The sequence below is a fragment of the Bradyrhizobium elkanii WSM2783 genome, assembly GCF_000472865.1.
GTDB classification, from domain to species: Bacteria; Pseudomonadota; Alphaproteobacteria; order Rhizobiales; family Xanthobacteraceae; genus Bradyrhizobium; species Bradyrhizobium elkanii_A.
This window is the reverse complement of sequence record NZ_AXAP01000012.1, coordinates 1-55,910: the sequence shown is the minus strand read 5'-3', so window position 1 is coordinate 55,910 and position 55,910 is coordinate 1. Positions and strand designations below refer to the sequence as shown.

At 63.2% G+C, this 55,910-nt stretch carries 53 protein-coding genes, 2 pseudogenes and 2 riboswitches; of the genes and pseudogenes, 40 read left to right on the top strand and 15 right to left on the bottom strand.

What is annotated here, in order from left to right:
* Nucleotides 1-153: 153 nt before the first annotated feature.
* A complete protein-coding gene (locus YY7_RS0113420; protein ID WP_028163703.1) occupies nucleotides 154-1,917 on the bottom strand; it encodes a methyl-accepting chemotaxis protein in 1,764 nt (587 codons plus the stop codon).
* A gap of 201 nt (nucleotides 1,918-2,118) precedes the next feature.
* Here YY7_RS0113420 and YY7_RS0113415 point away from each other — a divergent pair, with 201 nt between their 5' ends.
* The 6 genes from YY7_RS0113415 to ybgC all read left to right on the top strand — a co-directional run bounded on the left by YY7_RS0113415 (nucleotide 2,119) and on the right by ybgC (nucleotide 7,143).
* Nucleotides 2,119-2,865, top strand: coding sequence for a YebC/PmpR family DNA-binding transcriptional regulator (locus YY7_RS0113415; protein ID WP_028163702.1), 747 nt, complete (start codon nucleotides 2,119-2,121; stop codon nucleotides 2,863-2,865).
* Nucleotides 2,866-3,048: 183 nt separating this feature from the next.
* Nucleotides 3,049-3,576: a crossover junction endodeoxyribonuclease RuvC gene (gene ruvC, locus YY7_RS0113410; RefSeq protein WP_028163701.1), complete on the top strand. Its 528-nt coding sequence runs from the start codon at nucleotides 3,049-3,051 to the stop codon at nucleotides 3,574-3,576.
* Entirely contained in the window at nucleotides 3,573-4,190 is a 618-nt protein-coding gene (gene ruvA, locus YY7_RS0113405; protein WP_028163700.1) for a Holliday junction branch migration protein RuvA, read from the top strand. The genes ruvC and ruvA overlap by 4 nt, the downstream gene beginning before the upstream one ends.
* Before the next feature lie 253 nt (nucleotides 4,191-4,443).
* A complete protein-coding gene (gene ruvB, locus YY7_RS0113400) occupies nucleotides 4,444-5,487 on the top strand; it encodes a Holliday junction branch migration DNA helicase RuvB (RefSeq protein WP_028163699.1) in 1,044 nt (347 codons plus the stop codon).
* A 217-nt stretch (nucleotides 5,488-5,704) separates the two neighbouring features.
* Nucleotides 5,705-6,625: a metallophosphoesterase gene (locus tag YY7_RS0113395; RefSeq protein WP_028163698.1), complete on the top strand. Its 921-nt coding sequence runs from the start codon at nucleotides 5,705-5,707 to the stop codon at nucleotides 6,623-6,625.
* A 116-nt stretch (nucleotides 6,626-6,741) separates the two neighbouring features.
* Nucleotides 6,742-7,143 (top strand): tol-pal system-associated acyl-CoA thioesterase, encoded by a 402-nt coding sequence (gene ybgC, locus YY7_RS0113390; RefSeq protein WP_080663688.1) that lies wholly within the window; start codon nucleotides 6,742-6,744, stop codon nucleotides 7,141-7,143.
* Nucleotides 7,144-7,197: 54 nt separating this feature from the next.
* On the opposite strand, the gene YY7_RS0113385 is transcribed toward ybgC, so the two are convergent.
* A complete protein-coding gene (locus YY7_RS0113385) occupies nucleotides 7,198-7,842 on the bottom strand; it encodes a glutathione binding-like protein (protein ID WP_028163696.1) in 645 nt (214 codons plus the stop codon).
* A 97-nt stretch (nucleotides 7,843-7,939) separates the two neighbouring features.
* On the opposite strand from YY7_RS0113385, the gene YY7_RS0113380 reads away from it, so the two are divergent.
* From YY7_RS0113380 to YY7_RS51515, 3 genes are all read left to right on the top strand, one after another.
* Nucleotides 7,940-8,605, top strand: coding sequence for a TetR/AcrR family transcriptional regulator (locus tag YY7_RS0113380; protein ID WP_028163695.1), 666 nt, complete (start codon nucleotides 7,940-7,942; stop codon nucleotides 8,603-8,605).
* A 199-nt stretch (nucleotides 8,606-8,804) separates the two neighbouring features.
* Entirely contained in the window at nucleotides 8,805-9,575 is a 771-nt protein-coding gene (mddA, locus tag YY7_RS51520; RefSeq protein ID WP_051396690.1) for a methanethiol S-methyltransferase, read from the top strand.
* A gap of 85 nt (nucleotides 9,576-9,660) precedes the next feature.
* Entirely contained in the window at nucleotides 9,661-10,608 is a 948-nt protein-coding gene (locus YY7_RS51515; protein ID WP_051396689.1) for a 5'-methylthioadenosine/S-adenosylhomocysteine nucleosidase, read from the top strand.
* A gap of 123 nt (nucleotides 10,609-10,731) precedes the next feature.
* On the opposite strand, the gene YY7_RS0113365 is transcribed toward YY7_RS51515, so the two are convergent.
* The 3 genes and pseudogenes from YY7_RS0113365 to YY7_RS51510 all read right to left on the bottom strand — a co-directional run.
* The gene (locus YY7_RS0113365; protein WP_028163694.1) at nucleotides 10,732-12,423 is read right to left on the bottom strand and encodes an arylsulfatase; all 1,692 of its coding nucleotides are present in this window, start codon (nucleotides 12,421-12,423) and stop codon (nucleotides 10,732-10,734) included.
* A 174-nt stretch (nucleotides 12,424-12,597) separates the two neighbouring features.
* Nucleotides 12,598-14,112 (bottom strand): flavin monoamine oxidase family protein, encoded by a 1,515-nt coding sequence (locus tag YY7_RS0113360; protein WP_028163693.1) that lies wholly within the window; start codon nucleotides 14,110-14,112, stop codon nucleotides 12,598-12,600.
* A 458-nt stretch (nucleotides 14,113-14,570) separates the two neighbouring features.
* A pseudogene (locus tag YY7_RS51510) lies at nucleotides 14,571-14,876 on the bottom strand (transposase); the annotation flags it as partial.
* 531 nt (nucleotides 14,877-15,407) lie between these two features.
* Between YY7_RS51510 and YY7_RS0113345 the strand changes: the two are divergent.
* The 3 genes from YY7_RS0113345 to YY7_RS63050 all read left to right on the top strand — a co-directional run bounded on the left by YY7_RS0113345 (nucleotide 15,408) and on the right by YY7_RS63050 (nucleotide 16,245).
* On the top strand, nucleotides 15,408-15,617 hold the full coding sequence (locus YY7_RS0113345) for a cold-shock protein (protein WP_028163691.1): 210 nt from the start codon (nucleotides 15,408-15,410) through the stop codon (nucleotides 15,615-15,617).
* A gap of 98 nt (nucleotides 15,618-15,715) precedes the next feature.
* Entirely contained in the window at nucleotides 15,716-15,961 is a 246-nt protein-coding gene (locus tag YY7_RS63055; protein WP_028163690.1) for a hypothetical protein, read from the top strand.
* A 68-nt stretch (nucleotides 15,962-16,029) separates the two neighbouring features.
* Entirely contained in the window at nucleotides 16,030-16,245 is a 216-nt protein-coding gene (locus tag YY7_RS63050) for a hypothetical protein (RefSeq protein ID WP_028163689.1), read from the top strand.
* Nucleotides 16,246-16,500: 255 nt separating this feature from the next.
* Here YY7_RS63050 and YY7_RS0113330 read toward each other — a convergent pair whose 3' ends face one another.
* Nucleotides 16,501-16,686: a hypothetical protein gene (locus tag YY7_RS0113330; protein ID WP_028163688.1), complete on the bottom strand. Its 186-nt coding sequence runs from the start codon at nucleotides 16,684-16,686 to the stop codon at nucleotides 16,501-16,503.
* Between YY7_RS0113330 and YY7_RS0113325 the strand changes: the two genes are divergently transcribed.
* Nucleotides 16,685-17,038: a hypothetical protein gene (locus YY7_RS0113325; protein WP_028163687.1), complete on the top strand. Its 354-nt coding sequence runs from the start codon at nucleotides 16,685-16,687 to the stop codon at nucleotides 17,036-17,038. The genes YY7_RS0113330 and YY7_RS0113325 overlap by 2 nt on opposite strands.
* Before the next feature lie 800 nt (nucleotides 17,039-17,838).
* Here YY7_RS0113325 and YY7_RS0113320 read toward each other — a convergent pair.
* Nucleotides 17,839-18,804 carry a 2-hydroxyacid dehydrogenase gene (locus YY7_RS0113320; RefSeq protein ID WP_028163686.1) on the bottom strand — a complete coding sequence of 322 codons (966 nt, stop codon included), beginning with the start codon at nucleotides 18,802-18,804 and terminating at the stop codon, nucleotides 17,839-17,841.
* Between the two features lie 349 nt (nucleotides 18,805-19,153).
* Here YY7_RS0113320 and YY7_RS0113315 point away from each other — a divergent pair, with 349 nt between their 5' ends.
* Genes YY7_RS0113315 through YY7_RS0113305 form a run of 3 tightly spaced genes read left to right on the top strand, consistent with a single transcriptional unit; the run spans nucleotide 19,154 to nucleotide 21,246 of the window.
* A complete protein-coding gene (locus YY7_RS0113315; protein WP_028163685.1) occupies nucleotides 19,154-19,522 on the top strand; it encodes a YciI family protein in 369 nt (122 codons plus the stop codon).
* Nucleotides 19,519-20,796 (top strand): RNA polymerase sigma factor, encoded by a 1,278-nt coding sequence (locus YY7_RS0113310; protein ID WP_028163684.1) that lies wholly within the window; start codon nucleotides 19,519-19,521, stop codon nucleotides 20,794-20,796. The genes YY7_RS0113315 and YY7_RS0113310 overlap by 4 nt, the downstream gene beginning before the upstream one ends.
* A gap of 36 nt (nucleotides 20,797-20,832) precedes the next feature.
* The gene (locus YY7_RS0113305; RefSeq protein WP_028163683.1) at nucleotides 20,833-21,246 is read left to right on the top strand and encodes a VOC family protein; all 414 of its coding nucleotides are present in this window, start codon (nucleotides 20,833-20,835) and stop codon (nucleotides 21,244-21,246) included.
* Nucleotide 21,247: 1 nt separating this feature from the next.
* Here YY7_RS0113305 and YY7_RS0113300 read toward each other — a convergent pair whose 3' ends face one another.
* On the bottom strand, nucleotides 21,248-21,685 hold the full coding sequence (locus YY7_RS0113300) for a hypothetical protein (protein ID WP_028163682.1): 438 nt from the start codon (nucleotides 21,683-21,685) through the stop codon (nucleotides 21,248-21,250).
* 150 nt (nucleotides 21,686-21,835) lie between these two features.
* Between YY7_RS0113300 and YY7_RS0113295 the strand changes: the two genes are divergently transcribed.
* On the top strand, nucleotides 21,836-22,405 hold the full coding sequence (locus YY7_RS0113295; RefSeq protein WP_028163681.1) for a histidine phosphatase family protein: 570 nt from the start codon (nucleotides 21,836-21,838) through the stop codon (nucleotides 22,403-22,405).
* Here the strand turns inward: YY7_RS0113295 and YY7_RS0113290 are convergent.
* Entirely contained in the window at nucleotides 22,402-23,190 is a 789-nt protein-coding gene (locus YY7_RS0113290; RefSeq protein ID WP_028163680.1) for an SDR family NAD(P)-dependent oxidoreductase, read from the bottom strand. The genes YY7_RS0113295 and YY7_RS0113290 overlap by 4 nt on opposite strands.
* A 162-nt stretch (nucleotides 23,191-23,352) precedes the next feature.
* On the opposite strand from YY7_RS0113290, the gene YY7_RS0113285 reads away from it, so the two are divergent.
* The 8 genes from YY7_RS0113285 (at nucleotide 23,353) to YY7_RS0113250 (ending at nucleotide 29,008) form a co-directional block, all read left to right on the top strand.
* Nucleotides 23,353-24,006: a glutathione S-transferase family protein gene (locus YY7_RS0113285; protein ID WP_028163679.1), complete on the top strand. Its 654-nt coding sequence runs from the start codon at nucleotides 23,353-23,355 to the stop codon at nucleotides 24,004-24,006.
* Complete coding sequence (locus tag YY7_RS0113280; protein ID WP_028163678.1) at nucleotides 24,007-24,375, top strand: nuclear transport factor 2 family protein; 369 nt, start codon at nucleotides 24,007-24,009, stop codon at nucleotides 24,373-24,375.
* A gap of 149 nt (nucleotides 24,376-24,524) precedes the next feature.
* A complete protein-coding gene (locus YY7_RS0113275) occupies nucleotides 24,525-24,938 on the top strand; it encodes a YciI family protein (protein ID WP_028163677.1) in 414 nt (137 codons plus the stop codon).
* A gap of 138 nt (nucleotides 24,939-25,076) precedes the next feature.
* A complete protein-coding gene (locus YY7_RS0113270) occupies nucleotides 25,077-25,496 on the top strand; it encodes a YciI family protein (protein WP_028163676.1) in 420 nt (139 codons plus the stop codon).
* 40 nt (nucleotides 25,497-25,536) lie between these two features.
* Nucleotides 25,537-25,902 (top strand): YciI family protein, encoded by a 366-nt coding sequence (locus tag YY7_RS0113265; protein WP_028163675.1) that lies wholly within the window; start codon nucleotides 25,537-25,539, stop codon nucleotides 25,900-25,902.
* 289 nt (nucleotides 25,903-26,191) lie between these two features.
* Nucleotides 26,192-26,887 (top strand): TetR/AcrR family transcriptional regulator, encoded by a 696-nt coding sequence (locus YY7_RS0113260; RefSeq protein WP_028163674.1) that lies wholly within the window; start codon nucleotides 26,192-26,194, stop codon nucleotides 26,885-26,887.
* Nucleotides 26,888-27,007: 120 nt separating this feature from the next.
* Complete coding sequence (locus YY7_RS0113255; RefSeq protein WP_028163673.1) at nucleotides 27,008-27,502, top strand: DUF2852 domain-containing protein; 495 nt, start codon at nucleotides 27,008-27,010, stop codon at nucleotides 27,500-27,502.
* Nucleotides 27,503-28,036: 534 nt separating this feature from the next.
* Nucleotides 28,037-29,008, top strand: coding sequence for a Na+-dependent transporter (locus YY7_RS0113250; RefSeq protein WP_028163672.1), 972 nt, complete (start codon nucleotides 28,037-28,039; stop codon nucleotides 29,006-29,008).
* Nucleotides 29,009-29,076: 68 nt separating this feature from the next.
* Here YY7_RS0113250 and YY7_RS0113245 read toward each other — a convergent pair whose 3' ends face one another.
* Nucleotides 29,077-30,150, bottom strand: coding sequence for a tartrate dehydrogenase (locus YY7_RS0113245; protein WP_028163671.1), 1,074 nt, complete (start codon nucleotides 30,148-30,150; stop codon nucleotides 29,077-29,079).
* 1,332 nt (nucleotides 30,151-31,482) lie between these two features.
* On the opposite strand from YY7_RS0113245, the gene tolQ reads away from it, so the two are divergent.
* From tolQ to ftsH, 10 genes are all read left to right on the top strand, one after another.
* The gene (gene tolQ, locus YY7_RS0113240) at nucleotides 31,483-32,196 is read left to right on the top strand and encodes a protein TolQ (RefSeq protein WP_027579741.1); all 714 of its coding nucleotides are present in this window, start codon (nucleotides 31,483-31,485) and stop codon (nucleotides 32,194-32,196) included.
* Between the two features lie 41 nt (nucleotides 32,197-32,237).
* Nucleotides 32,238-32,711, top strand: a complete 474-nt coding sequence (locus tag YY7_RS0113235; protein ID WP_028163670.1) for a biopolymer transporter ExbD — start codon at nucleotides 32,238-32,240, stop codon at nucleotides 32,709-32,711.
* Between the two features lie 41 nt (nucleotides 32,712-32,752).
* The gene (locus YY7_RS0113230) at nucleotides 32,753-33,733 is read left to right on the top strand and encodes a hypothetical protein (protein WP_028163669.1); all 981 of its coding nucleotides are present in this window, start codon (nucleotides 32,753-32,755) and stop codon (nucleotides 33,731-33,733) included.
* A 110-nt stretch (nucleotides 33,734-33,843) separates the two neighbouring features.
* The gene (gene tolB / locus YY7_RS0113225) at nucleotides 33,844-35,133 is read left to right on the top strand and encodes a Tol-Pal system beta propeller repeat protein TolB (RefSeq protein WP_433994499.1); all 1,290 of its coding nucleotides are present in this window, start codon (nucleotides 33,844-33,846) and stop codon (nucleotides 35,131-35,133) included.
* A gap of 182 nt (nucleotides 35,134-35,315) precedes the next feature.
* Complete coding sequence (locus YY7_RS0113220) at nucleotides 35,316-37,640, top strand: putative bifunctional diguanylate cyclase/phosphodiesterase (RefSeq protein ID WP_028163667.1); 2,325 nt, start codon at nucleotides 35,316-35,318, stop codon at nucleotides 37,638-37,640.
* A gap of 163 nt (nucleotides 37,641-37,803) precedes the next feature.
* Nucleotides 37,804-38,541 carry an N-acyl amino acid synthase FeeM domain-containing protein gene (locus YY7_RS0113215; RefSeq protein WP_035690028.1) on the top strand — a complete coding sequence of 246 codons (738 nt, stop codon included), beginning with the start codon at nucleotides 37,804-37,806 and terminating at the stop codon, nucleotides 38,539-38,541.
* Nucleotides 38,542-38,815: 274 nt separating this feature from the next.
* Nucleotides 38,816-39,307 carry a peptidoglycan-associated lipoprotein Pal gene (pal, locus tag YY7_RS0113210; RefSeq protein WP_028163665.1) on the top strand — a complete coding sequence of 164 codons (492 nt, stop codon included), beginning with the start codon at nucleotides 38,816-38,818 and terminating at the stop codon, nucleotides 39,305-39,307.
* A 137-nt stretch (nucleotides 39,308-39,444) separates the two neighbouring features.
* On the top strand, nucleotides 39,445-40,494 hold the full coding sequence (gene ybgF / locus YY7_RS0113205; protein WP_028163664.1) for a tol-pal system protein YbgF: 1,050 nt from the start codon (nucleotides 39,445-39,447) through the stop codon (nucleotides 40,492-40,494).
* Nucleotides 40,495-40,540: 46 nt separating this feature from the next.
* Nucleotides 40,541-41,563, top strand: coding sequence for a tRNA lysidine(34) synthetase TilS (gene tilS, locus YY7_RS0113200; protein ID WP_028163663.1), 1,023 nt, complete (start codon nucleotides 40,541-40,543; stop codon nucleotides 41,561-41,563).
* Between the two features lie 261 nt (nucleotides 41,564-41,824).
* Nucleotides 41,825-43,747, top strand: a complete 1,923-nt coding sequence (gene ftsH, locus YY7_RS0113195; RefSeq protein WP_028163662.1) for an ATP-dependent zinc metalloprotease FtsH — start codon at nucleotides 41,825-41,827, stop codon at nucleotides 43,745-43,747.
* A 251-nt stretch (nucleotides 43,748-43,998) separates the two neighbouring features.
* Here ftsH and YY7_RS0113190 read toward each other — a convergent pair whose 3' ends face one another.
* Nucleotides 43,999-44,196: a hypothetical protein gene (locus YY7_RS0113190; protein WP_028163661.1), complete on the bottom strand. Its 198-nt coding sequence runs from the start codon at nucleotides 44,194-44,196 to the stop codon at nucleotides 43,999-44,001.
* A gap of 50 nt (nucleotides 44,197-44,246) precedes the next feature.
* Nucleotides 44,247-46,577 carry a 5-methyltetrahydropteroyltriglutamate--homocysteine S-methyltransferase gene (metE, locus tag YY7_RS0113185; protein ID WP_028163660.1) on the bottom strand — a complete coding sequence of 777 codons (2,331 nt, stop codon included), beginning with the start codon at nucleotides 46,575-46,577 and terminating at the stop codon, nucleotides 44,247-44,249.
* Between the two features lie 107 nt (nucleotides 46,578-46,684).
* Nucleotides 46,685-46,885, bottom strand: a riboswitch (cobalamin riboswitch).
* Nucleotides 46,886-47,017: 132 nt separating this feature from the next.
* Nucleotides 47,018-47,236, top strand: a riboswitch (cobalamin riboswitch).
* A 116-nt stretch (nucleotides 47,237-47,352) separates the two neighbouring features.
* On the opposite strand from metE, the gene YY7_RS0113180 reads away from it, so the two are divergent.
* From YY7_RS0113180 to YY7_RS0113170, 3 genes are all read left to right on the top strand, one after another.
* A complete protein-coding gene (locus tag YY7_RS0113180) occupies nucleotides 47,353-50,229 on the top strand; it encodes a ribonucleoside-diphosphate reductase subunit alpha (protein ID WP_028163659.1) in 2,877 nt (958 codons plus the stop codon).
* 23 nt (nucleotides 50,230-50,252) lie between these two features.
* Complete coding sequence (locus YY7_RS0113175; RefSeq protein ID WP_028163658.1) at nucleotides 50,253-51,377, top strand: ribonucleotide-diphosphate reductase subunit beta; 1,125 nt, start codon at nucleotides 50,253-50,255, stop codon at nucleotides 51,375-51,377.
* Between the two features lie 180 nt (nucleotides 51,378-51,557).
* Nucleotides 51,558-52,232, top strand: coding sequence for a TetR/AcrR family transcriptional regulator (locus YY7_RS0113170; protein WP_028163657.1), 675 nt, complete (start codon nucleotides 51,558-51,560; stop codon nucleotides 52,230-52,232).
* Nucleotides 52,233-52,382: 150 nt separating this feature from the next.
* Here the strand turns inward: YY7_RS0113170 and pyk are convergent, their stop codons facing one another.
* Both pyk and YY7_RS0113160 read right to left on the bottom strand, forming a co-directional pair.
* On the bottom strand, nucleotides 52,383-53,819 hold the full coding sequence (pyk, locus tag YY7_RS0113165) for a pyruvate kinase (protein ID WP_028163656.1): 1,437 nt from the start codon (nucleotides 53,817-53,819) through the stop codon (nucleotides 52,383-52,385).
* The gene (locus YY7_RS0113160; protein WP_165435525.1) at nucleotides 53,816-54,406 is read right to left on the bottom strand and encodes a DUF1036 domain-containing protein; all 591 of its coding nucleotides are present in this window, start codon (nucleotides 54,404-54,406) and stop codon (nucleotides 53,816-53,818) included. Before YY7_RS0113160 ends, pyk begins: the two co-directional genes overlap by 4 nt.
* Before the next feature lie 198 nt (nucleotides 54,407-54,604).
* Here YY7_RS0113160 and YY7_RS0113150 point away from each other — a divergent pair, with 198 nt between their 5' ends.
* Nucleotides 54,605-54,907 (top strand): DUF1244 domain-containing protein, encoded by a 303-nt coding sequence (locus tag YY7_RS0113150; RefSeq protein ID WP_028163654.1) that lies wholly within the window; start codon nucleotides 54,605-54,607, stop codon nucleotides 54,905-54,907.
* Nucleotides 54,908-55,212: 305 nt separating this feature from the next.
* A complete protein-coding gene (locus YY7_RS0113145; RefSeq protein WP_028163653.1) occupies nucleotides 55,213-55,482 on the top strand; it encodes a DUF2312 domain-containing protein in 270 nt (89 codons plus the stop codon).
* Nucleotides 55,483-55,630: 148 nt separating this feature from the next.
* On the opposite strand, the pseudogene YY7_RS61860 reads toward YY7_RS0113145, so the two are convergent.
* Nucleotides 55,631-55,910: pseudogene (locus tag YY7_RS61860) on the bottom strand (IS4 family transposase); the annotation flags it as partial.

The window sequence follows — 55,910 nt, the reverse complement described above, 5'->3', positions numbered from 1 at the left end:
CATGCATAGGATGATGAGTGTCATCACATCATCGTGTGCGTTATTCTAGGGGATGGAGGCGAAAATCGATCAAGGCCGCGCGAAAGAACCGTGCGTTTTGAAAAGACTGCGTGAAGTGCCGGACAGTGCAGTGACTGCTTAGAAAAGAGGCCGTCAGAGCTTATACGCCGTGCGGAAGCCGCCCCAGTGCCGGCCGCGTACGCGGACCGGCACGTCGATCTCGCGCATCATCACCATGTTGCCATTGCCCATGTCGCGGGCGTAGCTCTGGATCAGATAGGCGCGCTGGTTGCGCCCGGCGGCGAGGCCGGCCGCGTCATTGAAGATGCGGCGGTTGCGGCTGTTGGCGGTGTTGAAGGCGACATCGCCCGGCCGCTGCGGGTGCGAATAGATCTTGTTGTGCACCGGCAGATAGCCGTTGCGGTCGATCATGGCGCAGAACGCCATCCGCGGATCCTTGGCGAGGAAAGCCTCCTGGAACGGCGGCAGCGCGCGCTCCGCCCAATCCAATATTTTTGTGCGGTACTGCATCGGATTGGTGCCGGATATCTCGACATAGTCGGTGTCGAACATGTCCTCGATCGTGACGGCGCCGCTCGCGATCCCGTTCTCGAAAATCCTGGTCAGCGCCACGCCCGCTTCCATCGCGCGCATGACGAACTCGGTGTTCTCGTCACGGATCGCCCACAATTTGTCTTCGATCTTCTCGCGCAGCTCCAAGGTCAGCGCCTCGAAGCGTGCCTGCGCGCCGGCCTTGGTCTTGTCGGCGATCCGGATCTTGACGGCGCCGATATCCTGAAGTGTGGCGGCAAGGCTCTGGTGCAGTTGCAGGCGTTCGGCCTCGGGTCCCGAGATCAGGATGCTGTCCATGGATATCTCATAGACCGGCGCGGTGACGACGCTGCCGCGCGCTTGCATCTCGAGCTTGAGGTTGCAGGGCAGCCGCTCGCCCTTGCGTGGGTCTTCGCGCTCGCCCTGCCGCAGCAGCACCGCGCAGCGCGATTTCAGTTTTTGCGCAAAGCTGGTCACCGCGCGGCCGGCCTGGGCGACGTCCTTGCCATGCGCTTCGGCGTCCCTGGTGGCCTGATCGATCTCGGCGGCGCTGTCGCCGACCGCGACGATGAAGCTCGAGGCGGAGGCGGCATTCTGCGCGATCTCGCCGGTGGTCTTATGCTGCTCCGTCACCGCGCCGCTGACATGCGCGAACACCGGGCGGATCGCCTCGATCGCCTGCGCGATGCGGTGCACGGCATCGGCCGAGCCCGCGGCGTCCTTCTGCAGTGCCTCGATCTTCTTCGTGATCTCTTCGGTCGCGCCCTGGGTCTGCACCGCAAGCGCCTTCACTTCGGTCGCGACCACCGCGAACCCCTTGCCGGCGGCGCCGGCACGCGCGGCCTCGATGGTCGAGTTGAGGGCGAGCAGGGTGGTCTGCCGCGCGATCTGCGCGATCAGGTTGACGACGTTGCCGATCGCGGCGGAGGATTCGCGCAGGCGGTCGACATTGGCGCGGGCCTCGCGCGCCGCGGCGCCCGCTTCGTCGGCGAGCCGGCCGGCGTCGCGCACCTGGGCGCCGATTCCTTGCGCCGAATCGGTGAACTTGTCGGCCGCCTCCGAGAAGGTCTCGGCCGTGGTCTGCGCCGCGTTGGTGCGGCCGGTCAGCGCATCCGTCCGCTCGCGAATGGTCGCAAGCGTCGCAGCGGTCGCCTCGGCTCCGCCGGCCACCGATTGGGCGGCGCGCTCGAGCTGCCGGATCATGCCTCCGAGCTCGAGTTCCAGCAGCTCGAGGATTTCCCCGGCCGAACCGGTATCGGGGGAGGGGTTATCGGCCGGCGCCGCCGCTGCGGTCGCAACCTTCGGCTCGACGGCTGCTGCCACGGGTTCCGGATCTCGCTTGCGAAACAAACCGAACGCCGCCATGGGGGTTCTCTTGTAAGTTGAAATGGACTGTCCGATTCTCCCATCCGTAGGTGAAATCGTGGTTAACGGCTGCCTGATTTTCCGGAAGGCGGCACGGCCGGCATGCCAGATCGCGCCGCAAGTCTTTGATTTTGGCCTGTCGGAGGCCTATAACGCCGCGCCTCACCCCCTTTTTGAAAGACGATTCCCAAGGGACCTCGCATGGCCGGCCATTCCCAATTCAAGAACATCATGCACCGCAAGGGCCGGCAGGATGCCCAGAAGTCGAAGCTGTTCGGCAAGCTGGCCCGCGAAATCACGGTCGCGGCCAAGCTCGGCACCCCCGACCCCGCCATGAACCCCCGGCTGCGCGCCGCGATCGTTGCCGCGCGGGCGGAAAACATGCCGAAGGACAATATCGAGCGAGCCATCAAGAAGGCCGCTGGTAACGAGGGTGAGAACTATGACGAGATCCGCTACGAGGGCTATGGCCCCGGCGGCGTCGCCGTGATCGTCGAGGCCCTGACCGACAACCGCAACCGCGCCGCCTCCGACATCCGCTCCTACTTCACCAAGTCGGGCGGCAATCTCGGCGAAACCGGCTCGGTCGCCTTCATGTTCGACCGGGTCGGCATCATCGAATATGACCACAAGGCCGCCTCCGACGATGCGATGCTGGATGCGGCGATCGAGGCGGGCGCCGACGACGTCGTATCGAGCGAAAGCGGCCACGAGATCTACGCCTCGCCGGAATCCTACCGCGAGGTCGCGAAGGCGCTGGAAGCGAAATTCGGCGAGCCGCGCAAGGCGTCGCTGACCTGGAAGCCACAAAACACCGTCGCCGTCGATGACGAGACCGGCGAGAAGCTGCTCAAGCTGATGGATCTGCTCAACGACCACGACGACGTCCAGAACGTGTTCGCCAATTTCGAGATCTCGGACGCGCTGATCGCGAAGATGGGCGGGTAGCCCCATCTCTCGTGATGCCGTCATGGCAGGGCTTGTCCCGGCCATCCACGCGTATCCACTCGTGCTGAAGGACGTGGATGCCCGGGACAAGCCCGGGCATGACGAGGTGGGTGCACCGCTTTCCCCGTGCATGACCTCCCCGTTTGTGTTTCGTTCTCGAAACGCAGCGGCTATCACTGTCCCATGACAGTCCAGCCGATTCGCAAACCCACCCGCATTCTCGGCATCGACCCGGGCCTCCGCCGCACCGGCTGGGGCGTGATCGAGGTCGAGGGCAATCGGCTGGTGTTCATTGGCTGCGGCTCAATCGAGCCGTCGGAACGGCTGCCGCTGTCGGGCCGGCTGCTTGCGATCCATGAGGGGCTGGCCGCCGTGCTCGGCGATTTCAAACCGGCGGAAGCCGCGGTCGAGCAGACGTTTGTCAACAAGGATGGTGTTGCGACGCTGAAACTCGGTCAGGCCCGCGGCGTCGCCATGCTGGCGCCTGCAATGTTCGGCATCGAGGTTGCCGAATATGCGCCGAACCAGGTCAAGAAAACCGTCGTCGGCGCCGGACACGCCGAGAAGAACCAGATCGCCGTGATGCTGAAGATCCTGCTGCCCAAGGCCGAGCCGCAATCGCCCGACGCCGCCGATGCACTCGCGGTCGCGATCACGCACGCCCATCACCGCCAAAGCACCGCATTGCGGCTGAGAGTAGCCAGCCTATGATCGGCAAATTGAAAGGCCTCATCGACTCCTATGGCGAGGATTACGTGATCCTCGATGTCGGCGGCGTCGGCTATCAGGTGCATTGCTCCGCGCGCACGCTGCAGGCGCTGCCCTCGCCGGGCGAGGCCGCGGTGCTCTCGATCGAGACCTATGTGCGCGAGGACCAGATCAAGCTGTTCGGCTTCCGCACCGACAACGAGCGCGAATGGTTTCGCCTGTTGCAGACCGTGCAGGGCGTCGGCGCCAAGGTCGCGCTCGCCGTGCTTGGCACGCTGCCGCCTTCCGACCTCGCGAACGCGATCGCGCTGCGTGACAAGGCCGCGGTGGCGCGCACGCCCGGCGTCGGGCCGAAGGTCGCCGAGCGCATCGTCAGCGAGCTGAAGGACAAGGCGCCCGCCTTTGCCAATGTCGATCCCGCCGTGGTCCATCTCGCCGGCGCCATCGACAACGAGCGCGCGCCGCGGCCGGTGACGGACGCGATCTCCGCATTGGTCAATCTCGGCTATGGCCAGCCGCAAGCCGCCGCCGCCATCGCCGCCGCCTCGCGCAGCGCAGGCGAGCAGGCTGAAACCGCGCAGTTGATCCGGCTGGGCCTGAAGGAACTGGCGAAGTGATGGCTCACCCTACGGGACTATGCCTTCGCACTGCCTGTTACTGTGCCCTCTCCCCTTGTGGGAGAGGGCAGCACCGGAATCGGCAACGAACACGATTGGGTGAGGGGTTTCTTTCCGCGAGCAGCTTGCCCGCCGCGACAACCCCTCATCCGTCGCGCATTGCATGCGCGCCACCTTCTCCCACAAGGGGAGAAGGGAAGGATGCGCGCTTTGCCCACCCTACGATCGCTGCGATCGTCACGGAATTGACGACATGAACCCGCCCTCCCGCATCGTCACTCCCGAACGCCGCGCCGATGATGTCGGCGACACCGCGCTGCGTCCGCAATCGCTGTCCGATTTCGTCGGCCAGGCGCAGGCACGCAAGAACCTTTCGATCTTCATCGAGGCCGCACGCAAGCGCGGCGAGGCGCTGGATCACGTGCTGTTCGTCGGCCCCCCGGGTCTCGGCAAGACCACGCTGGCGCAGATCGTCGCGCGCGAACTCGGCGTCGGCTTTCGCGCCACTTCGGGCCCGGTCATTGCAAAGGCTGGCGATCTCGCCGCGCTGCTCACCAATCTGGAAGAGCGCGACGTCCTTTTCATCGACGAGATCCATCGCCTGAGTCCCGCCGTGGAGGAGGTGCTCTATCCAGCGATGGAGGATTTCCAGCTCGACCTCATCATCGGCGAGGGGCCCGCCGCGCGCTCGGTGAAGATCGAGCTTTCAAAATTCACCCTCGTCGGCGCCACCACGCGCGCCGGACTGCTGACCAATCCGCTGCGCGACCGCTTCGGCATTCCGATCCGGCTCAACTTCTACACTGAGGAGGAGCTGGAGAAGATCGTCACCCGCGGGGCCCGCGTGCTGAACATCGGCATGAGCCCTGACGGCGCCAATGAGATCGCCCGCCGCGCCCGCGGCACGCCGCGCATCGCCGGCCGCCTCTTGCGCCGGGTGCGCGATTTTGCTTCGGCTGCAGACGCCACGTCGGTCGACCGCGCCATCGCCGACCACGCGCTTTCCGCGCTCGAGGTCGATGCCGCTGGCTTAGATGCGATGGACCGCCGCTATCTCAGCACCATCGCGATGAACTATGGCGGCGGCCCGGTCGGGGTCGAGACGATGGCCGCCGCCCTGTCGGAGCCGCGCGATGCGATCGAGGACATCATCGAGCCCTACCTGATCCAGTGCGGCTACCTGCAGCGCACGCCGCGTGGCCGGCTCCTCACCTCGCATGCCTTCCGCCACCTCGGCCTCGCCGAGCCCACGCGCGATCCCTCGCAATTCGGCCTGTTCGGCAACGACGACGATTGATCTTCGATCGTCGTAGCCCGGGTGACGCGCCAGCGTAACCGGGGGCCGCTCTTGAACGTTGGTGCAGGAGTCCCGGGTTACGCGTTCGCTCCACCCGGGCTACGGCGACGTGTCTCATCACATCCTCGTGCAGCAGACCCCCTGACAATCTGCACAAACGCACCGCAATTCCGCTCCAATCGGACCCCATCAACGAGGGGCATCACCGATTGTCCCCATGTTCTCACGACGTCAATTTTTCAGATCCATCGGCGGCCTCACCGCCCTCACGGCGTCGACCTCGGCCTATGGCTTCGGCGTCGAGCCGGTCCTGCGGCTCCGCGTCACGCGATACCATCTCACCCCACCGCGATGGCCGGCGGATTTCCCGCTGAAGATCGCCGTGATCGCGGACCTGCACGCCTGCGATCCCTGGATGTCGCTGGAGCGCATCGAGACGATCGTCGCGCGCACCAACGCACTTGAGCCCGACATCATCGTCATGCTCGGGGACTACGTCGCCGGCCACCGCCATGTCACCCGCTTCATTCCGGCAAGCGAATGGGCCGCGGTGCTGGCGAACCTCAAGGCGCCGCTCGGCGTGCACGCGATCCTCGGTAACCACGATTACTGGGACGACAAGACCGTGCAGCGCGAGGGTCAGGGGCTGACGGTGGCCCATCGCGCGCTCGAGGCCAACGGCATTCCGGTCTACGAGAACGATGCAAAGCGCCTGACCAAGGCCGGCCGCCCGTTCTGGCTCGCCGGCCTCGGCGATCAGCTCGCTTATATGCCGGCACGGCGTTTCCGCCCCGTGCGCCGTATCGGCGTCGACGATCTCGGCGCGACGCTCGCGAAAGTCACCGACGATGCGCCGGTCATCCTGCTGGCACACGAGCCTGACGTCGCGCTGCGCGTCCCCTCACGCGTGGCGCTGCAATTGTCCGGCCATACCCATGGCGGCCAGGTCCGCGTGCTCGGCTGGTCGCCCGCGGTGCCGCCGCGGCAGGGCGTCGAGCTCGCCTACGGCCACCTGCGCACCAATTGCGACGTCATCGTCTCCGGCGGCCTCGGCTGCAGCATCATGCCGTTCCGCATCGGCGTTCCCCCCGAGATCGTGCTGGTGACGCTCGGCAAGCCCGGACCGGCCGTGGCGTAATACGCGCTTGCGTGTGGCGCGGATTTTGCGCAAAAGCTCGATCTTCCCAGCGAGACGATCGAGGTTCGCAAGTGACAGCTCATCTCGACGGCGAGATCCGCGACGGCCGCCATCACATGCAGTGCCGCGTCTATTACGAGGACACGGATTTCTCCGGCATCGTCTATCACGCCAACTATCTGCGCTTCATGGAGCGCGGCCGCACCAATCATTTGCGGCTGATGGGTGCCGAGCAGCATGCGCTGTTTGCGGAGACCGAGGTGGAGACGCCGGGCTTTGCATTCGTCGTGCGCTCGATGCAGATCGATTTCCTGCGGCCGGCGCGGATGGACGATGTGCTAGACGTCGTGACCTGGCCGGTCGCCGTGAAGGGCGCCTCGATCATGCTGGCGCAGGAAGTGCGGCGCGGCGAGGAAGTGCTGGTGAAAGCGCAGGTGCGCGTCGCCTTCATCAGCCAGGGCAGGGCGCAGCCGATCCCGAAATCGCTGCGGCTCTTGCTGAAGGCCGATGTGGTGTGAAGATCGTGCCACAGATTCGGTGTCGTCCCGGCGTTCGCCGGGACGACGAGCGTACTACGCCGCAGCCTTGTGGCGCGCGATTTCGGCCTTGTAGAGCTCGAACTCCTCCGCGATCGCTTTCGCCACCGAAGGCCGCGCGCGCAGGCGTTCGTAATAAGCCTTCAGCGTCGGCCATTTTACGAGGTCAACCGGCGGCGTCGCCATGGTCCAGTTGATGACGGTGACGAGATAGGCATCCGCCACGCTGAAATGGTCGAGCAAGTAGTCGCGCCCCTTCAGATAATTTTCGAGATAGTCGAGCCGCGACAGGTTCTTCTCCACGACATAGGTCTTCGCGTCCTGCGGCGCCTTCTTGTCGAGCAGCGTCACGAACAGGCCCTTGTGCAGTTCGGTGCCGATGAAGCAGAGCCATTGATGCAGCCGGCTGCGCTCCATGCCGGCGCCGCTGCCGAGATTGGCCTCTGGGAAGCGGTCGGCGACGTATTGCAGGATCGCGGCGTTCTCGGTCAGCACCGCGCCGTCATCGGTGCGCAGCGTCGGCACCAGGCCGAGCGGATTGACCTCTGTGAAATCCGAGCCGTCGTTCAGCACCACCTTGCTCCTCGGATCGACCTCGAGATAGTCGGCGCTTGCGCCCGCTTCATACAGCGCGATGCGGGTCGCCATCGAGCAGGCGAGCGGCGAGAAATAAAGCTCCATGGGTGCCTCCTTGGCGGTTCGGCCCGGTGGCCGGGCCTCCTGTTGATTTTTGTACTGTTCTGCATAATATGGTTTGGGTCAAGGAATTTTCTGCGAAATGGTACAAAAAAAGAAGAGGCTGCCATCTGCTGCCACACCGTCGGCTGGCAAAAAGGCTGACGCCGCTGAGCCGAAGCGGCGCGGCCGGCCGCGCGCCTATGAGCCCGACGTTGCCCTCGGCAAGGCGCTCGACCTGTTCCGCAAGCGCGGCTTTGCAGCGACCTCGCTCGACGATCTCAGTGCCGCGACCGGCATGAACCGGCCGAGCCTTTATGGCGCGTTCGGCGACAAGCGCGAGCTCTACATCAAGAGCTATCAGCGTTACCGCGACGATGCGCGCACCGCGATGGTCGACATCTTCCGCGAGGAGTTGCCGATCCGCGAACGATTGACGCGCATCTATGCGGTGGCGCTCGACATCTATCTTTCCGGCGATTCCCCGCGCGGCTGCTTCACAGTAGTGACGGCGGCTTCCGATGCGGTCGCCGATCCCGAAATCCGCGCCTTGGCGCTCGAAGGCTTCGTCGAGCTCGACAAGGCTTTTGCCTCGTGCTTCCGCCGCGCCAAGGAGAAGGGCGAGCTATCGGCAACCGCCGACATCGCCACGCTCGGGCGGCTTGCTTCCGCCACCCTGCACACCATCGCGCTCCGCGCCCGCGCCCGCGTCTCGCGCGAGGAATTGGAAGCCCTCGTCAACGGCGCCATCGAGGTGGTGTGCCGCTAGCGCGGCATAGTCCGACTAATTCGCGATGCCCGGCGCAATGCCTTTTTGAACAGACTGGGGTGTGCGACGACTAATATTACGTCTGCAATCGTTTAAATCAGGAATGAAATAGCGCCGTCACCTCATCCCTCCATCCTTCGCCATGCGATGCGAGCGGTGCGAGATGATCAAAACATCTCCCTCTCTGAAAGGTGAAAAAATGGCCCGAATTTCCTCAATCTGTTTCGGTCTGATTGCCTACGCAACCTTCCTCGGCACGATTCTCTATATGATCGGCTTTGTCTTCGGTGCCGTCGTGCCGAAAGACATCGACCAAGGGCCCGCTACGCCAACGCTCGAGGCGGTGATCATCAATCTTCTGTTGCTGTCGCTCTTCGCTCTCCAACACAGCGTGATGGCCCGCAGGTCATTCAAGCAGTGGTGGACCCGGTTCATTCCACATGAAATCGAGCGAAGCGTGTATGTCCTTCTCGCCAGTCTGGTCCTGATCTTGCTGGCTTGGCAATGGCGCCCGATTCCAGCGATCATCTGGCGTGTTGCTGATCCGGCCGCCGCCATCGCCCTGTCAGGGCTCGCACTGTTCGGCTGGTTGATCGTGCTGTTCGCCAGCTTTCAGATAAACCACTTTGAGCTATTCGGTCTGAAGCAGGTGTTCGCAGATCCGGCGGTCAGCGCTGTTGGCTCTCGTTTCAAGACTCCATTTTTGTATAGACTGGTACGCCATCCGCTCTATCTGGGCTTCATCATCGCGTTCTGGTCGACGCCAACAATGACGGCTGGGCACTTTCTATTCGCGGCCGTCGCAACAGCCTACATTTTCGTCGGCGCCAGCCTGGAGGAGCGCGATCTGATCGCGCTGTTTGGCGATCAGTATCGGCAGTATCGCGAGCGAGTGGCGATGCTGGTGCCCTGGCCTCGTTCCATCAAGGCCGATCACTACACAACGGAGCCTAACGCGAGCGACCGCTGAGATTGTTCGTAGCGCGCTCGTGCAAGAACTCTCTTCGAGACCGGATAGTAACGCGGCCGCCAGTCGGCCGCGGCGGCGGAATGCCTTGTGGCTTGCGCTACTGCTGCTGGCCTCATTGACGCTGCTGACGGATCGCGCAGCCGCGGCCGAGCAGGTCGACCCCACGCCGCGGATCGCGATCATTTCGGCCTATACCCCCGAATGGCTCGCGCTCAAGAATGCAATGAACGCGACCCGGACCGAGATCATAGCTGACGTGACCTACATCGTCGGTCGCCTCGAAGGCAAAGACGTCGTTCTTTTCCTCAGCGGCGTGTCAATGGTCAACGCCGCCATGACCACGCAGGGCGCGATTGATCATTTCAAGATCAGGCGCATCGTCTTCTCCGGAATTGCCGGCGGCATCAACCCCAGTCTTTCGCCAGGAGATGTCGTCGTGGCCGATCGCTGGTCTGAATATCTCGAATCTGTGTTTGCCCGGCAAGACGGAGCCCGCTGGTCGATACCGAACTGGCTCGGCAAGACGCTGCCGAACTACGGCATGATTTTCCCCCGCGCGGTCGAAATTGCTCATCCGGGTGAGCGCGAGCCGGAAAAGCGGTTCTGGTTTGACGTCGATCCGACCATGCTGGAGATTGCACGCTCGGTCGCGCCGAAAGTCGAGCTGAAGGCCTGCCTTAATCGGGATGTCTGCGGAACCACACGTCCCCGTGTCGTCGTCGGAGGTGCCGGCGTCTCCGGTCCGGCGTTCATTGACAATGCCGAATTCCGCAAGTGGATTTACGATACTTTCAAGGCGAGCCTGGTTGACAATGAAAGTGCGCCAGTCGCCCATGTCGCCTATTCGAACCATATCCCCTTCATAGCCTTCCGCGGCCTGTCGGATCTCGCTGGCGGCGATGCCGGCGAAAATACGGAGAACGAGCTCGAACACCTGGCGTCGGACAACGCCGCCGCGGTGGTCAAAGCATTTCTCCGCGCTCTCCCAGCTCAAGAGCCTCCCGAAAGCCGCTCCGGCGAAGGGAGCAAGTAACATAGACCTGTAGCTGCGCAGGCAGGAATGCGGGCGCTTCCCAACCATGCACGAGATGTGCTCGCGGTCTCATCGTGTCGGGCGCTCTTGGAAGAGCGCCCGCGTGTTGAACGATAGAGCCAACTACTGCCCGTGATGTGCCTTGATGGCTTGCTCGACTTCCCGTTTGACGGCTTCAAGGTTGAAGCTCGCCGGCGCCTGCATTGGAGGGAAGTCGATGGCCGTTTGCGCCAATCTGGCAACCTCTTGCTGAACAAGCACGAAGCGCCAGAATTCGCGGGCCATGAAATCATTCATATAACCTCCGCCCATGTTGTTCAGGCTTTCGCCGCGGATTGACGGCGTCCGCTCAAACGGGTCTTGGCGGATGTTGACCATGGTTGGCATGTCGGTGGTGTCTTTTTCTCCCGGCCACCCATAAGGCTGCTGGAAGAACTGAAACTTGAAGTTATCGTGGCGAAGCGCACCGAGATGCGGGCCGGCGAAATAGAATATCTCATGGCGAACGGAGGGACCGCTGCCCGTCAGCAGATCCATCTGATTGTAACCGTCGAGGTGGTTCTTGTAGCTGCGGCCTTCCAGCGTCACGCCCTTAAGGAGCTGGTCGGTAATGTTCGGGTTGCCCGCCGCAGCGGTTAGTGTCGGGAACCAATCGAGCCCAGAGAAGATTCCATTCTCGACCGAGCCCGGCTTGACGCGGCCCGGCCAGCGAATGATGGCCGGCACGCGGAAGCCGCCTTCATAGCTCGTCCCCTTCGTGGCCTTGAACGGGGTCATGCCGCCGTCCGGCCAGGTGAATACCTCGGCGCCGTTGTCCGTCGTGAAGATGACGATGGTGTTGTTGGTTTCGCCGATGTCATCGATATGCTTGAGCAGGGCGCCGACGCTGTCGTCGAGCTGGGCCATGCCGGCTTCCTCGAGACCGTAGTTCGTGTCGTGGTTCTGCATCGCGCTGTACTTCTTCGACAGGAATGTCCAGACGTGCATGCGAGTCGGGTTGTGCCAGATGAAGAAGGGTTTGCCGTCGCGCTTGGCCTTATCCATGAAGTCACTGGACGTTTTGACCAACTCCTCGTCGATGGTGGTCATGTCGTACTTCGCCTTCAGGAATGGCAGATCATGCATATTCGGCACGTTCGACATGTCGGGGAACGGCGGCAGCGGCCCCTCGTCGACGATCCTTTGCTTGCCGATCTTGCCCCAGCGCGGCATCTCGGTGGGGTCGTCCGTGTCCGTCGCGTAGCTGTGGATCAGGCTGCGCGGGCCATACTTGTTGTAGTAGTCCTGGTTGGCGGGGAACGAGTACCAGTACGGATCAGACATCGCGTCAAGGTGATATAGATATCCGAAGAATTCGTCGAAGCCGTGCACTGTCGGCAGATATTTGTTGAGATCGCCGAGGTGGTTCTTGCCGAACTGCCCCGTTGCGTAGCCGAGCGACTTGAGCGCGGTGGCCAGTGTCACGGCCTGGTCCGGGATGCCGACATCGGCACCAGCCTGACCGACGGTCGTTAGCCCCGTGCGGATCGGTAACTCGCCGGTAATGAAGTTGGCGCGTCCTGCCGTGCAGCTCGCTTCGGCGTAGTAGTCGGTGAACATCATGCCTTCGGACGCCAGCTTGTCGAGGTTTGGCGTCTTGCCGGACATCATTCCGCGGTGGTACGCGCCGATGTTGAACCAGCCAATATCGTCTCCCATGATGACAAGAATGTTCGGCGGCCGTTGCTGCTGTGCGGCCGCCGGTGGTGCGGTCGCCGCCAGCACGGCAGCGAACAGCGCGAGTACGCCGATCCAAACGGTCTTTCGGATACTCATGATCTGTTCCCTTCCTCGAACTGTTGCCGATTGCAATACCAAGCGCTTCTCGGAGCGCACCCTGCAGCGAGCGCATCCGCGCGAGCCTTCCGCCACTTGCTCTTCAGCCTATTAAAGGTGGCCTGACCGCGACTATGCACTTCCGGCAGATCGCATCCCGAGAGAGGGAGGGCCTCAGTTTGCGGGTATGCGCGTCATGGTGCCCACCGCGGCTTCCGCAGTCTCCAGCGCTCCCTCAACCCATCCCTGCTTGGTCGACCATGCCTCGCTGACGATGTGAAGCGCCGTTCCGGGCACCGGAGATGCGATTTTCTTCATGATTTCCCAGCTTTTCACGCCCTGATTCCAGGTGTGCCAGGCGCCGCCGTACGGATCTTCTTCCCAGTTCATGAAGCCGACTGACAGCGGCGCTGCCACGGGCTGATCGAGCCCGTGCACGACGCCGATCTGGCGACGGACTTCTGTCGCCACGGGGCCGTCAGGATCGAGCATGGTGAATCCGCTGGCGCCCGGCTGTTCCAGGCGCCGCAAGCCAGCCCAGTAATCGAGCTGCGGACGATCGAAATAGCCCATGGTCAGGTGGCCTGTCGCGCCTGCCGGCCGGTCGGGCTCGGTGCCGAAATAATAGATCTGCCGGATCGGCAGGTCGGTGGTCGCCCGTCCGCTGGTCAGACCGAGCGAACGCCACCAGGGCTGCTGATGAGCGAGAAAGACCTTGCCAAGCGGGCGCGGCGTCACGGTTGCAAGCAGAGCTGCGATGGGTGGCTCTTTCAACACAGCGCAGTCGTCGATGATCTCGATCGCCCGGCGCGGCAGCGCAAGTACGACACGACGCGCACGAACGGCGCGCGGTCCGTCAGGCGTCGTGAAGACGAGTTCGTGCAGACCATCGCCTGTCTGGGCCGGAGTGCGCAGTGATACCAACCTATGCTGATGATGAATGGTGCTGCCTTCGCGCATGACGGCGGCCGCAAGCGCGTTCGGCAAGGCCTGCATGCCGTCCACCAGAGTTTTCTCGGTCGGGCTGCCGGTATACTCGATCACCAACGACAATGCGTCGGCGGCATTCCAGTTGCTTACGACTGCACTGTAGCCAATTCCCATCTCGATGAACTGAAGCGCCTCATCGGATAGAAATCGGCCGAGCAGATTGCTGAAGCCCCAGTCGATCAGCGGAAAGCCGTCGAGGGTGAGCGACTCTTGCATCTTCGCCCACTCGTCGGGCGACAGGTGCTTCATGGAAGGCATCACCCGTCGGACGGCTTTGACGATCAATTCGAACGGATCGAGATAGAGTTCGTCCGGGCGCAGCCCGTAGGGGAGGGGTTGCTTCTTTGCGATGTCGCCGGCACGCCACTGCTTGCCCCGGGAATAGAAGATGCTCTCCGAGTTGCCCGTGGTGAACTCGCGAATCCCGAGACCGAATTTTGCCGCGAGCGAGGTGATGAGCGCGTGACTGGAAAGAAAGCGCATCGCGCCGAATTCTGCGGCGATGCCGGTGGTCCCCGGCATGGTCACGCTGAGCAGGCGACCGCCGACGCGCGCGGATGCCTCGAACACCGCCATGCCGCCGGGAGGCTGGCCGCAACCGAGCAGGCGCCACGCGGTGTAGAGGCCGCCAACCCCGGCGCCGACGATAGCCGTGTCTAGGGTATCTTCGGTAGATCGAAATCGATCGTTGCCGCTCATTGGGGTTATTCCTGTCAAGTCGAACGATTACGATGCTGCGCGGCCCCTGATAAGGAGTGGCCTGGGAGCCGAGGTAGAACGCAAGTCACATTGATCTTCACCAGAGACTTGGTCAGTCCGCTGAGTTCAGGAAAGATGCAATGTTTCAACCGTAACCGAACTTCGATGCGTAGAACTATTTCCGTAGTGAGCGGGGAAGATCTGGCGCGAGCTTACGACCCATAGCTGTGCTGGTAGCAACGCGTGAACACTGGTTCGCTCTACGTTTGGACGCGGACTTCGGCGACTCCAGTATTGAGGTCCGCTAAGGGTCTTGGTTGTGTCCAAACGGATAGGTCGGCATGCGGCCGTAGTCGCCAATCATTGCAGGCGGCCGCTGTTCTCGCGTCGGATCGTCCAATGACGGCTAAAGTGGGTATGCGACGTGGTATTGCGCTTTTGGACGCACTCTCCGACCTTCAGGCAGCGCGGATGGCTGCAATCAGGCTCGGTTTGCCGACGATGTTCATCATCCGTGTGAGGTTATAGGCGAGAACATGCAGCGCCATCTCAGCGGCTACATTCCGTAGGTGCTTCATCAGGAAGTGGGTCGCACCCATACGGGCTTTGATCGTGCCGAAGGGATGCTCGACCGTCTCGCGCCGCGTCCGCATGGCGTCAGGATTGGAATCGAGCCGTCTCTGGACCTCCTCGACCACATGCTCATGCTCCCAGCGCGTGATGCGGCGCTCCTTTGACGGCGTGCATTGGCTCTTAATCGCGCAGCCTAGCGTCTTTGATCGCAGGGGAGATCCCAGGGCCGCTCCCGCTCGCCGAGACCGCCATCAACATTGTTGTCTGTGACGAGTACCTGCAATTGAATCTCCTTGCTTGTGGCTGCGAATGCGACACTTCCGTGCAGGCAGTCAAATGCGCAGGAGCTTCATTGCGATTTTGAGAATGGCGGCGGCGACATTCGTCACCGGAGTCGACGTGCTGATCTGCTTGCAACAGCGATGCAGCTTGGTGACATCAACGTCACCACTCTCGTTGACCACTGTCAATCAAGGAAGTCTATTCTTGCAGGCCTACAGACTCACTCAAAGCCTCTCTGATCGGAGCACCAGAATTGGCTGGGCGAACAAGTTGGCTTCCCTCCTTGCAAATTCCGAAAAGTGATGTATATTGGAGTTGTTCGATTAGCCGCTGTGCCTTGTTGAATGCGCCTGCGGGCTCCTTTTCCAAAGACATCGACGAAGTTGAAGATAACCGCGCGGTTGTCGCGCGGCATGCGCTTGCGCGCTTTGGAGAAGAAAATGACTACAGGTATTGTTAAGTGGTTCAATGGCCAAAAAGGCTTTGGTTTCATCCAACCGAACGACGGTGGCAACGATGTGTTCGTTCACATCAGCGCTGTTGAACGGGCTGGCCTTTCCGGACTCGGCGAGGGTCAGAAGGTCAATTTCGAGATCAAGACCGACAAGATGCGAGGCAAGGTCAGCGCTGAGAACCTCTCGCTGGCTTGATATTGTCGGCGCCGTTTCACGGATGTACTGAAACGGACCCTCTGCCCGCTCGATCCTCGGATTGAGCGGGTTTTGTCCGTTGTGGAGCCCGGTGAGCGATGAGCGCGAAGAAGCCGACAGAGCTATCCCCCGAAGGCATTGCGCGTTCCTATCGCAAGCGCCTGGCCGCTGAAGAGGGGGCGCGGGCATTGGCAGACGTCGAAAGGCATGCGATCGAAGTTCGCACGAACATGGCGCGACTTCGAGAGACGCGTGAGGCCAAGGAAGCAGCTGACGCAGCCCTTCGAGTAGCTTTGCCTCCAGTGCCTGCGCCGAAGAAGCGCCCAAGGAAGCCGCGGATTTAGCGACCTGCAACCAGGGCCAACGGCGAAGAAAATTGGGAGGGCCGATCACATGCCAGAGAGCGCGGGTCGTGCGTAGAGCCAGGTCGGACGGCGGCGGGACAATCACTTTCTTTCTCGCGTTCGGCGCAAATCGACAAATGTGCCGGTTAGCGACGACATTCAGTACGCAGAAGCAGGCCTTCAGCTATCTGCAGAAGCATCGAACAGAATTCGAGCGTATGGCGCGGGCGCGTCTTGCTTCAGGCAAGCTCGAAGACGGGATTGTCGTACTTTCGATGCTCTAGTTGTCAGGCCGGACTAGGTTTGCAAGACCGCTTTTCGCGATCTCAATTGAATGCCTGGACCCTTTCGCAGACCAATGTCGCCCTGGAGACGAGGCTTCGTTCGTCCCGCGCTTCCGTGGCAAGCTATCGATACCCGTCAACGTTTCAAGCTCCTTCGATATCGGCAACACACTGCCCCGCGGCCCTTTGACTGGTCAACCCCAGGCCTTCTTCGTCTGCGGCAAGCGACTCGTCATCAAATTAGAAATGCGACATCTAGGGCGCCCTGTCGAGCTGGCTTCGTCGCTCCGCTTCCCTGGCCAACCGTTCAGCTTTCAGCCGCTCCCGATTTGCATGGAACGCCTGTTCGGCCTTTTCGTACTCAGTGATGACTTTGTTCTCGGTCTGCTTGAACAGATTATTCGCCTCATTGGCTGCATCCGATGGGGAATGCTGTCTCATGCGTCTCCTCCTTGTTTCTGGTGATCTTCAGTCGCCCAATGTCAGCGGCTTCGAGGTGCTCGGCTTATCGTCGGGTCGGCTTACTACGCTTGGGGCGATCAATTCGCACGCGGTCGAACTCCTTGGGGCCGTCGAGCAGATCACGCTTGCGCACTGCCCGATCATCTGCCGTCGTCGTTGTGTCGCCCATGCTATCGATCGTGTCGCCAGCCATTTTGCGAGCGCTCTGCTTCTGGCGATCCTGATCGGCGTGCGACGTAAGTCCCAGTTGCACCAGGCGGCTTATCGCCTCGGACAAGCCAGGCTTGTCTTCCTGCTCATCTATCCATGCTACGATGGCCCTCAGCAATGATTCCGAAGGACTAAAGCCTGCAACCTGAGCTTGGGTGGAACGGCTTACCGGTTTTCTCATCGGACCTTTCAGTTTGCAAACAGAGTGGCCGTGGCGGCCCGCGCCTCGGCACAATCAGAAAACCAACGAGCAGTCCTCCCGATGGGTTCCGACTGAACAGGGAAGCGGGAGCTATCCCTTGCGCAAGATGATGACGCTCCAGACTCAAGCTCGTCCATTACGGGCGCCTTGGAGCCGGAAGTTGACATTCAACGAAGTGAACGAGGGCTGGTAACTGAGGCGGCCCTACTTTCCCAATGCATCGACTGCTTTGGACGATCTGCGCAATGCGGCTCCGCTCACGGCTAATACCGCGTCATTGTGACCAATCGTCAGCAAGGCTAACTGAGCGATCAACGATCGTATGTTAACCCGGTTCCTAAAGGCGCTCGCGCTCGGTCGTTCTATTTTTCAGGCGGCCTCACCGGACCTGCGATCAGGCGATATTTCGGAACCCACGCCGTATTCCACGTCTCCATCGTTGCTCCGCAAACGGCACATTCGAAGCTGCCGATCTCACGGCTCTCAGCCATGGCTTCGGAGCGATTATAAACAGCGCCGCACCTGCACCCTCGATGACGAGTCCCAGTCATTGAGGTTTTATGCGCTCCTCGAGCCACGATTGCCAGCCCTCAAATGTCCGGAAGGGATCAAAGGCATCGATGTTGTCAGGTTCGCAGCACGTCAGCTTTCCCTCCGAAAGCGACGCTTCTCGCGACACCTACGTTCTTGAATAACTGAAGCCCGGCGCGACAGTTGCGCTAATACCCCCGCCTGCGGTCGACCACGTGCTCCAGCGCGCCGCCGGCCTCATAGCGCTCGATCTGCCGCGCGACATATTTCGAGATCTCGTCCGGATCGGTGTCGGCCGCATTGTGCGGCGTCAGCACCACCTTCGGATGGCTCCAGAACGGGCTGTCCGGTGGCAGCGGTTCGGTCTCGAAGACGTCGAGCGAGGCGGCGCCGAGTGTGCCGTCGTCAAGCGCGCGCAAAATGTCGACCTCATCCTGCAATCCGCCGCGGCCGGCATTGATCAGGACCGGCGCGCCCATCGGGCTGTTGCGATTCAACTGGGCAAAGACCTCGCGGTTGAGCACGTGCCGCGTGTCCGGCGTCAGCGGCAGCAGGCAGACCAGGATGTTGGTCTGTTGCAGGAAGGCGCCGAGTTGTTCTGTCCCGGCAAAGCATTCGATGCCGTCGATCTGTTTCGCGCTGCGGCTCCAGCCAACCACGCGGAAGCCGATCGCCCGCAGCACCTGCGCCGCGTCGGCCCCCAGCGTGCCCATTCCCATGATGCCGACCGTGATCGCGCCCGCTGCCCATTGATGCCGAGGCGCCCAGCGTTTCTCGCGCTGCGACTGGCGCAAGTACAGTTCCTGGCGGTGATGCATCAGCACGTGCAGCGTCACATATTCCGTCATCCGGCCGGTGAGATCGGACACCGCGACGCGGACCAGCGGCACGTTGGGCAACGAGGCATCCGCCATCAGCGCGTCGACGCCGGCGCCGAGATTGAAGATCACGCGCAAATTCGGAAACGCCGCAAGTTCGCCCGGGCGCGGCTTCCAGACCGCGGCGTAGTGCACATCAGCGGGATCGGCGCCCGCATCGGGTAACAGCAGCACGCGCCTGTCCCGGCAGACTTCGTCGAACCGGGCTTTCCACCGTACCGGCGACCAGTTTTCGGTGCCGCCATGTACCAGCAACGCCAACGCGCCTTTCGTCATTCCTGAACCCCTCGCCAACAACGTGACCTGTATCACATAACGAACCAAATCGGTCGCATACTCTCCTGCCACCGATCAAGGGGAGACTCTGAGAAAGCCGACGCGCAGCTGGCGCGACAACGAAGCCAAGGCACTTGGTATTGCCGCGAAATGCGGATGCTGCCGCCCCGCGTCATTGCGAGCGGAGCGAAGCAATCCATCTCGCCACTCGTGGAGGCATGGATTGCTTCGCTCCGCTCGCAATGACGGCGGGCGCGGTGCGGAACTCACCCCTTCTCAAAATTTCTTCTAAGTGTTGTCGGCTGCGGGCATAATCGTTCGTCTTCAACACAACGGAGATGCCTGACGCATGCTGTATGCCATCCTTTGCTATCACGACGAGGACATGGTCGGTTCCTGGACCAAGGAACAGGACGCGGCCGTCATGAAGAAACTATCCGTCGTGCAGGAAAAGCTCGCCCAGCAGGGCCGGCTTGGGCCGGTGGCGCGGCTGTTGCCGACCACGGCGGCGACCACGCTGCGCAAGGACGATCCGCCGCTGGTGCTGGACGGTCCTTTTGCCGAGACCAAGGAGCAGCTGCTCGGCTTCTATGTCGTCGACTGCAAGAATCTCGACGAGGCGCTCGACGTCGCGCGCGACCTCGGCGCGGCCAATCCGGGCGGCGCCTATGAGATCAGGCCCGTCGGGGTTTTCAACCCGGGGAGTGTTCAGCCGTGACCGATACCGCCTGGATCGACGCCGCGCTGACTTCGGCGCGACCCCAGGCGGTCGGCGCGCTGCTCCGCTATTTCCGCGATCTCGACCGGGCGGAGGAGGCGTACCAGAACGCCTGCCTGCGCGCGCTGAAGAGCTGGCCGCAGAACGGCCCGCCGCGCGATCCCGCGGCGTGGCTGATCATGGTCGGCCGCAATGTCGGGATCGACGATATCAGGCGCAGCCGCAAGCAGGAGGCGCTACCGGACGACGACCAGGCGATCTCCGATCTCGACGACGCCGAGGACGCACTCGCCGAACGGCTCGACGGCTCGCATTATCGCGACGATATCCTGCGGCTGCTGTTCATCTGCTGCCATCCCGATTTGCCGCCGACGCAGCAGATCGCGCTGGCGCTGCGCATCGTCTCCGGCCTTTCGGTGAAACAGATCGCGCGCGCCTTTCTGGTCAGCGAAGCGGCGATGGAGCAGCGCATCACCCGCGCCAAGGCGCGCGTGGCGGAGGCGAAAGTGCCGTTCGAGGCGCCGGGTGCGGCCGAACGCAGCGAGCGCCTCGCTTCCGTCGCGGCGATGATCTACCTGATCTTCAACGAGGGCTATTCGGCGAGCGGCGACACCGCCGAGATCCGCAGCCCCCTCTGCGAAGAAGCAATCCGGCTGGCGCGGCTGCTGCTGCGCCTGTTCCAGAGCGAGCCGGAGATCATGGGGCTGACCGCGCTGTTGTTGTTGCAGCACGCCCGCGCTGCGGCGCGGTTCGATGCCGACGGCGCCGTGATCCTGCTCGAGGACCAGGATCGCCGCCTGTGGAACCAGACCTTGATCGCCGAGGGGCTGGCGCTGATCGACAAGGCGATGCGCCATCGCCGCAGCGGGCCCTACCAGGTGCAGGCCGCGATCTCCGCACTGCATGCGCGCGCGGAGAAGCCCGAAGACACCGACTGGATACAGATCGATCTGCTCTACGGCGCGCTCGAGATCATGCAGCCCTCGCCTGTGGTGACGCTGAACCGCGCCGTGGCGGTCTCGAAGGTACGCGGGCCGGAAGCGGCGCTCGAGATGATCGATCCGCTTGCCCAGCGGCTGCAGAACTATTTCCACTTCTACGGCGTCCGCGGCGCCTTCCTGATGCAGCTCGGCCGCAATGACGAGGCCCGCGTCGCCTTCGACCGCGCCATCGCGCTTGCCAACACGACCGCGGAGGCCGCTCACATCCGCATGCATCTCGACCGCCTGATCCGCGACAGCCAACCGCGCGGCGCCAAATCTTCAAAGAAATAGTTTTCCGCTACTGCCCTCAAACCCAAGGAGCAAGCCATGCAGGTCAATCCCTATCTGTTCTACAGCGGCAATTGTGAAGCGGCGCTGAAATACTATGAGAAGGTGCTCGGCGCGAAGATCGAGGCGATGCTCACCCATGAGCAGGCGCCGGAATCGATGCCCGTCGCGCCGGACTGGAAGAAGAAGATCATGCACGCCAAGATCACGATCGACGGCGAGATCATCATGGCCTCCGATTCGCCGCCGGAATATTTCAACAAGCCGCAGGGTTTTGCGGTCTCTCTCACCGTGGAAGACCCCGCCGACGGCGAACGCAAGTTCAAGGCGCTCGCGGAAGGCGGCACCGTGACCATGGCCTTCACGCCGACCTTCTGGGCCAAGGGCTTTGGCATGTGCGTCGATCAGTTCGGCATCCCCTGGATGGTGAACTGCCCCGCCGAAGGAATGTGACCTATCGGCACCGCGGATAGATCGCCGAGAGGTCGCGCCCGCGCAACAGTAGAAGCCGCGACGTCAATCCGCCGTGGCTTACGATCCAGCCGCGCACCGGCGCCGGATAGGCCTCGAGCACCGCCTCGGAGGCCTCCGGCTCGGCATAGAAACGCCCGCTCCTGTCGACCGAACGCGCGGCATGGAAGCCGAGCACGGCGCGCCGCGTCACGCAGATGCGATTGTTCGGAACCATCGAGAGCACCAGTGTGCAGGCCGACAGGCAGGGCCCGTCGATCACCACGCGCTCGCCGGAGGCGCGCACGCGCGCGAACAATTCGATGAAAGGCTCGACTTGTCCGCCCGGGCTTGCCAGGATGCGGACCTCGGCGCGCGCGAACGAACTTGCTCCGAGCAGCGCCGCTGCGATCAAAGCCGCCTTGATCACCGCCCTTGACATCCGCTGGCTCCCCGATCTCCTCGTTCTCCTCGCATATTTAGCGGCGTCGCATGCGGCAAGATTTTGTCATGCAGCTTCGTCTAGGCTATCGAACTACATGCGATTCCTTCGCATGATGCTGCTCGCCGCAAGGCTGGCTCAGGCTTCAAGATGAACATCGAAACCAATCTGTGGCTGATCCGGCACGTGCCCGTCGATGGGCCGAAAGGGGTCATCCATGGCCCGGACGCGCCGGCCGACCTCGGTGACGAAGCGGCGCTTGCCGCGCTGAAGGCAAGGCTGCCGCAAGGCGCGTTCGCGGCCTGCAGCCCGGCGCGTCGCACGCGGGAGACCGCGGCCGCGCTCGGGCTCGCAGCGGTCGAGAACGCCGCCTTTCGTGAACAGGATTTCGGCGCCTGGACCGGGCGGCGTCACAACGATCTCGTGACTGAGCTCGGCGATGCCTATCACGCGTTCTGGCGATCGCCGGCGAGCAACCGGCCGCCCGGCGGCGAAAGCTTCGTCGATCAGATCGCGCGCGCGAGAGAGGGGCTGGCATCGCTGCCGGCGGGCGATGCCGTGTTGGTCGTGCATTCCGGCACGATCCGCGCCGTGCTCGCGCTCGCGCTCGCCCTTCAGGCTGAGAACGCCTTGCGGTTCGTGATCGATCCGCTGTCGCTCACCCGGATCGATCGCCTGGCCACTGGCTGGCGCGTCATCGCGGTCAACCGGCGCCCCTAGCCGTTCCGCCCTTCTCCGCGCAGCGTCGGCAATCCGATGCCGGCGGCATCGAAGCCGCCATCGACGGCGAGGATCTGCCCGGTGATGTAGCTTGCGCGCTCGGAGCTGAGGAAGAAGATCGCTTCCGCCAGTTCCTCCTCGAGGCCGTAGCGGTTGAGCGGGATCGCGTCGTGATAATCGGCGCGGATGGCGGCCGTATGCACCGCTTTCGCCATCGCGGTGTCGACCGGGCCAGGCGCCACCGCATTGACACGGATGCCGAGCGAGGCGAGCTCGACCGCGAGTTGCTTGGTCAGATGCGCTAGCCCCGCTTTGCTGGTGCCGTAGGCCGAGCGCAGCGTCGAAGCGCGTACCGCCGAGATCGAGGTGATATTGACAATGGCGCCGCCGCCATGCTCGCGCATCAGCGGCGCGGCTGCCTTGGCGCAAAGGAACGGTCCGGTGAGGTTCACCGCCAGGATCCGGCTCCAGTCGGCGTCCGAGGTATCGAGCAGCGGCGCGAACACCGCAACCCCAGCATTGTTGACGAGCGCATCGAGCCGGCCGAAGCGTTTTTCCACCGCGGCAACCGCCGCAGCGACAGCAGCGGCATCGGAGACGTCGCAAGGCAGCGCCAGCGTGTTCTCGGCCTGTTTGAGGCTCGCGACCGCCTCGTTCAGCAATTCGCGCTCGATATCCAGGAGCGCTACGCGCCAGCCCTCGGCGAGAAATCGCCTGGCGGTGGCAAGCCCGATGCCGCGCGCCGCTCCGGTGACGAGCGCGACCTTCTGCGAAGATGAAGTCATGGATGTTCCAACGTTTTCCGATATTGGTTCCTGTTGCGCCGTCTACCAGGCGAAAGCAAGGTCTGCGGCCGCGAAATAAATCCGCCGGCGATGTCGGGCGCCCTGAGCCCTGCTTCGTCTTCCCTGTGGCGGCACATCCGGCCGCCGGCAACAGGAGTTTCCATGTCGCTGACGCTGCACTATCACCCGCTGTCGTCGTTCTGCTGGAAGGTGCTCATCGCCCTCTATGAGAACGACGTCCCGTTCGCGCCCAATCCCGTCGACCTTTCCAATCCTGCCGAGCGCGCGGCGCTGTTGAAACTGTCGCCGATCGGGCGCTTCCCGGTGCTGCAGGACCATGCGCGGAACCAGGTCGTGCCGGAATCCAGCATCATCATCGACTATCTTGACCGCCACTACGGAGCTGCCACCAGGTTTATTCCTGATGACGCCGATGGCGCCCGGCAGACCAGGCTGCGCGACCGCTTTTATGATTTGTATGTGCACCTGCCGATGCAGAAGATCATCGGCGACCGGCTGCGGCCCGCGGACAGGCGAGATCCGCATGGCGTGGAGGAGGCGAGGGCGCAGTTGCGCAGCTCCTATCGCATCATCGACGGGCAGATGGCGTCGGGCGGCTGGGCTGCGGGCAAGGAGTTCAGCCTGGCCGATTGCTCCGCCGCGCCGCCTCTGTTCTACGGCAACATGGTGATGCCGTTCGGCGACGAGCACGAGAATCTTCGCGCTTATTTCGAGCGCCTGAAAGCGCGCCCGTCCTTCGCGCGGGTGATGAAGGAGGCGGAGCCCTATCTCAAGATGGTGCCAAAGGAGAGCTGAATGCCATCCATCGACAAAGCCGAGATCATCCGCGCGATCTTCGCCGCCTATCTGGCGAACGACCGCGAAGGCGTCGAGGCGGCCTTCACCGACGACTTCCATTTCACCAGCCCGTATGACGACAATCTGGACAAGCCGACCTATTTCGCCCGCTGCTGGCGCGATAGCGATTGGATCGCGAGCCATGAGCTGGAACGGATCTTCGTCAAAGGTGACGAGGCCTTCGTGACCTATCGCTGCGTGGCGAAGGACGGAAACAGCTTCCGCAATACCGAGTTCTTTGCCTTCGACGGCGACAAGGTGAAGCGCATCGACGTCTATTTCGGCGCCACCTATCAGGATGGCAAATTCGTCAAGCAGGGCGCGTAGGGTGGGCATGCCGCCCGCGCCCAATTGCCGCAATGACCTCCAGAATAATTTTGCAGGGACCTGTCGGTGCGGCAAAACCCGGTTCGTCTTATCTGCGAGTGCCTGAAGACAAGTGACCGATAAGTGACCCCCTAACGGAGCGCGAGACGATGCGATTCATGGTGATAGTGAAGGCCAGCCGGGACACCGAAGCCGGCGTGATGCCCTCGACGGAACTTCTGGCTGCGATGGGCGCCTTCAACGAGGAGATGGTCAAGGCCGGCGTCATGCAGGCGGGCGAGGGCCTGCATCCGAGCGCGAAGGGCGCGCGGGTCAGCTATGACGGCGGGCAGCCCCGCGTCAGCCGCGGACCGTTCAGCTTGAGCAACGATCTCGTCGCCGGCTTCTGGCTGATCGAGACCAACTCGCTCGATGAAGCGATCGACTGGATGAAGCGCGCCCCGTTCCAGGACGGCGAGATCGAGATCCGGCAGGTGTTCTCCACCGAGGATTTCGGCGAGGCATTGACCCCCGAACTGCGCGAGCAGGAAGAGCGCCTACGCGCCCAGGTCGCCACAAGGTAGCCCTCGCCGTCATTCCGGGGCGTCCGAAGGACGAGCCCGGAATCCATCGGACCGCATGCGCAAGCTGAGAAATGGATTCCGGGCTCATCGCGTTGCGATGCCCCGGAATGACATCCCCCAAACCACAAGGAACCACCCATGCGATTCATGATGCTGATGATCCCGCTCGGCTTCGAGACCGCGCCGCCGAAGATCGACCTCGATCCCGAACGCGTCAAAGCGATGATGCAATACAACCAGGCGCTGAAGGACGCCGGCGTCCTGATCGCGCTGGACGGCCTGCATCCGCCGTCGGCGGGCGCCCGCGTCTCTTTCGCGACCGGCAAGCCTGTGGTCACCGACGGTCCGTTCACCGAATCGAAGGAAGTGCTCGGCGGCTACTGGATGATCAACGTGGCCTCGCGTGCGGAGGCGATCGAATGGGCCAAGCGATGCCCGGCCAGCGAGAACGAGATCATCGAGATTCGCCAGGTGCAGGAAATGAGCGATTTCTCAGAGGAGGTGCAGAAGGCAGCCGCCGGCTTCGAAGAACTGCAGCGGGACTCGGCGCACCGCTGAGCCACGCACCGATCGTCAATTCAACGCAAGGGAGAAGCACATGAGCAGCAACGATACGTTCCTCGCCGTCTATCTCGGCAGCATGAACGGCGCGCGAATGACGGCCTGGCGCGCGCTGCCGGAGGCCGAGCGGCGCGCCAAGGAGCAGCAGGGGATGGCGGCGTGGGGCGCCTGGGTCGAAAAGCATCAGGGCGTGATCGTCGAGATGGGCGGCCCGCTCGGCAAGACCAAGAAGGTCGACGCGAACGGCATCGCCGACATCACCAACCTGTTGACCGGGTTCACCGTGGTGCGTGCCGCCTCGCAGGAGGCCGCCGCCAAAATGTTCGAGAACCACCCGCATTTCGCGATCTTCCCGGGCGAGTCCGTGGAGATCATGCCGGTCCTTCCGATCCCGGTCCGTTGATCTCGCCGCCGGCCCCGTAGCCCGGGTGAAGCGCCAGCGTAACCCGGGGCGGTCGTAAACGCGGACACAGCCGTCCCGGGTTGCGCGGAGCCTGTCATCGGGCGCGCGTTCGCGCGACCCGTTGGCTCCGCCCGGGCTACGAACCGCCGTCATTCCGGGGCGATGCGATAGCATCGAACCCGGAATCTCGAGACTCCGGGTTCGGCTCTGCGCGCCGCCCCGGAATGACGCGAAGTTGCGCCCTCGGCGCTAGTGACCTTTGCATCCGGCTCATGTAAGAGCTTTTCACATGAGCTGGCGCAAGGATCAGCGCCGCGGCGAGCGCGGCTATCATCACGGCAATCTCAAAGAGGCTTTGCTGCAGGCGGCGCTCGACTTGATTTCGCAGAAGGGGCCGGCCGGCTTCACCTTCGCCGATGCCGCGCGCATGGCCGGCGTCAGCCCCGCCGCGCCCTATCGGCATTTCCGCGACCGCGACGAACTATTGTCGAGCATCGCCCAGCGCGGCTTCGAGCAGTTCGAGCAGCTCCTGACGCAGGCCTGGGACGACGGCCGTCCGGATACGATCACCGCGTTTGAGCGCGTCGGCAAGGCCTATCTCGCCTTCGCGCGCGAGGAGCCCGCGTTCTATTCGGCGATGTTCGAATCCGGCGTTCCGGTCGAGACAACTCCTGCATTGATGGCCGCAAGCGAACGCGCCTTTGCCGTCATTCGTGCCGCCGCGGAGCGGCTTGCGGCTTTGGCGCCGCCCGGCGTGCCGCGTCCGCCGGCGATGATGATGGCGCTGCACATCTGGGCGATGTCGCACGGCGTCGCTTCGCTGTTCGGCCGTGGTGACGCCGCGCGTCGCAAATTGCCGATGACGCCGGAAGAGCTGCTGGAAGCCGAAGTGCTGATCTATCTGCGCGGTCTCGGCTTCCCCACCGAGCGCACGCCCGAGCCGCTGGACGAAAAGCCTGCCGGTCCCTGGGGCAAACCGAAATAAAATTGCCGAAATAATTTTGTCGCACCCCCGTGGGGTCGGCTTGACTTTCGGAATGGATCGGCCAAGTATGTAAATGTTATTTACATTCACAACGGCGTGATGCCGTGATGGAGAAGGGAAATGGCCTACACCGCAGATGTCAATCGATGGCGCGGCCCTGTGGAAGAACCCTACCGCCCACGCATGTTCGAAAGCCCGTGGCACCCCGGCTGGATTGCCGTGACCATTCTCGGCTTCATCATTTGGTGGCCGATCGGGCTCGCCCTCCTCTTTTTCACACTCGGGAGCAGAAGAATGGGTTGCTGGAGTCACCACGATCAGGATCGCTGGCAGAACAAGATGGAGCGGATGCAGTACAAGATGGATCGCATGCGCGACCGCATGGAGCGCCGCGGCTTCGGCTGGGGCTTTGGTCCGCCCTCGAGCGGCAACCGCGCCTTCGACGAATACCGCGCCGAGACGCTGCAGCGTCTCGAAGAGGAGCAGAAGGAATTCAAGGAATTCCTGAGCCGTCTGCGCCACGCCAAGGACAAGGAAGAGTTCGACGCCTTCATGAACCAGCATCGCCAGCGTCCGACTCCGCCGAACGACCAGCCCCCGCCGCAGCAGGGCTAAAGCCATAGCGTTTTCAAGCGAAGTGGGCACCGGTTCGCGTGAAGAAAACGGGTCAAAGAATAAGATCGAGAGCTAGCCTTCAGGCGATGTGCCCCCATAAAACCTGATGGCCCTGAGCCGCCCGTTTGCGAAAGCAGACGGGCGGTTTGGTTTTTGAAGCGGCCGTGTTGAACACTTCCGCTGCCGCAATGACGCTGTCGTCCCGGCCTTGAGCCGGGACCCATAACCACAAGTGTTTGGAGTGTGCTCCGCTGCAACCACTTGCACGCGCCACAACAACCGCTTGTGGTTATGGGTCCTGGCTTTCGCCAGGACGACACTGTGCCTCTTGCCAATGGCGTCGCACGATGCCAATCAAGACCCATGGACGATTGCCTGACCTTCACTGCGTCGCGCTGGTGGCGCTCCTTTTAAGGAGCGGCACGTCGTCTTGTCTCATCTGCAAAACATGAACGAGTGCCGCCGCGGTCCGGCGGGCGCGTGTTCTTGTCTCAACAGGTCTCCCCGTGCTGCGGCTCTATCAGGAGAACGCCGATGCCTGTTGCCTTGACTGCTATCATTGCTGCCATCGTCGGGCCGCTCGCGTGGCTTGGCCGCCAGGGTACACGCGCCGTCGCCGCGTTAGTGTTCATCGGCATCGCGATCCCGCCGCTCGGCGAAGCCTTGCGGCCCTTCGTTACGGAGGCCGTCTTTCTCCTGCTCTGCATCTCGTTCATGCGCGTGGATATCTCCGCGCTGCGGCTCTATCTGCGCCGGCCTGCGATTGTGCTCGCTGCGACGGCATGGACGCTGCTGGCGGTCCCGGCCATGACCGGCGTCTTCTGGCGCGCGGCCGGCCTCGGCACAGCCTCGCCGGACCTGTTCCTGGGCTTGATGCTGCAGGCGGTGGCTTCGCCGATGATGGCTTCGCCCTCCCTCGCGGCGCTGATGGGGCTGGACGCCACGCTGGTGCTGATCACGCTGGTGACCGGCACCGCGCTGGTGCCGCTCACCGCGCCGCTGTTCGCCTATCTCTTCTTCGGCTCTGCCTTGACATTGTCGCCGGTCGCTCTCGGGGCAAAACTGTTCCTGATCCTGGCCGGCGCGCTCGCGGTCGCCGCGATCATCCGATGGTTGTTCGGGCTTGCCGCCATCGAGCGCCACAAGGCGCCGATCGATGGCCTGAACATCCTGATCCTCCTGGTGTTCGTGTGCGCGGTCATGGGCCCGGTCGCGCCGAGCTTCTGGCATGAACCGCTGCAGGCGCTGGGGCTGACGCTGCTTGCCTTTGCGGTGTTCTTTGCGCTGCTCGCCGGCACCATGCTGGTGTTTCGCCGCTTCGGCATGGAGCGCGCGCTTTCCTTGGCCTTGATGGTGTCGCAGCGGAACATGGGCCTGATGGTCGCCGCCACCGATGGCCTGCTGCCAGGCCTGACATGGCTCTATTTCGCGCTATCGCAATTCCCGATCTATCTTGCGCCGCAACTACTCAAGCCGATCATGGGCAGGCTGACGAAGTGGCGGTAGAGGTGCCATCTGCTTTCGCAGGCGGGCCGCACTTCACCTCTCCCATAGGGAAAGGTGAAGACACCGCCTCACACATTCGTGCCGTGAATCGCGTCGATCACGGCGTCCGTCACCTCTTTCGTCGTCGCTTTGCCGCCGACATCCGGCGTCAGCACGCCGGCGGCGCAGACGCGTTCCACCGCCGCCATCAGACGCATGGCCGCGTCCTTCTCGCCGAGATGCTCCAGCATCTGCGCGCCGGTCCAGAAGGTCGCGACCGGGTTGGCGATGCCCTTGCCGGTAATGTCGAAGGCCGAGCCGTGGATCGGCTCGAACATCGAGGGGAAGCGGCGCTCGGGATCGATATTGCCTGTTGGCGCGACGCCGAGGCTGCCGGCGAGCGCGCCTGCGAGATCGGACAGGATATCGGCGTGCAGATTGGTCGCGACGATGGTGTCGAGGCTTTTCGGGTTCAGCGTCATGCGCACCGTCATGGCGTCGACCAGCATCTTGTCCCAGGTGACATCGGGGAATTGCTCTGCCACTTCGGCAGCGATCTCGTCCCACATCACCATGCCGTGCCGCTGCGCGTTCGATTTCGTCACCACGGTGAGAAACTTCCGTGGTCGCGACTGCGCGAGCCGAAACGCATAGCGCATGATGCGCGTGACGCCGACGCGGGTGAAGATCGCAACTTCGGTGCCGACTTCCTCGGGCAGGCCCTTATGCGCGCGTCCGCCGGCGCCGGCATATTCGCCTTCCGAATTCTCGCGCACGATCACCCAGTCGAGATCGCCGACGCCGACATTGCGCAGTGGTGAGGCGACGCCGGGCAGAATCTTGGTCGGCCTTACATTGGCGTATTGGTCAAAACCCTGGCAGATCGGCAGCCGCAGTCCCCACAGCGTGATGTGGTCGGGCACATCCGGCGCGCCGACTGCGCCAAAATAGATCGCATCGAACTTCTTCAACTCATTGAGCCCGTCCGCCGGCATCATGACGCCGTGCTTCTTGTAATAGTCCGAGCCCCAGTCGAACGTCTTGAACTGGAAGGCAACATCGCCGGATCGTTTCGCCAGCGCCTCCAGGACACGAATGCCCGACGAGATCACCTCGGGGCCGATACCGTCGGCAGGAATGGCGGCGATGGAATGGGTGCGCATGAGGAGTCTCTCCCTGGGTATGATTTGTCGGATGCGTAACCCACCCTCTCGCACGCGCCAAGCTTCTTAGTCATTCCGGGCTCGACGCTGTCGCATCGCCTCGGAATGACTAGGGGACGCATTGCGCAATCCTCTCCTCCGTCATGGCCGGGCTTGACCCGGCCATCCACGTCTCTCCCGTGCACGGAAGCAAAGGACGTGGATGCCCGGGACCCGGCTACGCCGAGGCTTCGCCGGGCACTCTAATGTCAGTCCGGCGAAGCGATAGCGAAGACGGGCAAGCCCGGGCATGACGGCGTCATATCGTTCGCACGATTTTCCTTAAGCCAATCAACGTGATTTCCCCTGTCCACCCCTCGCGCGAAAAACATTCCGCTTCCACCGTCGGGCAAATCAGTGATTTAACTCCGCGCGTCTCACGCGAATGAGGGGCGGGTCGCGATCGTCACGAACGTTGCGGTGAGATGCGGTGGACGTGAGTGTCACGACTGACGAGCGTGACATTCACGAACGGCGAAGTCGTGTGGTCCTGGCGCCCCGACGCTGGCGCTAAGTCCTGGGGGATGGAAACATCCCTAAGGGTGACGGTGGCAAGAAAGCCCGGTCACCGAGGAGAGCACGAAGTAAGCCGTAAACCATCGCGCAGGGAAAGCCGGAATGCTTCGGTTGAACCTGTGGTCCTACCCCCGTGCTTTTTGTTGCACGGGACCCACGGGTGCAACCAGCACCCGGCTTTCCCTGCGCCCTCTGTTCAATGAGAGGGCGAAACGAACGCAAAGCTCGGGCATTTCATGTCGCGAGAATACGGACTCATATCCCCTTCGCTGTTTGACAATTGAAGCCAGCCTATCTCCTCACCCTGAGGAGCCTGCGCAGCAGGCGTCTCGAAGGGCGAGGCCACCGGCGGGGCCTCATCCTTCGAGACGCGGCCGAACGGCCGCTCCTCAGGATGAGGAACAAGCAGCAGGGAACCCGCCCATTCCCATAACCGGCCGGATTTCCTGCATTTCCAGCCGCCAAACCGGACTTTGGTAACCTCGCATTAACCACGGTTAGAGTCAGGTGAGGGACGGAAATGACGCGCGAACAGCCCTTGTTTTGACATGTTGGCGGAGGAAGCAGGGCCCGGCCTTGGACGGCCCTCCCATGCGACTGATGAAAGCTTTTCGCGGCTGGCGCTTACCGCCGCGCTGGGCGCGCGGCTGCGAGGGGCGGCTCAAGCGAGGTGGAGACCGGTTGGCGTGAGGAAAACGCGTCGAAACGAAAATCCGGGACCGGCAGCCATTTGCTCCGGGAAGGACAGAGGATCTTTGCGTTGAAAGGATATTGCCGATGAATCCCGCCGACGTGGCGCAGGCAGCGCTGCCCATGGCCTCGAGCGACGTGTCGCTGATCGCGCTGTTCCTGCAGGCCCACTGGGTCGTGAAGGCGGTCATGCTCGGGTTGCTCGCCTGCTCGGTCTGGGTCTGGGCGATCGCGATCGACAAGATCTTCCTGTATTCGCGCACCCGCCGCGCGATGGACCGGTTCGAGCAGGCGTTCTGGTCGGGGCAGTCGATCGAGGAACTCTATCGCACGCTGTCGGCCAAGCCGACCCAGTCGATGGCGGCCTGTTTCGTGGCGGCGATGCGCGAATGGAAGCGGTCCTTCGAGAGCCATTCGCGCTCCTTTGGCGGCCTTCAGATGCGGATCGAGAAGGTCATGAACGTGTCGATCGCGCGCGAGGTCGAGCGGCTGGAACGGCGGCTGCTGGTGCTCGCGACCGTCGGCTCGGCCGGCCCCTTCGTCGGCCTGTTCGGCACCGTCTGGGGCATCATGTCGAGCTTCCAGTCGATCGCGGCATCAAAGAATACCTCGCTGGCGGTGGTGGCGCCCGGAATCGCGGAGGCGCTGTTTGCGACCGCAATCGGCCTGATCGCCGCAATTCCGGCGACTATTTTCTACAATAAGTTCATTTCCGAGGTGAACCGGCAGGCCCAGCGCCTGGAAGGCTTTGCCGACGAGTTCTCCGCGATTCTGTCGCGCCAGATCGACGAACGGGCCTGATGAGGCAGCAAGTGATGAACGCAAGCGGTGGGTTTTAGGCCATGGCGATGAGCATGGCCGGTTCGTCTGGTGGCGGTGGCCGCCGTGGCCGGCGCCGCGCCGCCGTGATGGCGGAAATCAACGTCACGCCGATGGTCGACGTGATGCTGGTGCTGCTCATCATCTTCATGGTCGCAGCGCCCTTGATGACGTCGAATATCGACATCGACCTGCCGATCGCGAGCGGCGGCAAGTCGATTGCCCAGAACACCCCGCCCTTGACGCTGTCGGTCAAGCGCACCGGCGGGAGTTGCAATTCGAACGTGGAACTCTATCTCGGGGACGCCCCAATCTCGGCTGCCGACCTCTTGCCCAAAATCAAGGCTATCCGGGAGACCCGGTCGGATAACGATGCCGTGGTATATCTGCGCGGGGACAAGGACGTCTGTTACACGGATATGATGAAGCTCCTGGGCCAGATTCGCACCGCCGGCTTCAAGGCCAACATCGTCATCATCCCGGAGGGGGGATCTTGAGATCTTAAGCTGTGGCAGAGCAGGGTAAGTTGCAGGGAAAATTGAAGGTCAAGGTCGACAAGACACTGGTGGCATCGATCGCCCTGCACGTGCTCGTGCTGGGATGGGGCCTCGTATCGTTTTCGTCCAAGGCCTATGTCCTGCCGGACGAGGAGACCGTCGCTGTCGACGTCATCTCGTCCGACCAGCTTGCCCATGTGATGGCCGGCCAGAGGACCGGCAAGAAGGAAAATCCGAAGCCGCTCGTCGAGAAGGTCGCCGAGGCCAAGCCGGTCGACGACGCCGTCGGCAAGATCGAGGACAAGAAGCCGCCCATCGTCACCGACACCGCCCCGCCGCCGACCCCGAAGGTGGAAGAGAAGCCGGTCGAAAAGAAGCCCGACCCGCCGAAGCCGGTTGCAGAGACCAAGCCCAAGGAAGAGCCGAAAAAGGAAGAGGCGAAGAAGGAAGAGCCGAAGCCGGAGCCGAAGCAGGCCGAGAAGAAGCCGGACCCCGTGAAGCCCGATCCGATTGCCGAGGCGATCAAGAAGGAAGAGAAGAAGCCGCCGCCGAAGCCGCAACAGCAGGCTGCCAAGCCGCCGCCGGAGCAGAAGCTGAAGGAGCGCGTGTTCGACCAGTCGAAGATCGCAGCCCTGCTCGACAAGCGCGATCCGACGCGCCAGGCGGCGGCGGGCGACACCCTCAATTCCAACGCAGCGCTCGGCCTTTCCCATGGCAAGGCCGCCGACAACTCGGCGACCTGGGGCGCGATGTTCAAGAGCCAGGTCGAGCGCTGCTGGAAGAAGCCCTATGGCGGCATCGAGGCGCAGCAGACGGAAGCGGCCTTCGTGATCCGCCTGAAGCGCGACGGCACGCTCGAGGGCATGCCGGTGCCGGAAGGCACGGCAGCGACGCCTTATTTGCGCGTCTATCAGGAGAGCGCGTTGCGCGCGATCATCGAATGCCAGCCGTACAATCTGCCGGCGGCCTTCTTCGACGAATGGAAATATTTTTCGCCCGTGTTCACCGAACGAAAGACCTGAGCGCGATGTGCGCTTGAGGTCCCATAAAGCAAAGTTCGCCAACGATGACCAATCAGAACAAATCGTTTGAGACGTTTTTCCGCCCGAGCCGCCGCCAGATCATTTCCAGCATGGCCGCGCTCGGCACCATTGCCGCCGCACCGCGTGGCGCATTCGCGCAAGGGCCGAAGCGCGTGCAGATTCCCGACGGCGAGTTCGCGCCGCTGCCGATCGCGATCCCGAATTTCACGGCCGGTACCCCCGGCGATACCGAGGTCGGTGCCGGCGTCACCCAGGTCATCACCAACAATCTCAAGCGAAGCGGTCTGTTCGCGCCGATCGACCAGGCCGCCTACCTGGAGAAGAACATCAATATCGACGCCGCGCCGAACTTCCAGAACTGGAAGTCGGTCAACGCGCAGGCGCTGGTCACCGGACGCATGACCCGGCAGAACAACGGGCGCGTGAAGGCGGAATTCCGCCTCTGGGACGTCAATACCGGCCAGCAGCTCGCCGGCCAGCAATACGACACCTCGGCCGAATATTGGCGGCGCATCGCGCACATCATCTCCGACCAGATCTATGAACGGCTGACCGGCGAGAAGGGCTATTTCGATACCCGTATCGTCTTCGTCGACGAGACCGGATCGAAGGAGCGCCGCGTCAAGCGGCTCGCGCTGATGGACCAGGACGGCGCCAATGTGCGCTACCTGACGCGCGGCTCGGACCTGGTGCTGACCCCGCGCTTCTCGCCGTCGACCCAGGAAATCACCTATATGGAGTTCGGCCAGGGCGATCCGCGCGTCTATCTGCTCAACATCGAGACCGGCCAGCGCGAGATCGTCGGCAATTTCCCGGGCATGTCGTTCTCGCCGCGGTTCTCGCCGGACGGCCAGCGCATCATCATGAGCCTGCAGCAGGGCGGCAACTCGAACCTGTTTGTGATGGACCTGCGTTCGAAATCGATGACGCGGCTGACCGACACCCCGGCGATCGACACTTCGCCGTCCTTTGCACCCGACGGAACGCGCCTCTGCTTCGAGTCCGATCGTGGTGGCAAGCCGCAGATCTATGTGATGGCCGCAAACGGCGGGCAGGCGCAGCGCATCTCCTTTGGAGACGGCAGCTACTCGACGCCGGTGTGGTCGCCGCGCGGCGACTACATCGCCTTCACCAAGCAGGGCGGCGGCCAGTTCGCAATCGGCATCATGAAGCCCGATGGCTCGGGCGAGCGGATCCTGACCTCGGGCTATCACAATGAGGGGCCGACTTTTGCGCCGAACGGGCGCGTCGTGATGTTCTTCCGCGATCCCGGCCAGGGACCGTCGCTCTTCACCGTCGACGTTTCCGGCCGCAACGAACTGCGCGTGCCGACGCCGGGCTTCGCGTCCGATCCGGCGTGGTCGCCGCTATTGTCGTAAATTGCCGGGCTTTGCGGGTAACCATTTCCGTTAACCGGCAAATTTTTCCTAGTTAATTGAAATAAAAAGAGAATTTCCGCTGCATAAAACTCGAAACAAGGTCTTGGTAACGATATTCCCTCAGAAAGACTTCATCAGCGCTAGGTAAAACTGCACGTTACAACAGGACGTGTGCCCAGCTCATGCAGTTTGCCAATCAGACGGGAGAGTCGGACCGGCAGATGTCGCCAACGATCGCGGCTGCGCTGGTCGATTCCCTGTTCATGAATCCCGCGCCGATGATCTTCGGCGCCTTTGGCCCGGCCATCGCCGGCTCGGTGATCGCCGCCGTCACCGGCGACATCTTGATGTGGCTGTGCGTGCCGTTGTTCATCGTGGTGGGGCTTGGGCGCGCTCATCAGATGTACCGTTACCAGCAGCGCAACTCGCGGCTCACCGTCGCGGAGTCCGTCGGCTGGGAGCAGCGCTACCGGTTCGGCGCCGTCGCCTATGGCATCGTGCTCGGCATCTGGGGGGTAACCGTTCTGCTGCGAACCAGCGATGCGGCCGCCCACATGCTCTGCGTGACGACGGTGGTGGCCTATACATCGGCTGGGGTTGGGCGGACATTCGGCCGCCCGCGGATCTTCCACCTGCACTTGCTGTTGTCGATCGGACCCCTGATCTTCGCGTTGTTCTATGTGGGCGGCGCCTACTACATCGCGCTTGCCCTCCTGAGCTTTGTCTTCTTCGTTTCCATCCGGCACCTGACATCCAGCCTGCAGCGGATCTACGTCAACGCATGGATCGCGAAGGAGCGGGAAGCGGCGCTGGCCGGCCAGTTCGATACCGCGCTGAACAACATGCCGCACGGCCTGTGCATGTTTCGCGACGATGGCAGCCTTGCGGTGATGAATTATCGCTTCAGCGAGATGATGGGCCTGCCGGAAGACCTTGTGCAGCGGGGGTTGCGCGCATCCGACATCATCTCGGCATGCGTCAGCGCCGGCTCGATCTCAGAGGCGAGCGGCAGGATGATCCTCGCCGAGATCGAGCACACCCAGATGCGGGTCGTGATCACGAGCGCCCCCGACCCGACCCAGAACCGTGCGTTGTCGTGGACGTTTCAGGCGATGGCCGATGGCGGCACGGTCGTGTTGCTCGAAGACGTGACCGAGCGGCGCAATGCGGAAGCCCGCATCACCCATCTGGCGCGGTATGACGAGCTCACGCAATTGCCCAACCGGCTCAATTTCCGCGACGAGATCGGTCGTCTCCTGGCGCGGCCGAGAGGCGGGCAGTTGTCGGCACTGCTGTTCATCGACCTCGACCAGTTCAAGCAGGTCAACGATACGCTCGGCCATCCCTGCGGCGACCAGCTCCTCTGCGCGGTAGCTGGCCGGCTCCGCGAAATGCTGCGGCCGGAAGATTTCGTGGCGCGCTTCGGCGGCGACGAGTTCGTGGTGTTCCAGCAGGACATCAAATCACATGAGGATGCGGCCAGCCTTGCACGTCGTATCGTCGATCGCCTGAGCGAGCGTTACAAGATTCACAATCATCTGGTCGAGATCGGGGCCAGCGTCGGTATCGCCATGACCTCGCCGGGCGTCAACGCCGACACGCTTTTGAAGAACGCCGATATGGCGCTCTATCGTGCCAAGGCTGACGGGCGCGGCACGTTCTGCTTCTTCCGCGACGAGATGGCCCAGATCGTCGAAGCGCGCCGTATCCTCGAACTCGACCTGCGCAAGGCGCTGGCGAACGAGGAGTTCGAGCTCTATTACCAGCCGCTGGTCAATCTCAAGACTGGCAGGATCACGACCTGCGAGGCGCTATTGCGCTGGAACCATCCGGTGCGCGGCACGGTCTCTCCGATCGAGATCATTCCGGTAGCGGAGGACATGGGGTTAATCGTCGATCTCGGCCGCTGGATTCTACGCAAGGCCTGTATGGAATGCATGACCTGGCCCGAATCCGTCAGCGTCGCGGTCAATTTGTCGCCGCAGCAGTTCCATCAGCGCGACGTGCTGAGCGAGGTCCGCTATGCGCTGGAGGTTTCGGGCCTGCCAGCGCGACGTCTTGAGATCGAGATCACCGAGTCCTCACTGTTGCGCAATACGCAAGTGACGCACGACGTGCTGTCGCAGCTGCATGCGCTGGGTGTACGGATCTCGCTCGACGATTTCGGCACCGGCTATTCGAGCCTGAGCTATCTGCACAACTTCCCATTGCAGAAGGTCAAGATCGACCGCTCGTTCCTCGAAGGCATCGACACCGACCGACCGCTGACGCTTTTGCGTGGTGTGGCGCGGCTTTCCGCCGATCTCGGCATGTCCGTCGTGGTGGAAGGCATCGAGACCAACGAGCAGCTCGATCTCGTCAGCGCCGACGGCGCGGTGACCGAGGCGCAAGGCTATCTGTTCAGCCGCCCGGTGCCTGCGGTGCGTATACGGCAACTCCTCAGCGCCTCTCATGGCCGCCGTCCGGAAGACTTGCTGAAGTTGGCATCCTCGCGGTCGATCGCCTGAGACCGTCCCTCTACCGGTAGCTCCGCGGTGCCACCCACGCATGGCTCGCGCGCGAGCCCCGCGTCGATTAACCGTATTGCCGCGATCCCTTTGCAATAAATTAAGATGCTGTTAATCTTTTTGATACGCGCAGAAGTTGCTCGCAGGTGTAAGGATTGAAATAATGCCCGCGGTGGAGGCCACCAGGCCGGCAAGCGGACGGCTTTCGGACCCGCTGGATCAAGTCGATTATCGCCTAGCGCAAACCCCAGCCGAAAAGGAAGATATCTACCGGCTCCGCTATCGCGCTTATCTGCGCGAACGCGCGATCGAACCGTCGGCGGACGAGCGCGTCGCGGATCAGTATGATGATGCCGCCAACGTTTGGACGTTCGGCGTGTACTTTAACGGCGAACTCTACAGCTCAATTCGCATCAACGTCGTCACGCCGGAGTGCCGGATCTCGCCCTCCGTAGATGTGTTTGGTGACGTGCTTCATCCCAAGCTTGATCAAGGGTTGGTCTTCATCGACTCGACGCGCTTTGTCGCCGATCCGGAAAAGGCGCGGACTTTTCCGGAGCTGCCCTACGTGACGGTTCGGCTCGGATCGACGGCTGGCGTTCACTTCAACGCCGACTATGGATTGGCCATGGTGCGTCCCGAGCACATGGCGTTTTACCGTCGGGTGTTCCTGCATGAGGCTTGGTCCGAGCCGCGCATCCATCCGGGCCTCTTGAAGCCCGTCGGATTGATGGCGGCGCACTTACCCGCTGTGCGTGAGCGGGTCCTCGCCCGTTACCCCTTCCTGCGCTCAAGTGCGTTCGAGCGGCGGATGCTGTTCGAGCGGGGGCGGGGTCAATCCGGTACCACTGATGATGTCCGGCCCTCCTTCGCGCAAGCGTCGATCGTTCCAAGTTCCTGAATAGTCCGGCTTCGCCCGAACTGTCGCCGAAGTCCCGCACTCTGCGCCGATTCTTTCCGGTAAAGCCGGGAAATCGGCGATTCCGGCTGCCTCCGCGCTTGTCTTCACCCTCGCGCCACATTTACAACCCATTAACCATCGGGGGCGCTTTTCGCCGTTCGTCCGCATTTGATCGGGTCTGGCAAGGTCCCATCAAGGTTGACGGAACGTTCGCTTAACCATCGCCCTGTAGATCGGATGAGAGTTCGAGAACGTGAGCGTGGAGGCTCCGGGAATGAAATATCAGATGCGAATCCTCCAGGGATTGAAGCTCGCCGCGGTGGTGGCGGTCGCGCTATCGATGGGTGCATGCGCCAAGAATAATCTCGGCGCCGATGGCGCGATGGCGAACGCGGCGACCCCGGGCAGCCAGCAGGATTTCGTCGTGAACGTCGGCGACCGTGTTTTCTTCGAGAGCGACCAGACCGACCTGACCCCGCAGGCGATCGCGACCCTGGACAAGCAGGCGCAGTGGCTGCAGAGCTACAACCGTTACAGCTTTACCATTGAAGGCCATGCCGACGAGCGCGGCACCCGCGAATACAATATCGCGCTCGGTGCGCGTCGCGCCCAGGCGGTTCGCTCCTATCTCGCCTCGCGCGGCATCGATCCGAGCCGGATGCGCACCATCTCCTACGGCAAGGAACGTCCGGTGGCGGTCTGCAACGACATCTCCTGCTGGTCGCAGAACCGCCGCGCCGTGACGGTGCTGAACGCGAGTTCGTGAGCTTTCGAAAACTCTGCGATTTGCCACCGGCGCCGAGAGGCGCCGGTTTTGTTTAAACGTTGATTTGCTTCAGTCACAATTCCGGCGTACTCCCTGCATCAGGGTGGTTCCGCGTCGATTTTCGTCGTCAGGGCAAGATGTCATCCAGATTTCTTAGAGTTACACGCGCCGCGGCGGTTGCCGCGGGACTGGCCGTTTCCGCACCGGCCTTCGCACAATCCGACGATGCCGACCTCGAAATGCGGGTCCAGCATCTGGAGAACCAGCTTCGGCAGCTGACCGGCCAGAACGAGGAACTGCAATATCGTAACCGCCAGTTGGAGGAGCGCCTGCGTCAGCTCGGCGCTGCGCCGTCAGGCCCCGGCAGCCAGCCCGGCGCCGCCGCCGTGCCGCCGGCCGCACAGCCTGCACCGTCCTACCCGCCGCAAGGCGGCCAGCCGGCCTATGGACAGCCGCAGCAGGGATACGGCCAACCGCAGCCGGGTTACCGGCAATCGCAGGGCGGCTACGACCAGACCCAGATCGCAGCTCCCGCTCCAATCGTTCAGGAGCCGGCAGCGCCAGCGGCAGGAGGGCGCCGCGGCCGTGGCGATGCCTTCGATCCCAACCAGAACCCGAACGCCCCGGGGGCGCCGCGCGCACTCGGTGGCGGCCAGATGCCGATGTCACCGGATGCTGCGGTCGGCGCGCCCGGCGGACGTGGCGCCGGCGAACCGCTCGACCTCGGCAACACCAGCCCACGCAATGCCGGCGCACCGGCGGGGGGTGGCGCCACCGCCGCACTGACCACCTTGCCGCCATCGGCGACATCGAAGGACGAGTTCGATCTTGGCATCGGCTATATGCAGCGCAGGGACTATGCGCTCGCCGAGGAAACCATGCGCAATTTCTCCCAGAAATATCCGAGTGACCCCTTGATCCCGGATGCGCAATATTGGCTCGGCGAGAGCTATTTTCAGCGTCAGCAGTATCGTGACGCCGCCGAGTCCTTCCTCGGCGTAACCACGAAATTCGACAAGTCGGCCAAGGCGCCGGACGCGCTGCTGCGGCTTGGCCAGTCACTGGCGGCGCTGAAGGAGAAGGAAGCCGCCTGCGCCGCGCTCGGCGAAGTGACGCGGAAATATCCGCGGGCTTCCACGGGCGTCAAAGCTGCCGTCGATCGTGAGCAGAAGCGGATCAAGTGCTAAACCGGTGCCGCAGGAGCCGATCGGCTCCGCGATTGATGGCACCGCCATGTCCGATGACAGCAGCGCGATTTCCGCGACCGAAGCCAAACGTCTGTTAGACGACTGGAAGCGCGCGCCAGCGATTGTTCTGGCCGTGTCCGGCGGTCCCGACTCGGTGGCGTTGATGTGGCTCGCGGTGCGCTGGCGCCGGACACTGAAGCAGGGGCCGCGGCTGATTGCAGTTACCGTCGACCACGGCCTGCGTCCGGAGGCCGCGCGCGAAGCGCGTGAGGTCAAGCGCCTTGCAGGCACGCTCGATCTGCCCCATCGGACGTTGCGCTGGACCGGGACCAAGCCGAACAGCGGCCTGCCGGAGGCGGCACGCGAGGCGCGCTATCGCCTGCTGGCCGAAGCGGCCCGCGCGAGCGGGGCGACGCATATCCTCACGGCCCACACCCGCGACGACCAGGCCGAAACGCTTCTGATGCGGCTGCTGCGCGGCAGTGGCATCGCCGGCCTCGCCGCGATGGCGCGCGAGACCGAGCGCGAAGGGGTGAGATTGGCGCGGCCGCTGCTCGCTGTTCCAAAGGCGCGGCTGATCGCTACCCTGGAGAAAGCCAGGATCGGTTATGCGGTCGATCCGACCAATCGTGACACTGCGTTCACGCGTCCGCGGCTGCGCGCGCTGATGCCGGCACTGGCTGCGGAGGGCGGCGATGCCCGGAACCTGGCGCGGCTGGCGGCGCGGCTCGCTCGGGCCAATGCCGCGGTGGAAGTGCTGGCTGATGGTGCCGAGCGCTACCTTGCGCTGCGCGATGGCAATGCGGCGCGCCCCGGATTCGATGCCGGGGCCTTTGTGGCCCTTCCCGAGGAGGTCCGCCTGCGCCTGCTCAAGCGCGCGATCGACCGCGTGGGCCATGAGGGGCCGGCCGAACTGGGCAAGATCGAGGCCCTGCTGGCCGCACTCGATCAGGCGGTGACGCAGAGGGCGGGCAAGCTGAAGCAGACGCTCGCCGGCGCGGTCATTGGGCTCGCCAATGGGCGGATCCGGGTCGAGCCGGCACCGCCGCGCAGGAGCCGGGCCCGCTGATATTCAGGCGAATAGGAAAATTCCCGTCATATCCGCTTAACTACCCCCGAAAAACCCGGATCTTTGCGCCATTATTTGACCGGGAATCGGGCTAGGATGCGCTAAATAGTCCTGTGCAGTTCCCTTGGCATATACTCCCGTGGCACCTAAATTGTATGCAGTCGCTAAGGGGGATTCCCAGGGATATCCTGAAGTGCCCTGCCTGAGGCCGCCCGAGGATAGTTTTGAGGCCGCGATCCGCGCGACCACGAAGGAAGATCAATGAACGCCAATCTGCGGAATTTCGCCCTCTGGGTCATTATCGTCTTGCTGCTGTTGGCGTTGTTTACGCTCTTCCAGAACCCGGGTCAGCGCGCGTCCTCGCAGGACATCTCGTTCTCGCAGCTCCTCAGCGAAGTCGACCAGGGCCATGTCCGCGACGTCGTGATCCAGGGGCCGGAAATCCATGGCACCTTCACCAACGGCTCGAGCTTCCAGACCTATGCGCCGAACGATCCGACGCTGGTGAAGCGCCTCTATGACGGAAAGGTGCAGATCACCGCGAAGCCGCCGGGCGACAACGTGCCGTGGTTCGTTTCGCTCCTGGTCTCCTGGCTTCCCTTCATCGCGCTGATCGGCGTGTGGATCTTCCTGTCGCGGCAGATGCAGGGCGGTGCCGGCAAGGCGATGGGCTTTGGCAAGTCGCGCGCCAAGATGCTGACAGAGGCGCATGGCCGGGTGACGTTCGAGGACGTCGCCGGCGTCGACGAGGCCAAGCAGGACCTGCAGGAGATCGTCGAATTCCTGCGCGACCCCGGCAAATTCCAGCGTTTGGGGGGACGCATTCCGCGCGGCGTGTTGCTGGTCGGGCCTCCCGGCACTGGTAAGACGCTGATCGCGCGTGCGGTCGCGGGCGAGGCCAACGTGCCGTTCTTCACCATTTCCGGCTCCGACTTCGTGGAGATGTTCGTCGGCGTCGGTGCATCGCGCGTGCGCGACATGTTCGAGCAGGCGAAGAAGAACGCGCCTTGCATCATCTTCATCGACGAAATCGACGCGGTCGGCCGCCATCGTGGCGCTGGCCTCGGCGGCGGCAATGACGAGCGCGAGCAGACGCTGAACCAGTTGCTGGTCGAGATGGACGGCTTCGAGGCCAATGAGGGCGTGATCCTGATCGCCGCCACCAACCGCCCCGACGTGCTCGATCCGGCGCTGCTGCGGCCCGGCCGCTTCGACCGTCAGGTCGTGGTGCCGAACCCTGACGTCGTCGGCCGCGAGCAGATCCTGAAGGTTCACGTCCGCAAGGTGCCGCTGGCGCCCGATATCAACCTGAAGACCATCGCACGCGGCACCCCAGGCTTTTCGGGTGCCGACTTGATGAACCTCGTCAACGAGGCCGCGCTGACCGCCGCCCGCCGTAACAAGCGGATGGTGACGCAGGCCGAGTTCGAAGAGGCCAAGGACAAGGTGATGATGGGCGCCGAGCGCAAGTCGCTCGTTATGACCGAGGAAGAGAAGCTTCTGACCGCCTATCACGAAGGCGGCCACGCGATCGTCGGCCTCAACGTCGTCGCCACCGACCCGATCCACAAGGCGACCATCATTCCGCGCGGCCGTGCACTCGGCATGGTCATGCAATTGCCGGAGCGCGACAAGCTGTCGATGTCGCTGGAGCAGATGACCTCGCGTCTCGCCATCATGATGGGCGGACGCGTCGCGGAAGAACTGGTGTTCGGCCGCGAGAAGGTCACCTCGGGTGCGGCCTCCGACATCGAGCAGGCGACACGTCTGGCGCGCATGATGGTGACCCGCTGGGGCCTGTCGGAACAGCTCGGCACCGTCTCCTATGGCGAGAACCAGGATGAAGTGTTCCTGGGCATGTCGGTGTCGCGCACCCAGAACGCCTCGGAGGCGACAGTCCAGAAGATCGACTCCGAGATCAAGCGCCTGGTCGAGGAAGGCTATAACGAGGCGACGCGAATCCTCACCGAGAAGCGCGCCGATCTCGAAGCACTGGCGAAAGGCCTGCTCGAGTTCGAGACGCTCACCGGCGACGAGATCGTCGATCTCTTGAAGGGCAAGAAGCCGAACCGCGAGTCCGTGCTCGAGCCGACCACGCCACGCGCCTCCGCCGTGCCGCCCGCCGGCAAGTCCCGTCCGCGCACGGATCCGGACCCCGGCCTGGAGCCGCAGCCGCAGGCGTAAGCGCGATCAGAGAGCAAGACGTACAGAAGCCCGGCCTAATGCCGGGCTTTTGCTTTTGCGATTGCTCCACATTCCATCGTCGTCCCGGGCTTGCGTGCCGCGGCGAAGCCCCTTGGGCGTAGCCGGGACCCGGGACTCATCCCACAGGCGGCTGTCGTGGCGCGAGCAAGCCGTTGTAGCGGAGCACACTGTAAACGCCTGTGGTTATGGGTCCTTGCCTTCGCAATGACGTTGCAACCGCCTGCATATCGTCACGCGGTCCCGGGCGTGCCGAGATGCCGGTCCAACATCTGCTCCGGTGTCTCGACGACCTCAATCCTCTCGCCATCGCCACCCACGAAGGCGAGTACGGTGCGCTCGCCGTCGCGCCACATGCTGCCGACGAGCGCGATATTGATGTGAATGGGCTGCTCCGTCTCGAACCTTGTGCATTGAATCCAGAAGCGCATGGCGTTCTCCTCTTCGAGCCGCCGCAGGATAAGAGACGGGGCGGCGCTGTCTAGCCAAGCGACCGCAATTCGCGGGCGGCGGCGACCATGTTGGCGAGCGCTGGGCGCACCTCTTCCCACTTGCGGGTCTTCAAGCCGCAGTCGGGATTGATCCAGAGCTGCGTGTCGGAGAGCCGCTCCCTTGCGAGCTTGAGGAGGTCGGTGATCTCGCCAATGTCAGGCACGCGCGGTGAATGGATATCGTAGACGCCGGGGCCGATTTCGTTCGGGTAGCGGTAGTTCCGGAAGGCGTCGAGCAATTCCATTTTCGAGCGCGAGGTCTCGATCGAAATGACATCGGCGTCCATCGCCGCGATGGCGTCGATGATGTCGTTGAACTCGGAGTAGCACATATGGGTGTGGATCTGGGTCTCGTCCTGCACGCCGGAGGAACAGATGCGGAAACTATCGACCGCCCAATCGAGATAGGTCTTCCATTCCGACCCGCGCAGCGGCAGGCCTTCCCGCAGTGCCGCTTCGTCGATCTGGATCATGCCGGCGCCGGCCGCCTCGAGATCGAGCACCTCGTCGCGAATCGCGAGCGCGATCTGTCGGCACACGTCGCTGCGCGGCAGGTCGTCGCGGACGAACGACCAGTTCAGGATGGTCACGGGGCCGGTCAACATCGCCTTCACCGGCTTTGCCGTCAGTGACTGCGCGAATTGCCACCATTCGACCGTCATCGCCTGTGGTCGTGAGACATCGCCGTAGAGGATCGGCGGCCGGACGCAGCGCGAGCCATAGGACTGCACCCAGCCGAGCTCGGTGAAGGCGAAGCCGGAAAGCTGTTCGCCAAAATACTGGACCATGTCGTTGCGCTCGAACTCGCCATGGACCAGGACGTCGAGCCCGATATTCTCCTGCCAACGGATGGCGCGTGCGGTCTGATGCTGCAGATAGGTCTTGTATGCGGTATCGCTGAGTGCACCATTGGCATGTGCGGCGCGTGCGTTTCTGACATCGGTTGTCTGCGGGAAGGAGCCGATGGTCGTGGTCGGGAAGGGTGGCAGATTGAACCGCTCGCGCTGCACCTCGGCACGTTCGGCGAACCGGCTGGCACGATGGCGCATGCCGTCATCGATGGCGGCGAGACGCCGGGCAACCTTGGCATCGTGAATCCGCGGTGAGGTCTTGCGCGCGGCCGCGGCGGCATCGGACGCTCGGATCGCTTCGGACGCATGGGCCCGGCCACTTCCAAGCGCCGCGCCCAGCGCGGCAAGCTCTTCGAGCTTCTGCACCGAGAATGAAAGCCAGGTCTTCACCTCGGGATCGAGCTTGGTTTCCAGGGCGAGATCAATGGGTACATGAAGCAGCGAGCAGGATGGCGCGATCTGAATGCGCTCCTTGCCGAGCTTTGCGACGACGGGCCCAAGCCGATCGAGGATCCGGCTCAGATCCGCGCGCCAGACGTTACGGCCGTCGATCACGCCGAGCGACAGCACCCGTTCTTTCGGAACGTCGATGAGATCGCCGAGCTGCTGGGGCGCGCGCACGAGATCGAGATGGAGGCCGGCGACCGGAAGATCAAACGCGACCGTACGATTGCCGCCGAGCCCGCCGAAATAGGTCGCCAGCATGATCCTGATGTCCGGCACCGCTTTGGCGATTTCGGAATAGGCGCGCCGTAGGGCTTGCTGAGCGGCGGCGTCCAGATCAAGCACGAGACAGGGCTCGTCGATCTGCGCCCATTCCGCACCGCGGGCAGCGAGTTCGCGCAATAGTTCGATATAGACCGGCAGGAGCCTGTCGAGCAGCGACAGCGTGTCGAAATGCGGTTCCTTGGACTTGGCCAGTTTCAGGAACGTGACCGGGCCGACCAGCACGGGGCGGGTCTGATAACCCAGCGCCTTCGCCTCCTCATACTCTTCGATCGGCTTGCGTGATGAGAGTGCAAAATACTGGTTCTTGCGAAGCTCCGGCACCATGTAGTGATAGTTGGTGTCGAACCATTTCGTCATTTCGAGCGCCGCCACGCCGTGTGCGTGATGGGCATGTCCGCAAGCCTCGTCATGCGCGTCGGCCGTGGTGCCACGCGCCATCGCGAAATAGGTCGCAAGCGGCACCGCGCCGCCGGTCCAGCCATAGCTTTCCGGGATAGCGCCGACCATTGCGCAGGTGTCGAGCACCTGATCGTAGAACGAGAAATCGTTCGACGGGATCACGGTGATACCGAGCTTCTTCTGCCGCGCCCAATTGGCCGCGCGCAGCCCGACGCCGGTTTCGATCAGCGTCTTTTCGTCTGATGCGCCGGACCAGAAGCGTTCCAGCGCGAATTTCAGTTCACGGCGCGGACCGATCCGCGGCGTGCCTAGAGATGCAACAGCAAGTGAAGTGGGAGACATTGGCTTAACCCCATGAGTTGGGGGCAAAGGCCGTAGTGACACGTCTGGATTCCCTGCTCGAGGTGCGCACGGAATCGCAACCGCACCACCGGGACACCCCGCCCGAGGACGTGTATGTTGTCGAGGCAGGTCTCCTGGCTCGCGGGTCGTTGCTGCGGTCCGGCCTTCCCGAAGCTTTGCAGGCTTCAGTGGCAATTGTGGACCGCGGCTCGCCGCTTACAGTTGCGGGGGCAGCTCCGGCTTTACACCGGCTTCCCTCTTAGCTCCGGAAAAGATCTCTCCGAAGAACCACGACGCGATCACTTACCGGCAAGATCGCGCGAACGTCAACTCGGCTGACATCACGTGCGCGTGGCGCCGGTTGTTCACAGCGTCAACGGTATCGACCGGAATTTTTGCGCTTCGCCCATACGTCCCATTGACACCATTCCCCAAATCGCACCAGATGTAGCTGTCACGGTCCATCATGACGCAAGGAATGGTGGCTAAGAGGGAAGCTGGTGATCGCGCGTTGCTCGCGAGAATCCAGCGCTGCCCCCGCAACTGTAAGCAGTGAGTTGCTCCCGATTTTAGACGTCACTGATGCGGCATCGCATTGGGAAGACGGGGAGTGACGCCGACCTGCGAGCCAGGAGACCTGCCGCGACAGCAAAATAACGTCCACGGGCGGGGTGTCCCGGCGGTCGCTTGCAGGCTCATGCCGGTACGCCGCCGGCATCATCACGCAGCGTCGCCTCCGGCATCCGGTCCCCAGCAACATCACGGGGTCTGCAAGATGTCACTCTCTCTCGATCGCGAAGCCACCGCGTCGCCTCTCATCCACGTGCGCCCCGAATCAATCGCGGCGCCGGAAGCACAGCTGCCGATGCAGGTGATCCGCCGCAATGGCACGGTGTCGCAATTCGATGCCGGCAAGATCTCGGTGGCGATGACCAAGGCCTTCCTTGCGGTCGAGGGGAATACGGCGGCTGCGTCGCGCCGCGTGCACGAAACGGTCGAGGAATTGACCGCCGAAGTCGTCGGCGCGCTGTCGCGCCGGATGAGCGAAGGCCGCACCTTTCATATCGAGGACATCCAGGACCAGGTTGAACTGGCATTGATGCGCAGCGGCCATCACAAGGTGGCGCGCGCCTATGTGCTCTATCGCGAGGAGCGGGCGCGGCAGCGCGCCGAACAGCAGGCAGCTAAATCCGCAACGGCACCGAGCGGGCCAATCGTCCACGTCACGCTCGCGGACGGCAGCAAGGTGCCGCTCGACCATGCGCGGCTGGCGATGATCGTCGGCGAGGCCTGCGCGGGGCTCGACGGTGTCGACGCTGCGCCTGTCGTCGCGGAAATCCAGCGCAATCTCTATGACGGCATCAGCCAGGAGGAACTCGCGCTCGCCAGCGTGATGGCGGCGCGTACGCTGGTCGAGCAGGAGCCGAACTACGCCTATGTCAGCGCGCGCCTGTTGCTCGACAAGCTCCGCACTGAAGTGCTGTCCTTCGTGCAGGGCGCGCCAACGACGGCGTCGCAGGCCGACATGGCGGTGCGCTATGGCGAATATTTTCCGGCCTATATCAAGACCGGCATCAGGGCCGAATTGCTCGACCCCGAACTCGGCCGCTTCGACCTGAACAAGCTGGCCGCGGCACTGAAGCCGGAGCGCGATCTTGCGTTCCAGTTCTTAGGGCTGCAGACGCTTTATGATCGCTATTTCCTGCATGTCCGCGGCCACCGGATTGAATTGCCGCAAGCGTTCTTCATGCGCGTCGCCATGGGGCTTGCACTGCGCGAGATCGATCGCGAAGCGCGCGCGATCGAGTTCTACAATCTCCTGTCCTCCTTCGACTTCATGGCATCGACGCCGACGCTGTTCAATTCCGGCACGCTGCGGCCGCAATTGTCGTCCTGCTTCCTCACCACCGTTCCTGACGATCTCGACGGCATCTTCAAGTCGATCAAGGACAATGCGCTGCTCGCCAAGTATTCCGGCGGCCTCGGCAATGACTGGACGCGGGTGCGCGGGCTGGGCGCCAATATCAAGGGCACCAATGGCGAGAGCCAGGGCGTCGTGCCGTTCCTTAAAGTCGCCAACGACACCGCGATTGCCGTCAACCAGGGCGGAAAACGCAAGGGCGCGGTCTGTGCCTATATCGAGACCTGGCATATCGACGTCGAAGAATTCCTCGACCTGCGCAAGAACACCGGCGACGACCGCCGCCGCACCCACGACATGAATACCGCCAACTGGGTGCCTGATCTCTTCATGCAGCGCGTCGAGGCCGACGGCGAATGGACGCTGTTCTCGCCGGACGAGACGCCCGATCTGCACGATCTCTACGGCAAGGCCTTTGCCGAGCGCTATGCCCTTTACGAAGACAAGGCCGCGCGCGGCGAGATGCGGGTATCCAAGAATGTCCGTGCCGTTGATCTCTGGCGCAAGATGCTGACCATGCTGTTCGAGACCGGGCATCCCTGGATCACCTTCAAGGACCCCTGCAATTTGCGTTCGCCGCAGCGCCACGCCGGCGTGATCCATTCCTCCAATCTCTGCACCGAGATCACGCTCAACACTTCGGACGAGGAGACCGCGGTCTGCAATCTCGGCTCGATCAACCTGCTCAATCACGTCGGCGAGCGCGGGCTCGATACGGCCAGGCTGAAGCGGACGGTCGCGACCGCGATGCGGATGCTCGACAATGTCATCGACATCAATTTCTACACCATTCCCGAGGCGCGGCGCTCCAACCTGCGGCATCGGCCGGTCGGCCTCGGGTTGATGGGATTCCAGGATGCGCTGCAGGTGCTGCGGATCCCGCTTGCGTCCGACGCGGCTGTCGCCTTCGCCGATACCAGCATGGAGGCGATCGCTTATCACGCGATCTCGGCTTCCGTCGATCTCGCCGCCGAGCGCGGTCGCTACCCGTCGTTCGAGGGATCGCTGTGGAGCCGGGGCATCCTGCCGATCGATTCGATCGAGCTGCTGGCGGAAGCGCGCGGCGACGTCGCGATGGACCGCTCGCGCACATTGGACTGGGACGGCCTGCGCGAGCGCGTCAAGACGGTCGGCATGCGCAATTCCAATGTGATGGCGATCGCGCCGACGGCGACCATCTCCAACATCTGCGGCGTGGCGCAGTCGATCGAGCCCGCCTACCAGAACCTCTATGTCAAATCCAACATGTCCGGCGATTTCACCGTCGTGAACGCCTTCCTGGTCCGCGACCTCAAGGCGCGGGGCTTGTGGGATGAGGTGATGGTCAGTGATCTCAAATATTTCGATGGCAGCTTAGGTGCGATCGACCGTATCCCTGATGATCTCAAGGCGCTCTATGCGACCGCGTTCGAGATCGACAGCGCCTGGCTGATCGAGGCGGCGGCGCGGCGGCAGAAATGGATCGACCAGTCGCAGTCGCTCAACCTCTATATCGCCAACCCCTCCGGCAAGAAACTCGATGCGCTGTATCGCCTGGCCTGGCAGCGCGGCCTCAAGACGACCTATTACCTGCGCTCGCGCAGCGCCACCCATGTCGAGAAGTCGACGCTGAAGGGCACCGACGGCAAGCTCAACGCCGTCAGCGTAGCTCCCGCGATGTCCAGCGCGCCGGACTTGTCCGGCGCCATCGCGTGCTCGATCGACAATCCCGAATGTGAAGCCTGCCAGTGAGCAGCGGAATAAGGAATAACGCCATGCTCGACTGGTCAGAGCCCGCTACGACCGCGCGCCACGCGGTCCCCCTCATGAACGTCGCCGCAGCCGGCAACCAGACCGGCTTAGGTGCGATCGATCGCCATGGCAGCCGTGTCTCGGTCGACGACAAGCGCATGATCAACTGCCGCGCCGACGTCAATCAATTGCTGCCGCTGAAGTACAAATGGGCGTGGGAGAAATATCTCGCCGCCTGCAACAATCACTGGATGCCGGCGGAGGTCTCGATGCAGGCCGACATCGCGCTGTGGAAGTCGCGCGACGGCCTGACCGAAGATGAGCGGCGCGCGATCAAGCGCAATCTCGGCTTCTTCGCGGCGTCCGAAAGCCTCGTCGCCAACAACATCGTGCTCGCGATCTATCGCCATCTGACCAATCCGGAGTGTCGGCAGTATCTGTTGCGGCAGGCGTTCGAGGAGGCCGTGCACACCCACACCTTCCAGTACATCGTCGAGAGCTTGGGGCTCGATGAGGGCGAGCTGTTCAACATGTACCGGGAGGTGCCCTCGATCACTGATAAGGCGGCGTGGGCGCTGAAACATACGCAGCATCTCGACGATCCCGACTTCAGGACCGGGACGCCGGAAGCAGACCAGGCGTTCCTGCGCGACCTCGTCGCTTTCTACGTCATCTTCGAAGGCATGTGGTTCTACACCGGCTTCGCGCAGATCCTCTCGCTCGGCCGGCGCAACAAGATGATCGGGATCGCCGAGCAATATCAGTACATCCTGCGCGATGAATCCATCCACCTGAACTTCGGCATCGACGTCATCAACCAGGTCCGAATCGAGAATCCGCATCTTTGGACGAAGCCCTTCCAGGAGGAGATTCGCGACATGGTGCGGACGGCGGCCGAACTCGAAGCGGCCTATGGACGGGACACCATGCCGCGCGGTTTTCTCGGACTGAACGCGGCACTTTGTGAAACCTACATGCACTTCATCGCCAATCGCCGTTGCGCCCAGCTTGGGCTCGCGCCGGTATTCGATGAAGCCGACAACCCCTTCCCCTGGATGTCGGAGGCGATGGACCTGAAGAAGGAGAAGAATTTCTTCGAGACCCGCGTGATCGAGTACCAGAACGGGGGTGCCTTAAGCTGGGAGTAACCAAGGTCGCTGAGCCGGGACCCCTCCTTTTTGTGCATTCCAGAAGGCACAAATCCGTCTTGCCAGACGCCATGAATAGGTGTTCAGCTTTTGCAGCGATCTGCGCTCGATCGCCTAAAATAGTGAAGTCTCGTTCGGCCGATCCCGAGCCGGCGGGAGCTTGGGGACGGGAACAGCGCCATGGTCTATCGGCGAACCCATCAAGTGGTAAAGCGGCTGGCCGCCCGGCGCAGCGCCATTTTAGCGGCGGCACGCGAGGCGGCGGCGGACGGCGGCATGGCTGCGGTGCAGATCGCGCCGGTGGCGGTCCGCGCCCATGTCGCGGCGGGAACCGTCTACCGCTATTTCCCGTCCAAGGCCGACCTGATTTCCGAATTGATCGCCGAGGTCTCGCGCGACGAGCTCGCCGCGATTCGCCGGGCCGCGGATGCCGCGCCCGGGCCGTCCTCGGCGCTGGCCGCCGCGGTCACCACGGTTGCCGTCCATGTGTTGTCGCAGCGCAAGCTCGCCTGGGGCATCCTGGCCGAGCCTGTCGATGTCGATGTCACCGCCTCGCGGCTGGCCAGCCGGCGCGAGATCGCCGGTGAGATCGCCATCCGAATCGATGCCGCGGTGCGCGCCGGCCATCTGCCGGCGCAGGATACCGCGCTTGCCGCCACCGCGCTGCTCGGCGCGCTGCATGAGTCGCTGGTCGGACCGCTCGCGCCCGACAATCTCGACGATCCCGTCAAGCTGCGCGACGCGGTGCAGACCGTGACGCTACTCGCACTGCGCGCCGTCGGCGTCATGGACGCCCGCGCCCGCGGCCTCGTGGTGCAGGCGACGACACCGGCAAAGGCGCTGGTGGGAGCGTAGCCGAAAGCTCCATCGCTGTCGTCCCGGCCTTGAGCCGGGACCCATACCGCGGAATCTATCGGTGGCGCGATCTGGTCGACGCCTTCGTCACACAACTACTCCCTGTAGCTATGGGTCCCGGCTCAAGGCCGGGACGACGGCGAGATTGCGTCACTTCTCCGCTTCCCCTTGCGGCGCGACGGAGGCGATGCGGACCATGTTGGTGGTGCCGGGGATGCCGAGCGGGACGCCGGCGACGATGATCACGCGCTGGCCGGCGCGCGCAAAGCCATCCCTGAATGCGATGGAGTTGGCGCGGTCGACCATGTCGTCCTGATCGCGCGCGTCCTCGGCGACGACGCAGTGCACGCCCCACACCACCGAGAGCTTGCGGCCCGTCGCCAGGTTCGGCGTGATCGCAACGACCGGCACCTTGGGCCGTTCGCGCGCGACGCGGATCGCGGTCGAGCCCGATGACGTCCAGCAGATGATCGCCGAGAGGTCGAGCGTCTCGGCGATCTGGCGCGCGGCATCCGCGATCGCATCGCCGACCGTCGGCTCCGGCTCGGCGCGCTGCGCATTGAGCACGCCGCGATAGGTCGGGTCGCGCTCCACCTCCTCGCCGATGCGGTTCATGGTGGTGACCGCTTCCACCGGATATTTGCCGGCAGCCGATTCCGCCGAGAGCATGATCGCATCCGCGCCCTCATAGACGGCGGTGGCGACGTCGGAGACCTCGGCGCGGGTCGGTACCGGCGCCTGGATCATCGATTCCAGCATCTGGGTTGCGACCACCACCGGCTTGCCGGCGCGCCGTGCCATTCGCGTCATCTGCTTCTGCAGGCTCGGCACGCGCTCTAGCGGCAGCTCCACGCCGAGATCGCCGCGCGCGACCATCAGCGCATCGGAGGCATCGATGATGTCGGCCAGCCGGTCGATCGCCTGCGGCTTCTCGATTTTCGCCATCACGGCGGCGCGGCCGCGGATCATCTTCTTGGCCTCGTGGACGTCCTCGGCGCGCTGCACAAAGGACAGCGCGATCCAGTCGATGCCGGTGGTCAGCGCAGCCTCGAGATCGGCGCGGTCCTTCGGCGTCATCGCCGACACCGGCAGGTCGGTGTCGGGCAGGCTGACGCCCTTGCGGTCCGACATCTTGCCGCCGATCACCACGCGCGTCACCGCGCGGTCGGGCGAGGTCTCTTCCGCAATCAGCCGCACCTTGCCGTCATCGAGCAATAGCGCGTGGCCGGGCCGCAGCGCCGCCAGGATCTCCGGATGCGGGAGGTTGACGCGGGTATTGTCGCCCGGCGTCTTGTCGGAATCGAGCACGAAGCTCTGGCCGTTGTTGAGCTGCACCGAGCCTTCGGCAAAGGCGCCGAGCCGGAGCTTGGGTCCCTGCAGGTCGACCAGGATTCCGATCGGCCGGCCGTAGCTGGACTCGACATTGCGGATGGTCTTCACGAGGTCCCGCATCTTGTCATGCGGGGTGTGGCTCATGTTGATGCGAAAGAGGTCGGCGCCAGCCTCGAACAGCTTGCGAATCATTGCGCTGTCGGAGGAGGCGGGACCCAAGGTCGCGAGGATCTTGATCCGACGCAGTCTTCTCATTGCTTGCTTCCGGGAGGTGCGGCTGGAGGTAGACCAGACGCGCCTGGAGGCGTTCCGCCCGGTGGATTGGGCAGGCCCGGCACCGCGGGAGTCCCTGGTGCGACCCCGCCTGGCATTCCCGGCACCTTCTGCGCCGGCTGCTCGTTGGCTTCCGTCAGTTGTACGGTCCACGCCCGTTGCTCCCCAGTGTCGACCTCGAAGAAGCCAGTGCGGTCATAGCCGCGCGCCAGGCAATTTTCGGTGCCGCGAATGGTGAACTCCTTGTCGCGCGAGCACATGAAGGCCTGGCCCGACCATTCGCCGCCGCGGTCATAGTCCAGCGCGTAGATGTAATAATAGCGCGCGACCAGATTGCCCCGCAGCAAGGTCTCGCAGGAGCGCGAAGAGATGTTCCACCAGCCCTCGGTGGTCCAGCCCTCGGCGTCCTTGTAGCCGAGCGCGATGCCGACCCGGCTGGCGGTATTGTTGCAGAGCCGGAAATCGGCCGCAGCCGGGCTGGTCCACAGGCACGCCGCCGCAAGCGCCAGCACGGGCAGAAGACCGGCAAGCAGACGAGGGGGGATGGGCAGGGAATCCAGTACGATCATGAGGCGAAGCTACACCGAATCATTGACGATTTCGCGTGGCTCGGCGGCGCCTGTCAACGGAAGGCAGGCGGGCTTCCGCCATCGAAAACCGCCGATCCCACCCGATTTCATGCTGTTTTGCGCAGCGATGTGGCAAAATCTGTGACGAATCCCACCTGATATCAATATGGTGGGAATCACAAACCGGGATGACGGCCCATGACCATTGACGACAAGACCAAGACCGAGCTGGAAGCCGCCGTTTTCCGGCGCCTGGTGCAGCATTTGCAGAGCCGTACCGACGTCCAGAACATCGACCTGATGAACCTCGCCGGATTCTGCCGGAATTGCCTCTCCAACTGGATGAAGGAAGAGGCCGATGCCAAGGGTGTGGCTGTTAGCAAGGACGAGAGCCGCGAGGCCGTCTACGGCATGCCCTATGAGGAGTGGAAGGCAAAATACCAGGGCACGGCGACGCCGGAGCAACTGGCCGCGATGAAGAAGGCCCACCCCGGGCATTGAGGCATACGCATTCCGCCATTCCGGGGCGTCCGAAGGACGAACCCGGAATCTCGAGATTCTCCGATGCGCAATTGCGCATCGTCGTTCAATGCTGCGCATTGCCCCGGAATGACGGTGGTTGCGGGTAACGCCAGCATCTCCTGTGGGCGCGCTGTGGATGAGCGCGACGTTTCCTTGACGGGAGGCGTCCCAAACTTGAGGGTCATTTCCGACACGCGATCCGTGAGGAGCGCATACCGCCAAGACGCCTCAACAGGACGCCTCAACAGGACGCCTCAACACCAGTTCCATTTCAGGAGTACCCGATGGCCACCTCCGCAGCCGTCAAAGAAGAACCCGCGACCCGATTCGCAAAGGACCAGCTTAAGGCCATCATCGAACGCATCGAACGGCTGGAAGAAGAAAAGAAGGCGATCTCGGACGACATCCGCGACGTCTATGCCGAGAGCAAGGGCAACGGATACGACGTCAAAGCCCTGCGCACCATCGTGCGCCTGCGCAAGCAGGACCCGAACGAGCGCCAGGAGCAGGAGACGATCATCGAGACCTACATGCAGGCGCTCGGAATGATCTGAGGCGTTAGCCCGACCGCACGACTCTCGTCGTCCCGGGCAAGCGAAGCGCGACCCGGGAACCATAACCACCGATATCCGTGTTGTGTGAAGCTGGGCCGCAGCTGGCTCCAACAACGCGCGCCTGTGGTTATGGGTCCGCGCTTTCGCGCTAGGGCATGCACGGATCTCTGAGGCTCCATCCGACTGCGACGGCATGGAAGTATTCAAGGCCGGTTTTGAAGGTGATCGGGCCTGGCGGCTTGGATGATGGATAGCCATCCCAGCCGCCGAGGCGGCCGATGATCCAGGCGGCCCAGGCGAGGCTGTCGGGGGGATGTGGGTTTTTCAGCCGTTTGGTTCTGGCTTCGAGCTGCTGATTGAGGGCGGTAAGCGCGGCGACCTCGCTGGCGGTGAAGGCGATGTGGACCGACTGTGGGCCGCCGTTCCGC

Coding starts and splice junctions, on each gene's coding strand:
- YY7_RS0113420 (WP_028163703.1), bottom strand. CDS start 1,917: ATGGCGGCGTTCGGTTTGTTTCGCAAGCGAGATCCGGAACCCGTGGCA.
- YY7_RS0113415 (WP_028163702.1), top strand. CDS start 2,119: ATGGCCGGCCATTCCCAATTCAAGAACATCATGCACCGCAAGGGCCGG.
- ruvC (WP_028163701.1), top strand. CDS start 3,049: ATGACAGTCCAGCCGATTCGCAAACCCACCCGCATTCTCGGCATCGAC.
- ruvA (WP_028163700.1), top strand. CDS start 3,573: ATGATCGGCAAATTGAAAGGCCTCATCGACTCCTATGGCGAGGATTAC.
- ruvB (WP_028163699.1), top strand. CDS start 4,444: ATGAACCCGCCCTCCCGCATCGTCACTCCCGAACGCCGCGCCGATGAT.
- YY7_RS0113395 (WP_028163698.1), top strand. CDS start 5,705: ATGTTCTCACGACGTCAATTTTTCAGATCCATCGGCGGCCTCACCGCC.
- ybgC (WP_080663688.1), top strand. CDS start 6,742: ATGCAGTGCCGCGTCTATTACGAGGACACGGATTTCTCCGGCATCGTC.
- YY7_RS0113385 (WP_028163696.1), bottom strand. CDS start 7,842: ATGGAGCTTTATTTCTCGCCGCTCGCCTGCTCGATGGCGACCCGCATC.
- YY7_RS0113380 (WP_028163695.1), top strand. CDS start 7,940: ATGGTACAAAAAAAGAAGAGGCTGCCATCTGCTGCCACACCGTCGGCT.
- mddA (WP_051396690.1), top strand. CDS start 8,805: ATGGCCCGAATTTCCTCAATCTGTTTCGGTCTGATTGCCTACGCAACC.
- YY7_RS0113365 (WP_028163694.1), bottom strand. CDS start 12,423: ATGAGTATCCGAAAGACCGTTTGGATCGGCGTACTCGCGCTGTTCGCT.
- YY7_RS0113360 (WP_028163693.1), bottom strand. CDS start 14,112: ATGAGCGGCAACGATCGATTTCGATCTACCGAAGATACCCTAGACACG.
- YY7_RS0113345 (WP_028163691.1), top strand. CDS start 15,408: ATGACTACAGGTATTGTTAAGTGGTTCAATGGCCAAAAAGGCTTTGGT.
- YY7_RS63055 (WP_028163690.1), top strand. CDS start 15,716: ATGAGCGCGAAGAAGCCGACAGAGCTATCCCCCGAAGGCATTGCGCGT.
- YY7_RS0113325 (WP_028163687.1), top strand. CDS start 16,685: ATGCGTCTCCTCCTTGTTTCTGGTGATCTTCAGTCGCCCAATGTCAGC.
- YY7_RS0113330 (WP_028163688.1), bottom strand. CDS start 16,686: ATGAGACAGCATTCCCCATCGGATGCAGCCAATGAGGCGAATAATCTG.
- YY7_RS0113320 (WP_028163686.1), bottom strand. CDS start 18,804: ATGACGAAAGGCGCGTTGGCGTTGCTGGTACATGGCGGCACCGAAAAC.
- YY7_RS0113315 (WP_028163685.1), top strand. CDS start 19,154: ATGCTGTATGCCATCCTTTGCTATCACGACGAGGACATGGTCGGTTCC.
- YY7_RS0113305 (WP_028163683.1), top strand. CDS start 20,833: ATGCAGGTCAATCCCTATCTGTTCTACAGCGGCAATTGTGAAGCGGCG.
- YY7_RS0113300 (WP_028163682.1), bottom strand. CDS start 21,685: ATGTCAAGGGCGGTGATCAAGGCGGCTTTGATCGCAGCGGCGCTGCTC.
- YY7_RS0113295 (WP_028163681.1), top strand. CDS start 21,836: ATGAACATCGAAACCAATCTGTGGCTGATCCGGCACGTGCCCGTCGAT.
- YY7_RS0113290 (WP_028163680.1), bottom strand. CDS start 23,190: ATGACTTCATCTTCGCAGAAGGTCGCGCTCGTCACCGGAGCGGCGCGC.
- YY7_RS0113285 (WP_028163679.1), top strand. CDS start 23,353: ATGTCGCTGACGCTGCACTATCACCCGCTGTCGTCGTTCTGCTGGAAG.
- YY7_RS0113280 (WP_028163678.1), top strand. CDS start 24,007: ATGCCATCCATCGACAAAGCCGAGATCATCCGCGCGATCTTCGCCGCC.
- YY7_RS0113275 (WP_028163677.1), top strand. CDS start 24,525: ATGCGATTCATGGTGATAGTGAAGGCCAGCCGGGACACCGAAGCCGGC.
- YY7_RS0113270 (WP_028163676.1), top strand. CDS start 25,077: ATGCGATTCATGATGCTGATGATCCCGCTCGGCTTCGAGACCGCGCCG.
- YY7_RS0113265 (WP_028163675.1), top strand. CDS start 25,537: ATGAGCAGCAACGATACGTTCCTCGCCGTCTATCTCGGCAGCATGAAC.
- YY7_RS0113260 (WP_028163674.1), top strand. CDS start 26,192: ATGAGCTGGCGCAAGGATCAGCGCCGCGGCGAGCGCGGCTATCATCAC.
- YY7_RS0113255 (WP_028163673.1), top strand. CDS start 27,008: ATGGCCTACACCGCAGATGTCAATCGATGGCGCGGCCCTGTGGAAGAA.
- YY7_RS0113250 (WP_028163672.1), top strand. CDS start 28,037: ATGCCTGTTGCCTTGACTGCTATCATTGCTGCCATCGTCGGGCCGCTC.
- YY7_RS0113245 (WP_028163671.1), bottom strand. CDS start 30,150: ATGCGCACCCATTCCATCGCCGCCATTCCTGCCGACGGTATCGGCCCC.
- tolQ (WP_027579741.1), top strand. CDS start 31,483: ATGAATCCCGCCGACGTGGCGCAGGCAGCGCTGCCCATGGCCTCGAGC.
- YY7_RS0113235 (WP_028163670.1), top strand. CDS start 32,238: ATGGCGATGAGCATGGCCGGTTCGTCTGGTGGCGGTGGCCGCCGTGGC.
- tolB (WP_433994499.1), top strand. CDS start 33,844: ATGGCCGCGCTCGGCACCATTGCCGCCGCACCGCGTGGCGCATTCGCG.
- YY7_RS0113220 (WP_028163667.1), top strand. CDS start 35,316: ATGCAGTTTGCCAATCAGACGGGAGAGTCGGACCGGCAGATGTCGCCA.
- YY7_RS0113215 (WP_035690028.1), top strand. CDS start 37,804: ATGCCCGCGGTGGAGGCCACCAGGCCGGCAAGCGGACGGCTTTCGGAC.
- pal (WP_028163665.1), top strand. CDS start 38,816: ATGAAATATCAGATGCGAATCCTCCAGGGATTGAAGCTCGCCGCGGTG.
- ybgF (WP_028163664.1), top strand. CDS start 39,445: ATGTCATCCAGATTTCTTAGAGTTACACGCGCCGCGGCGGTTGCCGCG.
- tilS (WP_028163663.1), top strand. CDS start 40,541: ATGTCCGATGACAGCAGCGCGATTTCCGCGACCGAAGCCAAACGTCTG.
- ftsH (WP_028163662.1), top strand. CDS start 41,825: ATGAACGCCAATCTGCGGAATTTCGCCCTCTGGGTCATTATCGTCTTG.
- YY7_RS0113190 (WP_028163661.1), bottom strand. CDS start 44,196: ATGCGCTTCTGGATTCAATGCACAAGGTTCGAGACGGAGCAGCCCATT.
- metE (WP_028163660.1), bottom strand. CDS start 46,577: ATGTCTCCCACTTCACTTGCTGTTGCATCTCTAGGCACGCCGCGGATC.
- YY7_RS0113180 (WP_028163659.1), top strand. CDS start 47,353: ATGTCACTCTCTCTCGATCGCGAAGCCACCGCGTCGCCTCTCATCCAC.
- YY7_RS0113175 (WP_028163658.1), top strand. CDS start 50,253: ATGCTCGACTGGTCAGAGCCCGCTACGACCGCGCGCCACGCGGTCCCC.
- YY7_RS0113170 (WP_028163657.1), top strand. CDS start 51,558: ATGGTCTATCGGCGAACCCATCAAGTGGTAAAGCGGCTGGCCGCCCGG.
- pyk (WP_028163656.1), bottom strand. CDS start 53,819: ATGAGAAGACTGCGTCGGATCAAGATCCTCGCGACCTTGGGTCCCGCC.
- YY7_RS0113160 (WP_165435525.1), bottom strand. CDS start 54,406: ATGATCGTACTGGATTCCCTGCCCATCCCCCCTCGTCTGCTTGCCGGT.
- YY7_RS0113150 (WP_028163654.1), top strand. CDS start 54,605: ATGACCATTGACGACAAGACCAAGACCGAGCTGGAAGCCGCCGTTTTC.
- YY7_RS0113145 (WP_028163653.1), top strand. CDS start 55,213: ATGGCCACCTCCGCAGCCGTCAAAGAAGAACCCGCGACCCGATTCGCA.